Source organism: Phycisphaerales bacterium, assembly GCA_020852515.1.
Taxonomy (GTDB): Bacteria; Planctomycetota; Phycisphaerae; order Phycisphaerales; family UBA5793; genus UBA5793.
In genome coordinates, this window is the sequence record JADZAS010000015.1 from 400,349 (window position 1) to 458,019 (window position 57,671).

The 57,671-nt window shown below is 65.0% G+C and carries 44 protein-coding genes and 1 tRNA gene (2 of these 45 running past the window's edge); 29 read left to right on the forward strand and 16 right to left on the reverse strand.

Features of this window, described 5'->3' with window-relative positions:
- Window positions 1-275 carry the 5' end (the start) of a HAMP domain-containing histidine kinase gene (locus IT430_11560; protein MCC6908572.1) on the reverse strand. 550 nt of this gene lie to the left of the window's left edge, so 275 of the gene's 825 nt are visible here — the first part of the coding sequence; its start codon is at window positions 273-275; the stop codon falls past the left edge of the window.
- Between the two features lie 226 nt (window positions 276-501).
- Here IT430_11560 and IT430_11565 point away from each other — a divergent pair, with 226 nt between their 5' ends.
- A complete protein-coding gene (locus IT430_11565) occupies window positions 502-1,476 on the forward strand; it encodes a ParB/RepB/Spo0J family partition protein (protein MCC6908573.1) in 975 nt (324 codons plus the stop codon).
- A gap of 257 nt (window positions 1,477-1,733) precedes the next feature.
- Window positions 1,734-2,225, forward strand: coding sequence for a hypothetical protein (locus tag IT430_11570; protein ID MCC6908574.1), 492 nt, complete (start codon window positions 1,734-1,736; stop codon window positions 2,223-2,225).
- 36 nt (window positions 2,226-2,261) lie between these two features.
- Here the strand turns inward: IT430_11570 and rmuC are convergent, their stop codons facing one another.
- Complete coding sequence (gene rmuC / locus IT430_11575) at window positions 2,262-3,638, reverse strand: DNA recombination protein RmuC (protein MCC6908575.1); 1,377 nt, start codon at window positions 3,636-3,638, stop codon at window positions 2,262-2,264.
- Between the two features lie 98 nt (window positions 3,639-3,736).
- Here rmuC and IT430_11580 point away from each other — a divergent pair, with 98 nt between their 5' ends.
- Both IT430_11580 and IT430_11585 read left to right on the forward strand, forming a co-directional pair.
- Window positions 3,737-4,429, forward strand: a complete 693-nt coding sequence (locus IT430_11580; GenBank protein ID MCC6908576.1) for a hypothetical protein — start codon at window positions 3,737-3,739, stop codon at window positions 4,427-4,429.
- Window positions 4,430-4,488: 59 nt separating this feature from the next.
- Window positions 4,489-6,636 (forward strand): DEAD/DEAH box helicase, encoded by a 2,148-nt coding sequence (locus tag IT430_11585; protein ID MCC6908577.1) that lies wholly within the window; start codon window positions 4,489-4,491, stop codon window positions 6,634-6,636.
- Between the two features lie 16 nt (window positions 6,637-6,652).
- Here IT430_11585 and IT430_11590 read toward each other — a convergent pair whose 3' ends face one another.
- Genes IT430_11590 through IT430_11600 form a run of 3 tightly spaced genes read right to left on the reverse strand, consistent with a single transcriptional unit; the run spans window position 6,653 to window position 8,360 of the window.
- Window positions 6,653-6,922 carry a hypothetical protein gene (locus tag IT430_11590; GenBank protein MCC6908578.1) on the reverse strand — a complete coding sequence of 90 codons (270 nt, stop codon included), beginning with the start codon at window positions 6,920-6,922 and terminating at the stop codon, window positions 6,653-6,655.
- Window positions 6,919-7,668 carry a hypothetical protein gene (locus tag IT430_11595; GenBank protein MCC6908579.1) on the reverse strand — a complete coding sequence of 250 codons (750 nt, stop codon included), beginning with the start codon at window positions 7,666-7,668 and terminating at the stop codon, window positions 6,919-6,921. Before IT430_11595 ends, IT430_11590 begins: the two co-directional genes overlap by 4 nt.
- Window positions 7,665-8,360, reverse strand: a complete 696-nt coding sequence (locus IT430_11600) for a hypothetical protein (GenBank protein MCC6908580.1) — start codon at window positions 8,358-8,360, stop codon at window positions 7,665-7,667. Before IT430_11600 ends, IT430_11595 begins: the two co-directional genes overlap by 4 nt.
- Window positions 8,361-8,767: 407 nt before the next feature.
- Here IT430_11600 and IT430_11605 point away from each other — a divergent pair, with 407 nt between their 5' ends.
- The 3 genes from IT430_11605 to dnaA all read left to right on the forward strand — a co-directional run bounded on the left by IT430_11605 (window position 8,768) and on the right by dnaA (window position 14,558).
- The gene (locus tag IT430_11605) at window positions 8,768-11,758 is read left to right on the forward strand and encodes a hypothetical protein (GenBank protein MCC6908581.1); all 2,991 of its coding nucleotides are present in this window, start codon (window positions 8,768-8,770) and stop codon (window positions 11,756-11,758) included.
- 184 nt (window positions 11,759-11,942) lie between these two features.
- Entirely contained in the window at window positions 11,943-12,860 is a 918-nt protein-coding gene (locus IT430_11610) for an MBL fold metallo-hydrolase (protein ID MCC6908582.1), read from the forward strand.
- A 195-nt stretch (window positions 12,861-13,055) separates the two neighbouring features.
- Window positions 13,056-14,558 carry a chromosomal replication initiator protein DnaA gene (dnaA, locus tag IT430_11615; GenBank protein MCC6908583.1) on the forward strand — a complete coding sequence of 501 codons (1,503 nt, stop codon included), beginning with the start codon at window positions 13,056-13,058 and terminating at the stop codon, window positions 14,556-14,558.
- A 23-nt stretch (window positions 14,559-14,581) separates the two neighbouring features.
- Here the strand turns inward: dnaA and IT430_11620 are convergent, their stop codons facing one another.
- From IT430_11620 to IT430_11630, 3 genes are all read right to left on the reverse strand, one after another.
- Window positions 14,582-15,082, reverse strand: coding sequence for a hypothetical protein (locus IT430_11620; protein ID MCC6908584.1), 501 nt, complete (start codon window positions 15,080-15,082; stop codon window positions 14,582-14,584).
- A gap of 347 nt (window positions 15,083-15,429) precedes the next feature.
- Entirely contained in the window at window positions 15,430-16,389 is a 960-nt protein-coding gene (gene mutM, locus IT430_11625) for a bifunctional DNA-formamidopyrimidine glycosylase/DNA-(apurinic or apyrimidinic site) lyase (protein MCC6908585.1), read from the reverse strand.
- 26 nt (window positions 16,390-16,415) lie between these two features.
- On the reverse strand, window positions 16,416-17,921 hold the full coding sequence (locus IT430_11630) for a HEAT repeat domain-containing protein (GenBank protein ID MCC6908586.1): 1,506 nt from the start codon (window positions 17,919-17,921) through the stop codon (window positions 16,416-16,418).
- 583 nt (window positions 17,922-18,504) lie between these two features.
- Here IT430_11630 and IT430_11635 point away from each other — a divergent pair.
- The 6 genes from IT430_11635 (at window position 18,505) to IT430_11660 (ending at window position 29,269) form a co-directional block, all read left to right on the forward strand.
- The gene (locus IT430_11635) at window positions 18,505-20,937 is read left to right on the forward strand and encodes a hypothetical protein (protein MCC6908587.1); all 2,433 of its coding nucleotides are present in this window, start codon (window positions 18,505-18,507) and stop codon (window positions 20,935-20,937) included.
- Between the two features lie 82 nt (window positions 20,938-21,019).
- Window positions 21,020-22,390: a hypothetical protein gene (locus IT430_11640; GenBank protein MCC6908588.1), complete on the forward strand. Its 1,371-nt coding sequence runs from the start codon at window positions 21,020-21,022 to the stop codon at window positions 22,388-22,390.
- 263 nt (window positions 22,391-22,653) lie between these two features.
- Complete coding sequence (locus IT430_11645; GenBank protein MCC6908589.1) at window positions 22,654-24,237, forward strand: exo-alpha-sialidase; 1,584 nt, start codon at window positions 22,654-22,656, stop codon at window positions 24,235-24,237.
- Window positions 24,238-24,283: 46 nt separating this feature from the next.
- On the forward strand, window positions 24,284-25,936 hold the full coding sequence (locus tag IT430_11650; protein ID MCC6908590.1) for an exo-alpha-sialidase: 1,653 nt from the start codon (window positions 24,284-24,286) through the stop codon (window positions 25,934-25,936).
- 25 nt (window positions 25,937-25,961) lie between these two features.
- Entirely contained in the window at window positions 25,962-27,563 is a 1,602-nt protein-coding gene (locus IT430_11655; protein MCC6908591.1) for an exo-alpha-sialidase, read from the forward strand.
- A gap of 164 nt (window positions 27,564-27,727) precedes the next feature.
- A complete protein-coding gene (locus tag IT430_11660; protein ID MCC6908592.1) occupies window positions 27,728-29,269 on the forward strand; it encodes an exo-alpha-sialidase in 1,542 nt (513 codons plus the stop codon).
- A gap of 121 nt (window positions 29,270-29,390) precedes the next feature.
- Here the strand turns inward: IT430_11660 and IT430_11665 are convergent, their stop codons facing one another.
- Both IT430_11665 and ffh read right to left on the reverse strand, forming a co-directional pair.
- Window positions 29,391-30,101: an OmpH family outer membrane protein gene (locus tag IT430_11665; protein ID MCC6908593.1), complete on the reverse strand. Its 711-nt coding sequence runs from the start codon at window positions 30,099-30,101 to the stop codon at window positions 29,391-29,393.
- A 241-nt stretch (window positions 30,102-30,342) separates the two neighbouring features.
- Window positions 30,343-31,860 (reverse strand): signal recognition particle protein, encoded by a 1,518-nt coding sequence (ffh, locus tag IT430_11670; GenBank protein MCC6908594.1) that lies wholly within the window; start codon window positions 31,858-31,860, stop codon window positions 30,343-30,345.
- A gap of 415 nt (window positions 31,861-32,275) precedes the next feature.
- On the opposite strand from ffh, the gene IT430_11675 reads away from it, so the two are divergent.
- The gene (locus IT430_11675; GenBank protein MCC6908595.1) at window positions 32,276-33,010 is read left to right on the forward strand and encodes a PEP-CTERM sorting domain-containing protein; all 735 of its coding nucleotides are present in this window, start codon (window positions 32,276-32,278) and stop codon (window positions 33,008-33,010) included.
- A 92-nt stretch (window positions 33,011-33,102) separates the two neighbouring features.
- Here the strand turns inward: IT430_11675 and IT430_11680 are convergent, their stop codons facing one another.
- Window positions 33,103-35,682 carry a S8 family serine peptidase gene (locus tag IT430_11680; protein ID MCC6908596.1) on the reverse strand — a complete coding sequence of 860 codons (2,580 nt, stop codon included), beginning with the start codon at window positions 35,680-35,682 and terminating at the stop codon, window positions 33,103-33,105.
- Between the two features lie 596 nt (window positions 35,683-36,278).
- Between IT430_11680 and IT430_11685 the strand changes: the two genes are divergently transcribed.
- The 3 genes from IT430_11685 to IT430_11695 all read left to right on the forward strand — a co-directional run bounded on the left by IT430_11685 (window position 36,279) and on the right by IT430_11695 (window position 39,109).
- The gene (locus IT430_11685) at window positions 36,279-38,234 is read left to right on the forward strand and encodes a 1-deoxy-D-xylulose-5-phosphate synthase (GenBank protein ID MCC6908597.1); all 1,956 of its coding nucleotides are present in this window, start codon (window positions 36,279-36,281) and stop codon (window positions 38,232-38,234) included.
- Window positions 38,235-38,330: 96 nt separating this feature from the next.
- A complete protein-coding gene (locus IT430_11690) occupies window positions 38,331-38,696 on the forward strand; it encodes a hypothetical protein (protein MCC6908598.1) in 366 nt (121 codons plus the stop codon).
- Window positions 38,693-39,109: a type II toxin-antitoxin system VapC family toxin gene (locus IT430_11695; GenBank protein ID MCC6908599.1), complete on the forward strand. Its 417-nt coding sequence runs from the start codon at window positions 38,693-38,695 to the stop codon at window positions 39,107-39,109. Before IT430_11690 ends, IT430_11695 begins: the two co-directional genes overlap by 4 nt.
- Before the next feature lie 190 nt (window positions 39,110-39,299).
- Here IT430_11695 and IT430_11700 read toward each other — a convergent pair whose 3' ends face one another.
- On the reverse strand, window positions 39,300-40,610 hold the full coding sequence (locus tag IT430_11700; protein MCC6908600.1) for a hypothetical protein: 1,311 nt from the start codon (window positions 40,608-40,610) through the stop codon (window positions 39,300-39,302).
- Between the two features lie 589 nt (window positions 40,611-41,199).
- Between IT430_11700 and IT430_11705 the strand changes: the two genes are divergently transcribed.
- From IT430_11705 to IT430_11715, 3 genes are all read left to right on the forward strand, one after another.
- Window positions 41,200-42,246, forward strand: coding sequence for an NAD(P)-dependent alcohol dehydrogenase (locus tag IT430_11705; GenBank protein MCC6908601.1), 1,047 nt, complete (start codon window positions 41,200-41,202; stop codon window positions 42,244-42,246).
- 121 nt (window positions 42,247-42,367) lie between these two features.
- Window positions 42,368-43,762, forward strand: a complete 1,395-nt coding sequence (locus tag IT430_11710) for a trypsin-like peptidase domain-containing protein (protein ID MCC6908602.1) — start codon at window positions 42,368-42,370, stop codon at window positions 43,760-43,762.
- Window positions 43,763-43,830: 68 nt separating this feature from the next.
- Window positions 43,831-46,071 (forward strand): PDZ domain-containing protein, encoded by a 2,241-nt coding sequence (locus IT430_11715; protein ID MCC6908603.1) that lies wholly within the window; start codon window positions 43,831-43,833, stop codon window positions 46,069-46,071.
- Window positions 46,072-46,141: 70 nt separating this feature from the next.
- Here IT430_11715 and IT430_11720 read toward each other — a convergent pair whose 3' ends face one another.
- From IT430_11720 to IT430_11730, 3 genes are all read right to left on the reverse strand, one after another.
- The gene (locus IT430_11720) at window positions 46,142-46,480 is read right to left on the reverse strand and encodes a hypothetical protein (protein MCC6908604.1); all 339 of its coding nucleotides are present in this window, start codon (window positions 46,478-46,480) and stop codon (window positions 46,142-46,144) included.
- Window positions 46,481-46,614: 134 nt separating this feature from the next.
- Window positions 46,615-47,802: a DUF255 domain-containing protein gene (locus tag IT430_11725; GenBank protein ID MCC6908605.1), complete on the reverse strand. Its 1,188-nt coding sequence runs from the start codon at window positions 47,800-47,802 to the stop codon at window positions 46,615-46,617.
- A 378-nt stretch (window positions 47,803-48,180) separates the two neighbouring features.
- Window positions 48,181-49,275: a hypothetical protein gene (locus IT430_11730; GenBank protein ID MCC6908606.1), complete on the reverse strand. Its 1,095-nt coding sequence runs from the start codon at window positions 49,273-49,275 to the stop codon at window positions 48,181-48,183.
- A 30-nt stretch (window positions 49,276-49,305) separates the two neighbouring features.
- Between IT430_11730 and IT430_11735 the strand changes: the two genes are divergently transcribed.
- From IT430_11735 to IT430_11765, 7 genes are all read left to right on the forward strand, one after another.
- Window positions 49,306-50,205, forward strand: coding sequence for a fasciclin domain-containing protein (locus IT430_11735; GenBank protein ID MCC6908607.1), 900 nt, complete (start codon window positions 49,306-49,308; stop codon window positions 50,203-50,205).
- A gap of 62 nt (window positions 50,206-50,267) precedes the next feature.
- The gene (locus tag IT430_11740; GenBank protein MCC6908608.1) at window positions 50,268-50,489 is read left to right on the forward strand and encodes a DUF378 domain-containing protein; all 222 of its coding nucleotides are present in this window, start codon (window positions 50,268-50,270) and stop codon (window positions 50,487-50,489) included.
- Window positions 50,490-50,625: 136 nt separating this feature from the next.
- Window positions 50,626-51,390 (forward strand): heme-binding protein, encoded by a 765-nt coding sequence (locus IT430_11745; protein MCC6908609.1) that lies wholly within the window; start codon window positions 50,626-50,628, stop codon window positions 51,388-51,390.
- Between the two features lie 57 nt (window positions 51,391-51,447).
- Window positions 51,448-51,585, forward strand: coding sequence for a hypothetical protein (locus IT430_11750; protein ID MCC6908610.1), 138 nt, complete (start codon window positions 51,448-51,450; stop codon window positions 51,583-51,585).
- Between the two features lie 55 nt (window positions 51,586-51,640).
- On the forward strand, window positions 51,641-53,038 hold the full coding sequence (locus IT430_11755) for an MBL fold metallo-hydrolase (GenBank protein MCC6908611.1): 1,398 nt from the start codon (window positions 51,641-51,643) through the stop codon (window positions 53,036-53,038).
- Entirely contained in the window at window positions 53,035-53,643 is a 609-nt protein-coding gene (locus IT430_11760) for a YeeE/YedE family protein (GenBank protein MCC6908612.1), read from the forward strand. The genes IT430_11755 and IT430_11760 overlap by 4 nt, the downstream gene beginning before the upstream one ends.
- Before the next feature lie 14 nt (window positions 53,644-53,657).
- A complete protein-coding gene (locus tag IT430_11765; GenBank protein ID MCC6908613.1) occupies window positions 53,658-54,281 on the forward strand; it encodes a YeeE/YedE family protein in 624 nt (207 codons plus the stop codon).
- Between the two features lie 48 nt (window positions 54,282-54,329).
- Here the strand turns inward: IT430_11765 and IT430_11770 are convergent.
- A tRNA-Val gene (locus IT430_11770) sits at window positions 54,330-54,403 on the reverse strand.
- 166 nt (window positions 54,404-54,569) lie between these two features.
- Here IT430_11770 and IT430_11775 point away from each other — a divergent pair.
- A complete protein-coding gene (locus IT430_11775; protein ID MCC6908614.1) occupies window positions 54,570-57,023 on the forward strand; it encodes an SBBP repeat-containing protein in 2,454 nt (817 codons plus the stop codon).
- Window positions 57,024-57,063: 40 nt separating this feature from the next.
- Window positions 57,064-57,671: the 5' portion of an SBBP repeat-containing protein gene (locus IT430_11780; GenBank protein MCC6908615.1), read on the forward strand. The gene runs 1,849 nt beyond the window's last position; the window shows 608 of its 2,457 coding nt (coding positions 1-608); the start codon lies at window positions 57,064-57,066; the stop codon falls past the right edge of the window.

Consider the following 57,671-nt stretch of genomic DNA (forward strand, 5'->3'; position numbering starts at 1 on the left):
CGGCTCAGTTGCTCGGCGCCATCCACGGTGCGTGTCAGGGCCTTGGTGACCAGTTCGCGGTCATCCGGCGAGGCGATGGCGAGCTGAGAGTAGCTCATGACCGGCGTGAGCAGGTTGTTGAACTCGTGCGCGATCATCCCGGCGAGGATCCCCAGCGTGGCCAGGCGGCTCGTGCGATCGAGATCTGACTCCAGGCGCTGAATCTGCGACTCCATCTCGCGGATCCGGCCAAGGAGCACATCGCGGTCGTGGTCGAGTTTGGCGTCGTAGGGCATTGGGGGCTACCGGTCGGATCTGCACAGACGTTCCGGGCCAAGATCGGCGATTCTGGCAGGGGGCTTAAGCGGCACACCCTCTCGCCGCTGCCGTTGGCCGGTGTTCCACGTGGAACACGAGAAGTGGGCAATGTGGGGAGTGTTCCACGTGGAACATCTTGCCTGCCTCCGCACACCGCGCTAGATTCGATCGGCCCTTCACACTTCCTTTGCGAAAGGACCAGGGATGGTCGATTCCTCTGCCGGCGCCCGGAACCGCAAGCGGCTTGGTCGCGGCCTGGCCAGCCTGATGAGCCAGCCGATCAGCGTGACCGCCGATCATCGTCCAGCCGTGGAGCCCCCGGATCCCGTCCAAGTCGCCGCACCCACCGGCCCGCCCGCGGAGACCGCGCCGGCGGAATCTGACTCGGGGCTGCGCAGCATTGCGGTGGGGGAGATTCAGCCGAACCGCTATCAGCCGCGCAAGCAGATCGACCCCGCGCGGCTCGAATCGCTTGCCGCCTCGATCCGCCAGTCCGGAGTGATGCAGCCGGTTCTCGTGCGGCCTCGAAAGGGGGGAGGCTACGAGCTCATCGCTGGCGAGCGCCGCTGGCGTGCAGCGCAACTCGTTGGCCTGCAAGTACTTCCGGCGCTCGTCCGCAATCTTCCCGACTCGCAGGCCGCCGAATGGGCGATTGTTGAGAACCTGCAGCGCGAAGATCTTGACCCGATCGAGCGCGCCGAATCGTTTCAATCGCTGGTCACTGAATTCGGCCTGACGCACTCTCAAATCGCCGAGCGCATCGGCCTGGACCGCTCCAGCGTCGCTAACACCATACGCCTCAATAACTTAGATGACGACACCAAGGCCGACGTCCGCTCGGGCCGGCTGAGCCAGGGTCATGCCAAGGCGCTGCTGGCCATTGGCGACTCTCAGCGCCGCCGGGCGCTGGCGCTGCGCGTGTTGCGGCAAGGTTGGACGGTGCGCCGGCTCGAGCGCGAGGTCGAATCGCTCGCCGCGGCGCAGGCCGGCTCGCCGCGCGCTTCGGCCAAGTCATCCAAGGCCGCGCACATCACCGAACTCGAAGAGCGCCTCTCCAAGGCGCTGGCGCTGCCGGCGCGCATCGCCTCGCGCTCGCGCACAAGCGGGCAGGTCATCTTCACCTTCCGCACGCTCGAAGAGTTCGAGGCGTTTCTGGCGCGTGCTGAGCGCCGCGGCTGAGTTGGCGCGCCACGCGCGCTTTGTTCGCCGCCCGTTTGGTTGCGTGCGCCAGATAAGGAGGCCGACCGCGGAGCCGCCCCGGTTCGCGCGCGGTGGGTGCGCATTGCATTGGACCTGGCGGAATGCATTTACTAACATTGCCGTCGAATTCCATTTTCTCTGGATTCGATGTAATTCAACTGTGCAATGCCGGACGCTGATGTGTGGTCGCGTCGAAGCGGCAGCGCGTATCGGACTGACATCGATAAAGGCAGCAAATGGCAAAACGCAAACTGAGCGGAATCTCCTCGATCGATCTCCGGCGGGAACTCGATCGGCGCCAGAATCAACTGGGCAAACTCATGGCTCAGCGCGAAAAGATCGCCGCGGAACTGGCGCAACTCGACGCCGAACTCGAAGCCTTCGGCCCTGTCACGGTTCGCCGCGGCCCCGGCCGTCCGCGCGGCAGCAAGAACAAGCGCAAGACGAGCAAGACCGGCAAGACCCACAAGACGGGCAAGCGCGGGCGCAAGGCGCGCGGGACGAATCGCGGCGCTGTGACGCGCTCCGAGAATTCGATGACGCTCACCGAGTCGCTGCAGAAGGTGCTCAAGGGCAAAACCATGGGGGTGACCGAAGTCGCCGCCGCCGTGCAGAAGGCCGGCTACAAAACCAACTCTGAGAACTTCCGCACCATCGTCAACCAGACGCTCATCAAAAATCCGAAGATGTTCAAGAAGGTTTCGCGCGGCCAGTACACCGCCGCCTGATATTCTCGCAACATCACACGCTTTCGGCGCAGCGAATCAGATCGATTCGCTGCCGCCGTTTTTGACCGCCGCATCGGCGTCGGCGGCAAGGCGGCGGAACTCGCGCGGCTGCGTCTCGATGAGCGTCGCTTCCGCAACCTGTTTTGATGACTTCACGCCCAGCGCCTCGAAACGCCGCGCCTGCACGATCGCCTGGCTCTCGAGCGAGCCGACGAAGGCGTTGTACGACCGCATCGCGCGATCAAGCCCGTCGCCGACCTTGCCGGCGTGCTCGCACAGCGTGCACAGGCGCTGGTGCATCTCGCAACCGAGGTTCATGATTTCGCGCGCGTTCTCCGCGAGCGATTCCTGGCGCCAACCGTACGCCACGCTCTTGAGCAGCGCCATGAGCGTCATCGGCGTGGCGATGAGCACGTTGCGCGCCATCGCGTCGTCGAACAGCGTGTGATCGACGCGAACCGCCTCGGCAAAGTGCGATTCGCCCGGCAGGAACATCACCACGAAATCCGGCGCATGATCAAACTGTTCCCAGTAGGCCTTGCCGCCCAGCGAGACGACCTGCTCGCGCACGTGCCGCGCATGGCGCGTGAGCGCCGCTGATCGTGCTTCATCTGTTTCGGCGCCAATCGCATCCTGGTAGGCATCGATGACCGCCTTGGCGTCCACAACGATGCAGCGCCCCTCGGGCAGATGCACGATCATGTCCGGCCGCTGCCGCGCGCCGCCGGCCGCCTCCAGCGAGGGCTGCTCGACATAATCGATGTGCTCGGCCAGGCCCGCGAGTTCGACGATGCGCCGCAACTGAAATTCGCCCCACCGGCCGCGCGTCTGCGATCCCTTGAGCGCGAGCGTGAGTTGCGAGGTCTCGCGGCGGAGCGTCTCGCCCGTCTGTTTCATGTATTCGATCTGCTCGTGAAGGCGCGTGTGCGACGCAGCGCGGTCCTTTTCAATCGCGCCGAGCATCTTCTCGTAGCGCTCGAGCGACTCGCGCATGGGCTTGATCATCTCATCAATCGCCTTGCGCCGCTGGTCGAAGTGCTCGGCGGCGCGGGCGTTGTTGTCTTTGAGAATATCGCTCGATATCGCTTTGAACTGGTCGGTAAGTTGCTGCCGGGCCGCCTGAAGGTCGGCGAGGCGCTGCTGATGGGCCCGTTCGTCGGCGTCCTGGCGGGCTTCAAGGGCGGCGACCCGCTGGCTCGCCTGTGAGAGTTCAACCGCGAGCCGCTCGGCCCGCTCGGCGGCGGCGCGGCGATCCTGCTCGATCCGGTCCAGGGCCGCCTGGCCATGCCGCAGCTCCTCCTGCACCCGCGCCGCGGCCAGCGCCAACCGCGAGCGGCCCACCGCCAGCCACGCGGCGAGGGCCAGAGTGAGCAGAAAGAGCACGAGAAACACAATCGCCAGCGTCTCAGCCATGCAACCAGTGTACCCGAATCGATGGGGGAAGTGGGGGGACTGGTCGTGCAATTCCCGTAACGCGACCGTTCTATTGCGGCTTCCGTTATAATCGACGAATGTCCGCGACCGATCCTGCCTTCGAAATCGGCCCAGACACGCCGCAAGCCATCTGCCCGGTGTGCGGCTATCCGCTCGATCCGCAGGCCACTTCGGGCTGCTGCCCCGAGTGCGGCCTGTCTCTGGACGACATCATCGTGGAAAGTGACGCTCGAGTCACGTTCAGCACATCCGGCCCCCAGATGCTCAATGTCGTCTTCGGCTCGTGCGTCATCGCCACGGGACTGGCCTTTCACTTCGGCTACCTCTCCTCGAACACCGCGTTCGTCCTGACCGTTGCGGCTACCCTCGCGCTGCTCGGCGGCGCACTGGTGTGGCATGTGCGCGACTTCTCGTCGCCGCACGTCATGCACCGCTTCTGGATGCTGGCCGACGGGATCATCATCCACACGCCCAATGGGTGCATCATTCGGCTGCCGTGGTCCGCGCTGCGCTCGGCCGTCAGTTCAGAGCGCGATCCGCAGTCCGGCTCGCTCGCGCACCGGCTGGGACAGTTGTCGATTTCGAACCTGGATCTTTCCCCGCCCGATGCGCACTTCTGCACGCTCCGCTTCTATGCGACGACGTGGCCCACACTGCTGTGTCCGATCAGGATGCTCGTGGTGGTCATCCCGCCTGAGCGCCGCGAGGCGTTCAACACCAAACTGCGGCAGGTGCTGCGGCCCGATGCCGCGGCCGTCGCCGTCGCCTGACGCCACACCTGCGCGCCTGGCGCCGCCTGCATCGCGGTCAGAGCCCTTACAATCCCCGGATGTCCGAGACGATTACCAGCCTGCTGGCGCCTGATGGGCCGATTGCCCGCCGCATCAGCGGATTCGAGGCGCGGCCACAGCAAACTGAGATGGCCCGGGCCGTCGAGCACACGCTCGCGACCCGCGGCCACCTGCTCGTCGAGGCGGGTACTGGCGTGGGCAAGAGCTTCGCCTACCTGCTGCCGGCCATTCAGCGCGCCGTCGCCGCACGCGAGCGCATCGTCATCGCGACCAACACCATCAGTCTGCAGGAGCAGTTGATGGAAAAGGACATCCCGCTGCTCCAGGCGGCGCTGCCCGAGGAGTTCACCGCCGTGCTCGTCAAGGGTCGCGGCAATTACCTCTCGATCCGCCGCCTCAAACTCGCCAGCGAGCGGCAGAAGACGCTCTTTCCCGATCGCACCCAGCTCGATGACCTGCACATGATCGAAGACTGGGCGTATGAAACCAACGACGGCACACTGGCCACGCTGCCGCAACTGGCCCGGCCGGACATCTGGGATCGCGTGCAGTCCGACGCGGACAACTGCATGGGCCGGCGCTGCCCGACCTATCGCAAGTGCTTTTTCCAGAGCGCCCGGCGGCGCATGGAGGCAGCCAACATCCTCGTGTGCAACCACGCGCTGTTCTTCTCCGACCTCGCGCTGCGCAGCCAGGGCGTGGGCTTCCTGCCGCGTTACGACCACGTCATCTTCGACGAAGCACACAACATTGAAGACGTCGCATCCGAACACTTCGGCCTGTCGCTCACCGAGGGTCGCGTGGTGCATCTGCTCAACGCGCTCTACGCCGATCGGCGCAGCAGGGCGCAGACCCGGCCGCGCGGCTTTCTGGCCTCGCTCGAACTCGAAGATGGCGATGACGAGGCCATCAACCAGGCGCTCAACGCCGTGAGCCGGTGCCGGGCCGCCATGCGCGCCTGGTTTGACAACTGGATTGCGTATTACGAGCACAGGCGCGGCAGCCAGCAGGCCGTGCGCCTGCACGAGCCGAATCTTGTCGAGAATCTTCTCAGCCCCGTCGCGACGGAACTTTCGCTGCGCCTGCGCCGGCTCAAGGAGTGCGCCAAGCGCGAGGAAGACAAGTTCGAACTCAACTCGTACATGCAGCGGTCCTCGGCTATCGCCGGCGACGCCGCGGCGCTCACCGAGCAGGCGCTGGGCGGCTGCGTGTACTGGGTCGAAGTGGGGGCCCGCAGCGAGCATCGCGCTTCGCGCCGCGTGAGCCTGTCATGCTCGCCGGTGGAAGTGGGGCCCGTGCTGCGCGAGCATCTGTTTGAGTCTGAGGCGAAGGCGCAAGCGGCAGGCGGTGATGATGAGACATTCGACGGCGCGCCCTTTGATAATGAAGATGCGCCGCCCGCGCCGCCGTCCGCGCCGCCCGCATCGCAAGGCAACGTCGCCAAGCGCCCTTCGATCATCCTTACCAGCGCCACGCTCACGACCGGTCGCGGCGACTTCTCGCACCTGCGCAATCGCCTTGGCTGCGACGACGCCGAGGAACTGCAACTCGGCAGCCCCTTTGACTACGCCCGGCAGGTCAAGGTCATCATCGAGCGCGACCTGCCCGACCCCGGCGACGGCTCGTACATCGACCGGCTCGTGCCGCGCATCCTCCATCACCTCCGCGCCACCGACGGCGGGGCGTTCGTGCTCTTTACGAGTTTCGCGATGCTCAACCACGTGGCCGATCGCCTGCTCGTCGAGTGCCGCGAGACGGGCGTCGAGGAGTTTCCGCTGCTCATTCACGGCCAGGACGGGCCGCGCGGTCTGCTGCTCAAGCGCTTCCGCGAAGATGAGCGCAGCGTCTTGCTGGGCACGGCGAGCTTCTGGCAGGGCGTCGATGTGCGCGGCCGCAACCTGCGCAACGTCATCATCACCCGCCTGCCCTTTGATGTGCCCGACCGGCCGCTCATCGAAGCGCGGCTCGAGCGCATCAAGCAGCGGGGGGGCAACCCCTTCATGGAAGATTCGCTGCCGCGCGCTGTGATCCGCTTCAAGCAGGGCTTCGGCCGGCTGATCCGCTCGACGACCGACACGGGACGCTTCGTCGTGCTCGATTCGCGCGTGGTGACCAAGTTCTACGGCCGCAAGTTCCTCGATGCACTGCCTGAGGGCGTGGTGGTGGAGGTGGAGGAGGAGGAGTGAGAGCGGACGCCGCTTGTCAGCCGCTCATCATTGCGGCGAACACCCAAAATGCGATGGCGCTGAGGATTCCGCCCACGGCGATGCCCAGAGCGATAGTGCGAACAATCACGACCTGGTCGGCATAATTCCACATCGACGGCCGGATGTACTGCTCAGGGTCGCGCGACAGCTGCACCTGCGGCACGATGTTGGTTCCACGGCAGGCGGGGCATTCCACCTGCCGATCGATCATCGACTCGGGCGCGCTGATCCACCGGCCACACTTGTCGCAGCTCCACGTCATCATGACTTCATACCTCCTTCAAACGCCGCCCCGCACTCCGGGCACACGCCGCTGGTGTTACCCGTGAGGTCGTAGCCGCAGCGTTCGCACAATCCGGCGCGTGGGACTCTGAAGGGCGGGCAGATGAATACGGCGAGCACGCTGAGCAGGCACACCGAAATGAACGCCGGCACGGCTGAATCGAGCGGGTAATACAGTGATCGGCTCGTGGCCATGTATGCGATGGTGACGATCGCCGCGCCGCCGTAGACCAGCGGCAGGGCGTATCGCAGGTCGCGCCGCTCCAGCAGCGGCACGACCATCAGACTGCTGCACATGCCCACGACGCAGCCGACGAAGAACGAGACTGGCACACCCAGGCTCGCGTCAGCTGCTGTATCCGAAACACCCCCGAACGCCGACGGCGTCACGAGCAGCGCATAGAGCATGGCCATCACGCCCAGGCCGCCCATGGCAAAGATGGAAGTCGCGACGAGCCGCGGCACGCGCGAAGCGACCGCCAGCGACTGCATCACCGCAAAGCCGCATATCGGGCAGTGGCCGTCGCGCGCGAGATATTCAAGCTGCGCGCGACAGGCGGCGCACGTCACACACACGAAGTCGGTCCAGTGGACAAGGTCGCTCGGAGCATCGCCCGGCTCCTGGTTCCACTGCGACCACTGGGGCAGCACGCGCTGCTGAGCCGGCCGGCCCGCTCGCCGCCGGAGGGCAAAGGCATGCACGAGATAGCGCCGCAGCCGCGACATCATGCGGTGTCTCCGTGGACTTTGAATCCGCACTCCGGACACACGCCGCTGGTGTTACCCTCCAGACGATACCCGCAGGCGGTGCATCGGCCCCGGCGCAGGCGCCACCGTCGGCGCAAGCTGAATCCAAGCGGGAACGTGGCAACGACGGCAAGCCACATCGCCGCACACAGCGCCTGCCCGGTCCATATCACGCCGAGCGGCCAGTCGCCCCTAATGACCACAACGCCGGGTGAGCCGGCCGGGCGACGTTCACCCTGCCACGGCACCGTCCGCATGCGCGACCCAAACTCATCCTGTTGCCGACCCACCCACAACAGGCGCATCGGCCAACCGACTGCGGCGTAATGCGTCCAGCGGATCGGTTCAACACCAGCGGAGCGCTCGTTGTGCTCAATAGCCGCCTGCGTCGCGCGCTCGAGCCAGGCGGGCGCAACCGCCTCATAACTTGGCTGACGATTGGAAGGCGCTGAATCGCTCACTCGAAGAATCGCAACGAGCCACGTCGTGACGGCCGCAGTAGGCTCGCCCTCCGTTACACGAATGAGAGTTGGTCCGCCGGGCGAAAGCACGGCAACCGTCGTCCCCTGATGGCGAACCGTCTTTCCATTGAAGGTCGACGCGCCGGCGAATCGAAACCACACCGCCCAAGAGGTGTTCGTTACAACCAGCAGCCCCGCGGTCCACAGGAGCATGATCAACGCTGTTCGCCCCCGGGATTTCGAGCCGCCGTTGGTCATGGGCGCCCGGTCTCCTTCCGTCCCACACCCAGTCGCCTGCCGCTGTTGTTTCCGTCAGGACAATACCCGCGCGTGGGGGAGCGGCACGGCGGGGCTGTCTCCTCCACTGCACGGAACCGTCGGCTGCCGCCGAGGGCTATGGGCCGGCAATCAGTCGCGCCTCCACACACTCCGGACGCAAATGGGAACAAAAACCCCGCGCAAAACGTTGCTCTGTGGACCATTGGGCGCATTCTTCCGGTACCATACCCGGCCGCGCCCCCGCCATCGCGTTATCAGACCGCCTCTCACAACCTTCGCCACGTCAATACCTTCCGGACATCTCCGTCCACCTCAGCCACATACCTGGAGCATCGAAGAACATGACCCACCACCACGGACCGAACCGCCTTCTGCGGCCGCTTGCATTTGCAGCCGCCATCACCGCTTTTGCCGCCGCAGCCGCCTCGGCCGACGACGCCCGGCTCGACCTGGGCCGTCTCGCCTTCCACGAGGCCCAGGCCAACACCTTCACGCACAGCGCGCAGGACCGGGCCTGCCTGGCGATCGACTCGAAGGGCAACGTGCTGGTGGTGTGGGACAGCCGGCGGCAGGAGCTGTACTCCTACGGCGTGGTGGGGCAGTACTTCGATCCGCTCGGCCGGCCGATCGGCGGCGAGATGCGCATCAACGCTCATGCGCCGGGCATGCAGCACGAGTCCGCCGTCATGTTCGACGGCCAGGACCGCGCCTGGGTCGCGTGGGAATCCAACGATCAGGACGGCGACGCTTCGGGCATCTACCTTCGCGCCTTCAGCGCCAAGGACGGCGGCTTTGCGCCGGTCACCGAAGAGATCGCCGTCAACACGACGACGGTGGGCGCCCAGTGCGACCCGTCGATCGCGATCAACAGCAAGGGTGAAATCTGCGTCGTCTGGTGCAGCGCCGAAGTGGAAGGCCGCGCCGTTGCCACGGCCCGGCTGTTCGACTCGGCCGGCCAGCCCGCGAGTGAAGAGATCGTGATCGGCGCCTCCGCCGGCGGGCAGGATCGCCTTGCCACGGTCGCCGCGCTCTCTGATGGCCGGTTCGTCGTCGCGTGGGATCACGTGGACGGCAAGGGAGTTCCGACTGGTCTCGTGGCGCGGACCATTGCGGCCGGCCACGAGCCGGCCCTGGGCGCGGCCCAGCGTCTGACGCCTGAGCATGCCGGCCCGACGCACATCGAACCCGCGCTGGCCATCAACAGTCGCGATGAAGTCATCGTCACCTGGATGCGCCTGGGCGAAATGGCGCAGGGTTACGACGTGGTCGCGCGTCGCTTCGACGCCGACCTTCAGCCGATTTCCGGCGTGCAGATCGTCTCCGCATTCACCGGCGCCTGGCAGTCGGGCGCGGCGGTGACGGTCGCGGGCAATGACGATTTCGTGATCGCCTGGAACGTGGACGGCGATAAGCAGCCGGTCACGCCCGATCTGCGCGTGCCCACGCCCTCCACGCTGATGGCGCGCACGTATGACGCGGCCGGCGCGGCGCTGGGCGAGGCGCGAGTCGTGAAGCAATCGGAATACGGCAAGCACTCGCTCGCCGCCGCCTCCAACGCGCAGCGCATCGCGGCTTCAGACATCGGCACGCTGGCGTTCGCCTGGGACGGACGCGCCGGTGACGACGAGTCCGGCATCGGCCTGCTCGTCGCGGCTCCGGCTTCACTCGATCTTCCGGCCCCGCCCGCGGTTGAGCGGCTCGCGGCCGGGCACGAACTGACCGCTGACGACGTCACGGTCCCGCCGATCCGCACCGAGAACTGGAAGCCGCAGGAGCGCGAACTGTTCCCGGCCCTGGCGGGTCCGGATTTTGGCTTCCAGGCGTTCACGACCACCGAGTGGCAGCCGCCGGATCCTGATCTGGCCGTCGGACCCAACCACGTCGTGTGCGTCGTCAACATGCGCATCATGGTGCTCGACAAGGACGGCAACCAGATCTCCGAAGAATACCTCGAAGACTTCTGGGGCTCGTTGGGCGCGAACTACTTCGTCTTCGACCCCGTCGCTCAATACGACCACTACAGCGATCGCTTCGTCGTCGCCGCAGCCGAACACGAAGGCGGCAACTCGAGCCAGAGCCGCATGGACATCGCCGTGTCCAAGACGTCCAATCCCGCGGACGGCTGGCACAAGTATCGCTTCGCGCTCAATTCGATCGGATCGTTCGTTGACTTCGAAAACCTGGGCATCGGCGAGGATGCGTACTTCATCAGCGCCGACTACTTCGGCGGCGGCGGCAACAACATCCACATCTTTGAAAAGGCGCCGATGCTCGTCGGCAACCCGATCACGATGCGCTGGATCCGCACCGTCAACGACATCATCTCGCTCGCCAGCACCGACGACTTCGACGCGAATTCGCCGGCGCAGTACTTCGCGTCGAGCTTCGCCGCGGGCAGCAACCAGATCCGCCTGTACGCGCTGCGCAATCCCAACACGAACCCGACGCTGACGCAGTTCAATCTCACGGTGCCGGGCTTCTCGAACCCGCCCAGCGCGCCGCAGCGCGGCTCGTCGAACCGGCTGGCGACGATCGACCGCCGCATCAAGCACGGCGTGCACCGCGACGGCTCGCTCTACCTGGCGCACGCCACCGGCGAGAACAACATCGCCCGCGTCCGCTGGTACGAAATCGCAATGAACGGCTGGCCGACTTCGGGCCAGAACCCGACGCTCACGCAATCGGGCAATCTCGATCCCGGCGCGGGCCAGTACTCCTGGTTCGGCGACATCGGCGTCGATGCCGATGGCGACATGGTCATCGTCGCCAACCGCTCATCGACGGCCGACTACCCGTTCGTCTCTCGCTTCGTGCGCAAGGCCGGCGATGCGACCGGCACGTTCCGCGCCGAGTCGCGCCTCGTTGAGAGCACCGGCGCTCACACCGGCGGCCGCTGGGGAGACTACGCCGGCGTCGATGAAGATCCGGCCGAGCCCGGCGTCTTCTGGTCGCACCACGAGTACAACGAAGGCACGGGCACGAACTGGCGCACCTGGGTCGGCCGCGTCGACTCCGACCAGGCGCTCGTGCTCGAAGCGCCCACCGTGCTCACGCGCGGCAGCCTCGAGACGTTCACGACGCGCGCGGCCAAGCCCGGCGCCACCGTGTACGTCGTCTACAGCACGCGCGGCCTGGGCTCGACGTACGTGCCCGCGCTCGACGCCACGCTCAAACTCGCCCAGCCCAGACTCGCCGGCTCATCGATCGCCGACGCGTCCGGTGTCGCGACGCTGAACATGGTGATTCCCAACAACGCCCCGCGCGCGCCCGTGTGGATCCAGACGATCGAGAACCGCAACACGTCCAACGTGGTCGCGGCGACGATCAACTGATCCTCGCGACATCCTGCAGTTCATTCACCCGGCCGCGCTCCGCGCGGCCGGGCTGTTTTTTTCCACCCCCGCGTGGGCACGCGAGCAGCCCGGCTATGATCGCAGTGCCCCGCCGCGATTGCGGCCCGGCGCGTCTGACTCTGCCATTCCATCCGGGTGAAAGCCCGGGTGCGGAGATTGCCTCATGCTCCCCAAGCCGCCGCCGCGCCTCGGCCAACTCGGCTACCTCTACTTTCCGCCCTACCGCATCGAAGGCTACTCCATCGCCGGCGAAGCCACCGCCGTCATGGTCCCGGAGCTGGAGGTCTGCTTTGACATCGGCTTGTGCGCCCGGCCGATGCTCTCGGCCAAGTACGTCGCCATCACGCACGGACACATGGACCACGTCGCCGGCCTCCCGTACTACTTCAGCCAGCGCTGGTTCCAGGGCATGGGCATGGGCACGTGCGTGTGTGATCGGCGCATCGAGCCGGCGGTGCGCAACATGATGCTCGGCTGGGTGGACCTCGAACAACAGCGCACATCGCACGAGATCATCGGCCTGGCGCCGGGCGAGACGCACGAGATCAAGAACAACCTGTTCCTCGGGCCGTGTGAAGTGGATCACACCGTCCCGAGCGTCGGCTGGAGCGTCGTCGAGCGCCGCACGAAGTTGCGCGAGGAGTTCATCGGCTTGCCTCAGGAGAAGTTGCGCGATCTAAAGCTGGGCGGGACGGAGATCACGCGCGAGCTGCGCGTGCCGCTGGTGGCGTATATTGGGGACACGCTGCCGGGACCACATCTGCTAGCGGATGTCGTGCGCAAGGCGCGACTGCTCATCATCGAGTGCACGTTCTTCGAACCCGACCACAAGGAGCGCGCGGTCGTCGGCAAGCACGTGCACGTCGATGACATCGCCGAACTGCTCGAGCGCGTGCAGGCCGAAGCGGTGGTGCTGACGCACATCTCGCGGCGCACGAACCTCGGAGCGGCCAAGAAGATGCTGCACGATCGGCTCGGCGCGGAGGGCGCGCGCCGCGTGCACCTGCTCATGGATCACGTCGCCAATCGCGCGCGCTATGAGCAGCAGTGCGCCGAAGCAATCGAGAGCGAGTCGCGCTGAAAAACTTTTGCGTGTCTCACGGAAGTTGCCTGAATCGCGCGATTCGGGGTTGACAACCGCGCGAGGAAGAATTACCTTTGTCCCGTCCGACCGACGCCGGCAGTGACAGCGGCTCCGTTCAGTTTCGTGGTGGTGCAGCGCGGTCGGCGGTGGAGTTTTCCGTAACCAGACTTCCGTTCAGGAAAGTGTCAGCCCATGAACACTTCCCCCGATCCCATGATCCGGGACGAGATTCTTGCGCACCTTAAGCGGCACCATCCGGACCGATGCCGGCAGTGGTTTGAAGAAATCGAGATCGTCGATCTCGCCGCAGGTGTGCTCACGCTCAGCGCCGTTCAGCCCGTGCAGCTGCGCTACCTGCAGCGCGAGTGCGTCGAGATCTTCCGCGAGGCCGCGCAAAGCGTTACGGGTCGCTTGCTTAGCGTCGTGTTCATCTCGTCGGACGAAGCCGACCAGATGACGCCGGCGAGCGCCGGCGGTGTCGCCACGCTTTCGGTTCGCGCGCCCGTGGTCGTCGCGTCGGCGTCGGCGCCTGCGGCGCGGACCGCCATCACGGCGGTCAATGGCCGCGGCAACGGCCATTCCCGCCACCCCGTCGCCGCGGCGGCGGCGTTCGAAGACGAGCCCGCGCGCACGCCTGGCGCCACCGTCTGGGGCACACTCTACGACGAGATGGTCATCAACCCCGACTACTCATTCGAGACCTACATCGTCGGGCCCAACAACCGCCTCGCGCACGCGGCGGCCGTCGCCGTCTCCCAGCAGCCCGGCGTCGCCTACAACCCCTTCTTCATTCACAGCGGCGTGGGTCTGGGCAAGACGCACCTGCTCCAGGCCATCTGCCAGGCAATCCTCTCAAACAAACCCGACTGCCGCATCTACTACGTTTCCTGCGAAGGGTTTGTGAGCCAGTTCATGGAAGCGGTGCAGGCTGGCGAGATGCTCCAGTTCCGCCACAAGTTCCGCGACATCGACGTGCTCGTGGTCGATGACATTCACTTCCTCGCCGCGCACGAGCGCACGCAGGAAGAGTTCTTCCACACGTTTAACAGTCTCTGGCAGAGCCGCAAGCAGATCGTGCTCAGTTCCGATGCGGCGCCCAACGAAATTCCGAAATTGGAAGACCGCCTGCTCAGCCGGTTCAAGTCCGGCCTGGTCGCGCGCATGGACAAGCCCTGCTACGAGACGCGGCTGGCCATCCTGCGCATCAAGTCGCGGCTGCGCGGGCTCGTTCTACCAGATGATGTGCTCTGCTTCGTCGCGCACCACACGGACTCGAACATCCGCGTACTCGAGGGCGCGCTGACGCAGTTGCAGGCCACCGCCATGGCGATGAACCGCGAGATCGATCTCGAGCTGGCGCGCGAAGCGCTCGGCGACGCCCCCTCGCCGCTCACGCCCATTGTCAGCATCCAGGCGATCATCGCCGCGATCGCGCGACACTTTGAAGTCAAGCAGACGGACCTCTTCTCCAAGAGGCGCCACAAGTCGATCGCCCTGCCGCGACAGGTCGGCATGTACCTGGCCCGCTGCCACACCAGCCACAGCCTGCAGGAGATCGGTGGCTTCTTCGGCGGTCGCGACCACACCACCGTGATGCACGCGGTCGAGAAGATCAGCCGGATGCGCTCGACCGATCCTGCCATGGATCGCCGCCTCGACATGATCGAGCGCGACCTGGCCATCCGCTTGTCTTGAGCACCGTCATCCTGGCCGGGCCTTCAGCGCCACGTCGCCCATGATGAACCGCCCGCCATGTCGCGCATGCGATCCGGCAGGCGGATCCACTGAGCCAGCAGAATGGCGCTGCCCACCAGCGCGATGAGCAGATACGGCGGCCCGCCGAGCAGCGCCGCCACCGCGGCCAGGAGCGTCGGCGCCTGGATCAGTGCCGCAAAGGTGAGTACGGCGCCAGACACCTGCGATGTGACGACGACTTCGCCACGGCGAGCCTTCGCGTCAACGCGTCGCACGATGACCAGGCCGATGACGAGATTCAGAACCATCACAAGCACCGAGATCGCGCCGAGAAACACAGGGAGCGACTGGTTCGCGCCCATCAGCGGGCCGCGGCTGGCGCTCAGTCCCAGCACGATCGCGGCGAAGGTGAGCGCTCCAAGCGCCATGGCCCCGACAACCAGCCGCGCCTGCCGGATCGCCGCCTCGATCTGCCCGGTCCTGCTATCCGCCGCATCTTCAGTTATTTGCGTCTGTCCCGCCATGGTTACACCCCTCGATCAGCGAGGCTGACTGGCCCCGCTGGCGTCTCGCGCCGGATCAATTCAGCCTGACTGTCATTGTGCACAACTTGTTGGGAACGGCGCGCTGCACCGTGCCGACCCGACAGCCGACCGAGCGGGATGGCTTGCGGTCCACCATCGGCGAGCCGTTCATCCACGAAACTCCGTGGGGTTCGAGGCGCTGCCCGATGCTTCGCGCCAGCGACTTGACAGGCTATCCACAATCGTCCATTCATCGCAACTGGTGGCAAAAGCGGCACTTGCAGCCGGGGATGAGGTTGCTGTGCACTCATTAACAGGGTATTAAACGGAGATGAAGAGATATTTCTTCATCCTATCCTGGTCTTGGCGCCTCTGCCGGCTCGGCCCGCCGCACTTCCGGTCGGCCGCGTCCGCAGTGTTCGACCTCGCGCCGGTGCATGTGGATAACTGGTGGATGGCCTCAGGGGTTGGCATCGGGGGCAGAACGTCGTCGTCCGCTGGGCGACCACAAGATGTAGCAGCGGCTCACCGCATCCGCGGCAAGGCTCGCCGGCCCGGGCGTACGCGAGCAGGTCCGGGCGGTTGCGGCCGCCTCGGCCGTTGCCATCCACGTAGTCGCGCAGCGTCGTGCCGCCGGCACTGATCGATCGCCGAAGGGTGGTGCGGATCGCCTGGGCCAGTCGCCTTACCTGCACTGCATCCAGATCGCTGGCAGGGCAGAGCGGATGAATCTCCGCGCGGATCAGCGATTCATCAGCATAGATGTTCCCCACTCCGGCGAGCACCGCCTGGTCGAGCAGCGCCGCCTTGATCGCCCGTCGCGTACCCGCCAGGGCCGGTTTCAACTCCCGCTGACTGATCGCCAGAGCATCGGGCCCCAGCCGCGACCACGGGCCGGCCTGCACCGCCTCGAGCGATTCGAACGGCGTCAGCGCACCGAAGCGACGCGCATCGCGGAAGATGACCCGCTCGCCGTCTGGCTGGCCGTCGAGCAGCCAGGTGATGTGAACATGATCGCCGCGCCGCGGCTGCGCCCCGGCGCCGACGTACACCACCTGCCCCGTCATGCCCAGCTGGACCAGCAGCACGGCGCCGTCCTCGGCAATGATCGCCAGTTGCTTGCCGCGCCGCCGCAACTCGGCGACCCGCCGGCCCTCGAGCAGCAGACGCGGCAAGGCGTCGGCGGCGATCCTGCTCCCCGCGCGCACCACATCAGGGCGATGCACCAGGACGCGCTCGATCCGCCGGCCGAGCAGTCGTGGCGCCAGCGTCAGGCGCAGATGTTCAACTTCAGGCAGTTCAGGCATGGCAACAGGTGCAAAGGACGTGGGCGCTAACGGCGAGATTCGGCGGGGAGGTCATCAATGCTCTTGTCACCAAGAGTATCCACCGCGGTCCACTCCAGCGCGCGGCCCAGGGCGCTCTGGGCCTGCTCCCAGCCGATGAACTCCGGGTCGGCCGCCAGGCCGCGCAGAAGTTCGATCTCTCCCGGCCTCAGCGGCGTGAGCCGGCCGATGGACAGCGCCGCCTCCTGCCGCACCATGAGCGATTCATCGCCCAGCAGGCCCACAAGGATCCGCACCTGCAGCGGCTCATCCGCCCGGTAGCGGCCGATCTCGCTGGCCACTCGATACCGCACCTGCTCCACCGGCACCCGCGACGCAATCTCCAGGCTCGCAAGCACCTCGGGGTCGTAGGAGTCGATCGCGAGCAGCGCTTCCAGTGCGGCCACGCGCCGGTAGTCCATGACGCGCGGCTCGGTGAGCAGCAGTGTCAGGCGCGGCACGGCCGGGCGCGCCACCGGGCCAAGCAGCTGCAGCGCCCGCAGGGCCGCATCCATTCGACGGTCATCCGCATCGATCGCCGCGATGATCTCATCCACCGCCGGAGTGGCCGCAAGCCCAAGTCGCCCGAGTGCGCGAATGGCGTTGGCCCCCACCATGCTGGACGGGTCGTCGATGAGTTCGGTCAGCTTCGGCGCCGCCACCTCGGCCATGCTGCCGAACTTGCCCAGCACATCGCACACTTCCGATCGAACCTCAGCCCGCTCGTCGGCCAGCGCCTCGACCAGCGGCTCGATCGCATCGGGATGCAGCGGCCGAAGGAAGTCAAAAACCCGCGCCGCACGCGTCCGCACCGCCACGCGGCTGTCGCTCAAGCACCCAGCCACGCGCCGGGCGCAGCGGCCGGCATCGACGATGTGGTCCGCCCCGGCGATGAGCGAAAGCGCATTGAGCGACTCGATGCGAATCGTCGGATCCGCATCCTCCGTTGCCAGCAGCAGTGCCCGCTCGGCGACGTCATCGCGCAGACGCATGTCGGAGATGAGCTGCACCGCCCGCAGCCGGGTGGGGCGACCGGCTTCGATGATCGCCGCGCAGCGGTGCGCAAAGAACCGGCCGTACTCGGAGATCTCGCGGTTGTGGCGGCGGAACCACTCCGGGTTCGATGCGTTCACCCGGGCGTCCGCCTCGTCGAGCACCCATGGGTTGTCGGTCCAGGGCATGACGATCATCAATGCGGTGGTGGGGATCAGCGCCGTCCAGCCCTGCTCCTGCACCCGCGGCAGGACCGCCAGCGTCGAGCCGCACACGATCAGCAAAGCGCCCAGCAGGGCCTGCATGCGGTAGCGGCGCGTGCGCAGGAGGTTGCGCTGCCTCCGGGCGTCGTGGCCGCACTCGGGACACACAAACCCCCGGCTGCCGGTCATGTCGTACCAGCAACTCGGGCACCGCGGCCGCCCGCGCGAGCGGTCGGCAAAGCCGGCCCGGTAGAGGACGAGCACGCCGACGGCGCCGAGCAGCGCTGCGACGAGAAAGAGGATGACACAGGCGAGCACGGACAATCGTAGGAGCCGGCCGCGAAAGCCGGTCCGGGGCAGCGTCCAGGTAGCGAGCTGGTCAGATCGACGACATCACCTTGTCCGCCAGCCCGGCGGGGATGTACTGAGCGGCGAGCCCATCGCAGTTCACCGGTTGCGTGCCTCAAACCACGAGAAATCCACCCTGATCAAGTGTCGTTATGGCGCTTTGTTCTCGACGGTGTGGCGTTCCGCAGGTACGTTGGAGCCGCGTTACTGCATGCTGTCGCCCATGGCGCGGGGTGGCCGCGGGTCGCAGGGGCTACTGGCGCCGTTCTCAGTCGGTGTTGCGGTGGATGGAGTCGTCATCTGTCGATGGCGAATTTGTCGCCGCCCTCTTCGAAGGAGGCGTCCTATGAGACGTCCTTTCAAGCGCGTTCACAGTGGATTCTCGACCATCTCGCTGCTCGGAGCCAGTACAATCTTGCTGGCGGCTGCGGGCGAAACCGTTTGGCACGTCAACTCGGCGGCCACTTGGGAGGGAAGGTGGGCCGCACCGACAGTCGGGGTGGAAGCCGCTGCTGCCGCCGTGTCGGCGGGCAGCGCGGAAGCGGAGAGCGAGATGCTGACCACGCCGATCTTCAAGCCGTTCGTGCCTGTGCGCATTGCGCCGCCCAGCGGCTATTCCTCCGGCGAAGTGATGGCGCTCAACGAAGCAGGGCAGGCGGTCGGCTGGATGTGGAACGACTCCGCCGAAGTCGAGTACCCGTTCTTCTTCGATCCTGCGGGTGGCGTCACGATGCTCGACCTGCCCACGGGCGCCGATGCCGGCGGAGCGCTGAGCCTCAACAGCGACGACCCGCCGATGATCGTCGGCTATGCGCACGACACCACGCTCGACGAGGATTTGGGCGCGGTCTGGTCATCCGATGGCGACTTCGACGGCTACATCTTTGATGTCGAGACCCCGATCCACGGCAACGGAGTGAACGCCTCCGAGCGGATCGCCTGCAACTACAAGGATTCAGGCGACAATCATTCGCTCGTCTGGGAAGACGAGTACAACTACTGGAATCCGGCTTCGACCACATCGAGCGCCGCCTGCGGAGTCAACTCGAGCGGCAAGGTCGTCGGCTGGCACCTCGTGAGCAGCGTGTCGCACGCGTACACCTGGGTGCCCGATACGCTGACGGACATTCATCCGAACCCGTTTGACGCCAGCGGCGCGCTTGCCATCAACGATGGCGGTTACATCGGGGGTTGGGTGGATGACGACGGCGAATTTCTGGCGGCGCTTTGGACGCCGCTGACACCGGGCGTGTACACCGTCGAGCCGTTCGCCGCGGGGGCGGATGCCGCAGTGATGGACCTCAACGACGAGGGCGAGATGGTCATCATGCGCACCGACGGTACGGCCGGTGTGGCCATCTGGAACAAGCGCGGCAGCATCAACAGCGCTGACCTGCTTGACAGCATCACCCTGATGCGCGGTGCGACGGATGTGATCGCCTCCGGCCGGGCCATCAACAACGCCGGCTGGATCGGCGGCAGTTACAAAGCGGGCGGCACGGGCGACCCGCTGCCGTGCCTGGTGATTCCGTATGACGTAGACAACAACGGCGAGCCGGACTACCGCGAGATTCTCGACGATCCGGAGAATCTGGACAGCAATGACAACTGGCTTCTTGACTGGGCTGAGAACATGCGCGTCGGCTTGCACTCGCCCAATTCATCAGCGGACCCCGAAGGGGCTATCGATCCGGCTCAACTCGTGCGCCTGGGCGTGAACGTCGGACCGGCAGGCATTGAAGACCGGCCGGAATCAATCGCCGGCGAGTACTGGGTCGAAGACATTCTGCATCCGGAAGTGGATGACTGCGCTTCATGCACTGGATTCCATACTGCCGTGACCAGTTGGGGCACGGGCGAGGGCCGCGCCAACGAGAATCTGACCTCGGAGATCCTGATTCGGGTGCACTCGATGATGGGGCCGGAGGAGTTCGGCGACAGCGAAGCCCTTCCCGACCCCGAAGCGCCGCAGGAGAAGCAGGCGGCGCTCGATGATCTGCGGCTCTTCGCGTACCGATTCGCGCGCTGCATTGACTACCTGCAATGGGGCAACGAATCTTTCGGCGGGGCGCGGGGCTATCGGTTCCGCGAGGATGAGTTCGATTGTGATTCATTCGATGAAGGTACGTTGTTTCAGTATCTGCCGGCCAACTGCAAGGCGCTCGCGGTGAGTGCGGTGCAGGACTGGCAGGCGGAGATGCTGTGGGCGGCGCTGGAAGGATCGGCCCTGGCCGGTCGGCCGCTGCGGATGACCAGTTGCGGGATCAGCGATGGCAACGTGTACAACGGATACGAGGCCCAGGACCCGAATGACGCAGGTCGTTACCTGACGACCAAGGTGGCTGACTGGTGCAACTCCAACCAGGCATACTTCTCGATGCATGTGCATTACAATGAGGCGCAGCCGGCGCTGGACGCCATTCAGCGCCTGGTGGATGAGACGGGCGCGCCTTGGGACGTGCCGAACTGGCGCATCTCGACGGAAGTCGGGGCTATGGCGGACTTTCAGAATGATGACTGGTGGCTTGAGGAAGTCGATCCGTTCGGCGTCACCAACATCCAGATCCACCAGATGTTCTTCTGGGGCACTACGAATCCACCGACGGGAGAGAGTTGGGAAGATTTCATCAACCGCTGGGAGTCTGACGCAGACCGTTGGAATCCCGTCGGATTGGAGGCCGGCTTCCGCATCGACGATCTCTTCGGCGAGTTCAATGATGCGGACTTCGTCGGACTGTGCTGGTCCACGCTCCAGTGGGACAAGGGATCAGTCGGACAGCCCAGCCGCTTCCTCGTCGAGGGACTTCGCGCCACCCAGGTGCGCAACGACGAGGATCTGTTCGAGTCAGGCAACTACACGAACCGCTACACTCCGATCATGGAGGCGTATGAGACGACGGGCGCGACCTACAAGATCGCCAACTTCGCGCCCCATGCATTCGGGTGCGATGAGAGTGAAGTCTGCCCCGGCTGCGGCGGGCAGTGAGTGACTCTCTCTGTCTGGAGCGGCGAGAGCCGCTCCAGACCATTGCGTTCACTTTTTTGAAAGGCCCGCCACCATGCGACAAATGCGGTTTGGAACCGTTATCCAGTTATCAATTCTCATGATCTGCTCTTCCGTGTTGTCTCAGGAATACCGGTATGCGACGATCCAATTGCGTTCACAGAACGAATCACTGGCATCTGATGTCGCCGACGGGCTAAATCTGTTCGGGGATACCGTTGGGCAAGCGCCCTTGGAGAGCTTCTGGCTTCCTCGACCGGCTCTCTGGCCGCGAGATGGTGGCGTCATCGACCTCGGAACGCTCGGCGGCGACCTGGGCAGCGCCAGAGACATTAATGAAGTCGGCGAGGTCGTGGGCTCGTCCGGCTTCGAACCGGGTGGAAGCATCTTCGTCGGCCATGCGTTCTTGTGGCGCAATGGAATCATGATCGAGCTTGGGACGTTGGGGGGTGAGTCCAGCGGGGCCGGCGCGATCAACAATCAGGGCCAGATCGTCGGAGACTCGGAGTACGAGTTCGGGAACTATGCAGATCGTGGGTTTCTTTGGGAGAACGGTGTAATGACCGCGCTCCCGGCAGCGCCGCCTGAGCTTTACTCGAGGGGCGCAAATGATATCAACGAGAAGAGCGAGGCGATTGGTTATGGCGGGGGGTTTGACCTTCAGGTAAATGCCCTGCTGTGGCGCAATGGCGAGATGATCGACCTGGGTTCACTCTCGGGCCAAGGAAGTCGCGCCGAAGCGATCAATGACCTCGGCCAGATTGTGGGTCGGTCAGAAGCGGCCAATGGCAACGGGCATGCAGTGGTGTGGATCGACGGTCGCATCATTGACATTCACGATGGACGATACGGTGCATACAGCTGGGGCCAGGATATCAACAATGCCGGCCACGTCATTGGCGCGATCGGCGACTTCGCTACCACGCGCGAAATGTTCATCCGCGAGTCTGGCCATCCCATGCGCCTGCTCAAAGACCTGATGCCGCCGCGCACCCGTGAAGACTGGCGGCTCGATCGTGGCCATATCAATGACGCCGGACAGATGTCCGTCGCGGCGAACATAAGGGGAACCCTTGATTACTTCGCGCTCCTGCTCACGCCCGTCGATCCCTCGCTGGACCTCGCCGCCCCCGCGCCCGGCCGCGCCGGCGAGGCGAACGCCCTCAGCGTGACCAACGCGACGCCAAGCGCACGGGTCGTATTTCTCTACAGCAAACACGGCGGGGGCACGCGCATCCCCGGCTGCGACCTCCAGCAGAACGCGCTGCAACTCGATCAGCCAACCATCATCGGCAGCGCCATCGCCGACGGCAACGGCGTGGCCGCCATCACCCGCACCGTCCCCCTCGTCGCCCGCGGGCAGACCATCCTCTTCCAGGCCGTCGTCCAGAACGAGTGCGCGATCAGCCAGTTGGTGGTGCATGAGTTTGAGTAGAGGCCAGGCATGAAGAGAGGCATTAGGCACTAGGCACTGGGCATTAGGGGAAAGGCATCAAGGCATCAAGGCATCAAGGCATCGAGACAGGAGCCGGTGGGCCCCATGCCGCCCGCCGCGGCTGGCGCTGTTCAGTTGGAACAACCCGGCCCCGACAGCGGTTGAGAGAGAGCGAACCTGTGCGGCAAACCCGCAGGGATGCAGGTTTTTGGCGCCTGTGGCCGCGCCGCCGCCCGGGTCAATCGCGAAAGGGGAGTCGGGTCATGCAGCATCTCAGATTGGTGGGGCGGGTGGGCGCGGGGTGCAGCGCCCTCGTCATCGCGGCCGCGTTCACGGTCTCGGCGGCGGCTCAGCAAGGCGTGCAGGTCAACCTCGACGCCAACGGGATGAACATCCCCGGCGATGCGGCCAACGAGCCGAGTTTCGCCATCGACCCGACCAACCCCCTGCACCTCGTCGCCGGCTGGCGGCAGTTTCCCACCATCAACTCCGACGCCCGCTACGCCGGGGTCGCGGTGAGCACCGATGGCGGGCTGTCGTGGTTCAATGAAGGCACGCTGCCTCCGCCGCCCGATGCGCCCAACGCACAGCAGTCTGACCCCGTGCTCGCGGTCGATTGGAACGGCGTGTTCTTTTACAACAGCCTCATCTTCCGAGGCAACCACCTCGGCGTGGCAACGTACCGCAGCGACACGGGCGGCTTCTCGTGGGAGGAGCCAGTGTTCATGCGCAACAGTTCCGCCGACAAGAACTGGTACGAGATCGACTACCTCTCCGGCCACCACTACGGCATCTGGCAGTTCCCTGGCGAGTTTGCCCGCAGCACCGACGGCGGGCAGACCTGGAGCCGCTGGGACGTGGGCGCGAGCATCTTCGCGCACATCGGCATCGGGCCCGACGCCGAGGTCTACATCGGCTGGTGGGAGAACGCGGGCGTGAAGGTGCGGCGCTCCGACAACGCGGGCGATCCAAACGCGACGCCGAGTTTCACGCCTGAGGTCACGGTGCCGCTGGGCGGCATGGTCTGGCAGCCGCCGGTCAACCCGGACGGCGGGGCGAGCCAGGTGTGGATCGCCACCGATCATCGTGACGGGCCGCAGCGCGGCTGGGTGTACGTGCTCAGTTCATCCGAGACTTCCAACGACGTGGCCGACGTCATGTTCTCGCGCAGCACCGATCGCGGCCAGACGTGGAGCGCGCCGATCCGCGTCAACGATGATGCGCCGGGCCAGGATTACCAGTGGATGGCGGCGATGTCGCTCGCGCCCGGCGGCCGGCTCGACGCGGCGTGGTTTGACACGCGCGACGACCCCGGGCACCGTCTCTCGCGCCTCTATTACGCGCACTCGTATGACGGCGGCGCGACGTGGTCGCCCAGCCGCGCCGTGGGCGACCAGTTCGACTCGCGCGTCGGTTGGCCGCAGCAGCGCAAGATGGGCGACTATTTCCACGCGCGCTCGGACAACGGTTCGATGAGTTTCGTGCACGCGGCGACGTACAACGGCGAGCAGGACATTTACTACCGCCGCCTGCACCCGATGGTGCTCGAATCGACGGACCTCTTCGCCGGCCAGCCGGCGCAGTTCAGCGTGAGCGAGTGCCGCCCGGGCGAGCGCGTGTGGATCGTCTACAGCCTGGCCGGCGCGGGCTACACAGACGTGCCGCAACTGGATGTGCCGGTGAATCTCGCCCAGCCGCGCCTGGCCGTCGGGCCGCGCGCGGCGGACGCCAACGGCGATGTGTCTTGGATGGTCACCATGCCGCCGCAGTCGCGCGGCCAGCACATCTACTTCCAGGCCATCCAGCGGCAGAACGCCAGCAACGTGCTCGAAGCCGACGTGCAGTGATCCAAGGTGAAGTGAATCGGGCAACTAGAGAGGACGAGGGGGAGACATGCGCACATCACCACGAACAGCGCTGCGCCGGGCCGGTGCGGCGCTGCTGTTGACGCTGCCAGCGCTGGGTTCATCGGCGCTCGCGCAGCGCGGCGTGCAGATCAACACCGACGCCCTGGGCAACGACATCATCGGCGATGCGGCCAACGAGCCGACCTTTGCCGTCAGCCCTGTCGATCCTGATCGGCTCGTTGTCGGCTGGCGCCAGTTTCCGACCATCAACTCCGACTCGCGCTACGCCGGGTACGCGTGGTCGAGCGACGGCGGGCTGACGTGGACCAACGGCGGCACGCTTGCCGGCCCGCCGGGCTACCAGAACCCCGAACAGTCCGACCCGCTTGTCAAGGTCAACGCGCAGGGCGTTTTCTATTACTGGAGCGAGGTCTTTCGGCCCAACTACGCACAGTGGATGTACCAGTCCGCCGACGGCGGGCAGACGTGGTCCGTGCCGGACCCCATCGAAGATCCGACCAGCGGCGACAAGCCGTGGCTGGCCATCGACAACACGGGCGGGATGGGAGACGGGCACCTGTACGGCGGATGGAATCACTTCACCCTCGGGGGCTACTGCTATGTCGAGTCCACCGACGGCGGCCACACGTGGACGCCAAGCAAGCGCATCGCCGACGCCGGCGGCACGCAGTGGATGCTGCACATGGTCGTAGGCCCCGAGGGCGAGGTGTACGCCGGCTGGAAGAACTACAACCAGAACGCGATCCTCATCACCAAGTCCACCAACGCCAAGGACCCCAACGTCACCACGACCTTCGACGCCTTCGGCGCCGGCGGGCGCGATGGCCTTGATATCCGCATCGACGCCGCGAACGACCCGGGCAACGTGCCCGTGAACCCGACCGGCTTTCACCAGTTGTTTCTCGGCGTCGATTCATCCGGCGGGCCTCGCCGCGGCTGGGTCTACGCCCTCTGGCCCGACGACCGGCGCGATGGCGCGGATCTCTCGTTTGCGCGCAGCAGCGACGGCGGCTTCACGTGGGAGACGGGCATTCGCGTCAACGACGACGGGCCGGGCGCGCTGCAGTGGATGCCGGCGATGAGCGTCGCGCCCAATGGCCGCATCGACGTTTTCTGGTTCGACACGCGTAACAGCAGCGGACATCCCGTGCCGTGGTCGCAGCTCTTCTACACCTTCTCGACCGACGGCGGGTCAAATTGGGCGCCGAATCGGCGACTCTCGGACGCGTTCGATACCACGCTCGGCTGGCCGCAGCAGCAGAAGATCGGCGACTACATGGAGAGCGTGTCAGACGATCGCGGCGCGGGGGTCGTCTATCCGGCGACGTTCAACGGCGGGCAGGATCTCTGGTTCATGCGCCTCGAACCGTTCCAGGTGAATGTGAGCGCGCTCGTGGCCGGTCAGCAGGGCAGCGCGAGCGTGGCCGGGGCGCGGGCCAATGAGAGCGTCTGGCTCGCCGCGACTCTGAGCGGCCTGGGCAGCACGTACGTTGCGCAGCTCAACGTAACGCTCAGTCTCGACCGCCCGTTCCAGGTCGGCTCGATGAAGACGACCGACGCGAGCGGCGCGGCGCAGTGGAGCCTCCCCGTGCCGCGCCTGGCCGCCGGCCGCACCCTCTGGTTCCAGGCCGTCCAGCGCGAGAGCACGAGCAACGTCGCCCAGGCGGTGGTGGAGTAAACCTCAACAGACGAGGAGTTTGAAGATGATCCGGATGGAACAGAATCGCGCTGCAGCCGCCACTTTGCTTGTCGCTCTCACGGGCGCCCTTTGCGCCTCAGGCGCGATCGGGCAGCAGGGCGTGCAGATCAACATAGACGGGCAAGGCTTCAACATCCCCAACGACGCGGCGAACGAGCCGAGCTTTTCCATCGATCCGCTTCACCCCCAGCACATGGTTGTAGGATGGCGCGAATTCCCCACCGTCAATTCGAATTCGCGGTATGCCGGCTATGCCGTGACGACCGATGGCGGCCTCACGTGGTACAACGGAGGAACGCTTCCCCCACCCGACGGCTCACCCAACGGCGAGCAGTCCGACCCGGTCATCGCCGTCGATAATGACGGCAGGTTCTTCTACAACAGCCTGCTCTTCACGGGTGGGCAACTCGGCATCCTGATCTACAACAGCGATACGGGCGGCTATTCATGGAACGACCCGCTCTACCTGTTCACGGGGTTCGCCGACAAGAACTGGTACACCATCGACCGCAGCGGCGCAAGCCGACATCACTATTGCAGTTGGGGGAACACCACGATCTACGTCTCGCGCAGCATCACCGAGGGAGCGACCTGGCAGACGCCGCAGCCGCTCGGCGCAGGCATCCGCTCCTATATGGAAACGGGATTGAACGGCGAGTTGTACCTGGCGTGGTGGGACTACAACGCGCAGCGCGTCGCATTTCGAACTTCCCGCAACGCAAGCGATCCAAACCAGACTCCGACGTGGAGTCCGGAAGTGCGGCTGCCGTTCGGGCGCATGCCTTCGGGTCTGCGCATCAACCCGGGCGGTGGGTCAGGCCAGGTCTGGATCATGGTTGACACGAGCGACGGCCCGAGTCGCGGCAACGTGTACGCCTGTTCATCATCGGTCCCCGCCAATGATGTCTGCGACGTCATGTTCGCTCGCAGCACCGACGGGGGGCAGACCTTCAGCACTCCCATCCGCATCAATGACGATCCGCCGGGCCAGGACTATCAGTGGATGGCGAGTATCTCGATCGCGCCCTCCGGCCGGCTCGACGCGACGTGGTTCGACACGCGCGATGACCCCAATCACTTCATCTCCCGCCTCTACTACTCGTACTCGTGGGATGGCGGCCTCACCTGGTCTCCCAACCGCGCCGTCGGCGATCCGTTCGATCCTTCGCTCGGCTACCCGCAGCAGAACAAGATCGGCGACTACTTCCAGTGCCAGTCCGACAATGGCTCGGTCAGCGTGATTCACCCCGCCACGTTCAATGGCGAGCAGGACATCTACTACCAGCGCCTGCACCCGATGGTGCTCGAATCATCGCCGCTCCGCGCCGGCGAGCAGGCGCAGTTCGCCGTGAGCGAAGCGCGGCCCGGCGAGCAGGCCTGGGTCGTCTACAGCCTCACCGGCCGCGGCTACACGAACATCGGCATGCTCGATGTCCCCGTCAACCTCGCCCGGCCGCAACTCGGCGCCGGCCCGCGCCTGGCCGATCAAAGCGGCAACGTGATGTGGACGGTCACGATGCCGCCCCAGTCACAGGGGCGAACCGTGTGGTTCCAGGCCATCCAGCGCGAGAACGCGAGCAACGTCATCGAGGCGGTGGTGGAGTAGCTCGCGGAGTGACGGCAGATCAAGGTGCTTTTCTGCTTGCACCAGGGCGAGAAACGCGTTACCTTGACCATGCCGTCGCGTCCGCCGCGCGATGAAGCACCGTCCGCACCAGTGAAAGTGAGGTAGCCGTGCGCCAGACCACCAATTTGTGCAGAATGACTCTCATGATGCTCGTTGCCGCTCTCGCCGCGACGCCGGGGCTGGCCCAGCGCGGCGTGCAGATCAACACCGATGCGCTCGGGATGAACATCCCCGGCGATGCGGCGAACGAGCCAAGCTTTGCGATTGACCCGACGGATCCTCAGCACATGGTGGTGGGGTGGCGGGAGTTTGCAACCAACACCTCCGACTTTCGGCTGGCGGGGTACGCGGTTACGCTCGACGGAGGGCTGACGTGGTACAACGGCGGCACGCTCGAGCCGCCGGAAGGATCGGGAAACGCGAATCAGACCGATCCCGTGGTCAAGTTCGATCGCAACGGCATGGTCTATTACAACAGCATGATCTACCGCTCGACGCGCGACGGGCAGACGGTGTATCGCAGCACGGATGGCGGTTTTACGTGGGAGACGCCCAATTACATCCGTGAGAATTGCTTCTGCGACAAGAACTGGTACGCCATCGATGATCTGAACGGATTCCACTACGGCATCTGGCAGATCCCCGGCGAGTTTGCCCGCTCAATCGACGGCGGCCGCACGTGGAATTCGTGGAGTGTCGGTGCATCCGTATTCGCGTTCGTGAATCCAGGTCCCGACAGTGAGGTCTACATCGGGTGGTGGGGAAGCGGAGTAGTGCTTCGTCGATCAGATAACGCTCGCGACCCGAACGCGACACCGACGTTTACCGCCGCCATCAGTATTCCCCTGGGTTCCGGTCTGTGGTATTCGCCGCTCAACCCGGATGGGGCGGCCAGCCAGATCAACGTCGTGGTGGATCATCGTGACGGCCCGCAGCGCGGCTGGGTATACATGCTGAGTTCTGCAGTTCGAACGGACGACGTTTGTGATGTGATGTTTGCTCGAAGCACTGATGGCGGTCGGACATTCAGCACACCGATGCGCGTGAACGACGACCCGCGTGGGCCGGATTACCAATGGATGGCTGCCATGTCCATGGCGCCCAGCGGTCGCCTCGACGCAGTCTGGCTCGATACGCGCGACGATCCGAACCACTTCATCTCACGTCTCTACTACTCGTATTCATGGGACGGCGGATTGACGTGGTCGACCAACCGTCCAGTCGGCGATCCCTGGAATCCGTCGCTGGGCTGGCCCGGCGGTCAACGCAAGATCGGCGACTACTTCCAGTGCCAGTCCGACAACGGTTCGGTGAGCGTGATTCACCCCGCCACGTTCAACGGCGAGCAGGACATCTACTACCAGCGCCTGCATCCGATGGTGCTCGAGACTTCGCCGCTCCGCGCCGGTGAGCAGGCGCAGTTCGCCGTGAGCGAAGCGCGGCCCGGCGAGCAGGTCTGGGTCGTCTACAGCCTCACCGGCCGCGGCTACACGAACATCGGCATGCTCGATGTCCCCGTCAACCTCGCCCGGCCGCAACTCGGCGTCGGCCCGCGCCTGGCCGATCAAAGCGGCAACGTCATGTGGACGGTGACGATGCCGCCACAGTCGCAGGGGCGAACCGTGTGGTTCCAGGCCATCCAGCGCGAGAATGCGAGCAACGTCATTGAAGCGGTCGTCGAGTAATGCGTTGGTCCAGCGCTGGCGCACGCCGGGGCCCGTCATTCCTGCGCAGGCAGGAATCCACGGGCGTGCAATGGTCGTCAGTAGCCGGGTGTGAAGCGAGTCTTCGAGTGCCACGCGGCCCTCATTTTCCGGCGCGGAACTCGTTGTTCATCAGTAGTACGACTTCGTCGGTGATATCGACGGCCTGCGCGTGTGAGTAAAGCACCTGTCGCCGGTTCATGATGTTGGCAGCCTCTTCGGGCCTCGTGTCTTCGATGGGCCTGCTTCGCGAATCGTCCAACAGAACAATTTGCCACCCGTCACGCTCGGCGATCCGCCCGACTGCGGTGGTGATGCTGTTGTAGAGACGGATGCGCCGCTTGGCCTGCTCAGATTTCAGTTTGTTCTCTGCGAACGCCTTCCACGCGTTGAAGTTCAGGAGTTGAAGATTGAACTCCTCCCGCGCGCGCTGTCGAGCCGGGCCGCCTTCAGGCAACACCTGGATGCTCTCATTCAGTTCAGTGAGCGCTTTTTGCATCTCACTGCCTTGCCGCTGAAGGTCGCCATCGAGCGCTTTCAATTCGGCGAGCATGTCTTTCCAGAGATCGATCTTGTCGGCTACGGCCGTCCAGTCCACGACTGCGACCGCCGTTGGAGCAGCGGGCTTGCGGGACAGTGCAGAAGCTTGCACGCTCGCAAAAAGCGCGATGCCGATACCCATGAGCGCAAGAAGCACGGCGGCGTGTCGTCTGAACCAGAAGTTCATGAGCGGGTCTCCTTTTAAAGTGGCGATGCTGTGCGCATCAGCATAGCCGCCGCATTCGGTGGGCAGACCCGAGGTCGTGAGATACATTTGCGATGACTTCGGCGAAGGCTGGTGTCCGGCGGATACCGCTTCCTCACCCTTCGATGGACTCCGGGTACTGCGGACTGGCGCGGCTCGTGTCAGCTTGCGGCTTCGTCATTCCTGCGTAGGCAGGAATCCACGGGCGTGCAACGACGTTCGGTTCATCAATGGGTGGCGAGCGCTCAGGCACGTTCGTCTGGATGCCTGCCTGCGCAGGCATGACGAGGAGCGCTGCGCCACGCGCCGTCTACCGCCGCTTGCCGCGGCCTTTCTGGCGTTTGCGCGCCTTGGCCTTGGGGCTCTCGGTGTGGGTCGAGCCTTTGGTCTTGAACATGCCCGCCAGAGCGCCCGCACCGCCGCGGCCGCCGCCGGTTCCCGCCGCCTGGGCCGCGGCCATCTGTCTCATCGCCGCGAGTTTGCCCTTGCCGCCCGCACCGCTCATGGTCTTGCTCATCTTGTTGACCATGTCGAACTGCTTGCCGAGGCGCGCCACATCCTGCAGCGACGAGCCGCTGCCCTTGGCGATGCGCTGCCGGCGCGAGTTGTTGAGCACGTTCACATCGCGCCGCTCCTCTTTGGTCATCGAGTTGACGATGCCCTCGAGGCGGTTGAGCTGCCGATCATCGACCTGCACTTCCTTGAGCATCGAGCCCACGCCCGGCAGCATGCCCAGCAGTTGCTTGAGCGGGCCCATCCGCCGCAGCATGCGCAACTGGCCGAGGAAGTCATCCATCGTCAGTTGGCCCTTGCTCATCTTCTCCTGCAGGTCTTCGGCTTCCTCTTCGGAAACCTCCATCTGCGCGCGCTCGACGAGGCTGAGCACATCGCCCATGCCCAGGATGCGCCCGGCCATGCGTTCGGCGTGAAATTCTTCGAGCGCATCGAGATGCTCGCCCACACCGATGAACTTGATGGGCGCGCCGGTGATTTCCTTGACGCTCAGCGCCGCGCCGCCGCGCGTGTCCGAATCAAACTTGGTCAGGATCACGCCGTCGATCGCCAGCGCCTCGTTGAACGCCTTGGCCGAGTTGACCGCGTCCTGCCCCGTCATCGCATCGACGACGAGGTAGATCTGGTGCGGCTGTACGGCGGAGTTGACCGCGCGCAGTTCGTTCATCAGATCGTCATTGACGTGCAGGCGCCCGGCGGTGTCAAGGATGAGCACATCCACGCCGGTCTTACGCGCCGCGGCCAGGGCGCGCTCGCACACGCCCACCGCCACGCCCACCGCCTTGCCGTATGCAGCGCACTTGTCAGGCTCGGCGTAGAAGTGGATCGATCCTTCGCCGCGGATCTTCTCCTGCACCTGCTTTGAGACCGTCTGCAACTGCTCGACGGCGGCGGGCCGCTGCAGGTCGGCGGCGGCGAGCATGACGCTCTTGCCTTTGCGGCGCAGGTGGCCGGCGAGCTTGCCGCACGTTGTCGTCTTCCCGCTGCCCTGCAGGCCGCACATCATGATGACCGTCGGCGCGGGCGAAACGAACATGATGCCCGGCTCGACCGGCCCCATCAGTTCGACGAGGCGCTTGTGGACGATGCCGATCATCTCCTGGCCGGGCTTGAGGCTCTTGGTGACCTCTTCGCCCAGCGCATCTTCCATGACCTCGTCGCAGAACTTCTTGACCACGTCATAGTGGACGTCCGCCTCGAGCAGGGCGGTGCGGACTTCGCGCATGGCTTCCGAGACGTTCGCCTCAGTGATGCGCCCGCGCCCGGACAGTTTCCGGAAAGTTTCGTTGAACCGTTCGCTCAGGGTTGCGAACATATTGGAGTAACTCCTACGGACAGGAGGACTTAGCTGGTCGCCAACGCGGTCTGACGGGGCCCGACAAGGGCTCGCCGGACGATCGCGGGCAGGATGATAGGCCCTGGCGGGCCCGTTCCGACCGGTTTCGCGGCCCTGGGCCGTTCGCGGGTGGAATTATGAGAAGGGAATCCACGCCCGGCGGCCGCGCCGGGCAGACTGCGGCACGTCCGAAATGGCGTTCGAGAGGGCGCCACGGCGCGTCAAGGCCGGTCATCGGCGCCGGCTGCACCGTCGCCGCGCCCGGCCAAAGGCGCCATCTCGCTGGACAGACCCGGTTCATGGTGTAGTCTAGTTGTGGGCGGCGCGAGCCCACCGAGCACAGCCTTTTACAGCGCCGCCCGGTTGGAAAATGGAAGAGTGAGGAGAAAGTGTCATGAACACCAAAACTATCAGTGCGCTCGCAGCGATCGCCGCCGCGGCTTCAGCATTCAGTGCCGCCCGCGCCGATCTCATTCACGACGGCGGATTCGAGCTGAGCACCGCGCCCGGCCTGCGCCTGCCCACCACCATGAACACCTGGTCAGGCGACGTCGCCGAAGTCACCACCGCCGCCGACGGGATCATCCCGTTCGAAGGCGCGCAGATGATTCACTTCATGTATTCCACGCCGCGCGGCCCCTACGGCGACATCATCGGCAGCGAACTCTGGCAGATCATCGATGTCAGCGAATATCGCCAACTCATCGACGCCGGCACCGCCGCCGCCACCGCCACCGGCTGGTTCAACCGCGTCGGGGGCGAGGATCCGCTCATCGACACCCAGTTCTCCATCGTTCTCTCGGCCTACGCCGGCGAGCCGATCGACTTCCCCTCGATGTGGAAGCAGAGCGAACTCGCGCTGACCGAGGGCTTCGCCTACACCGACGGCGATATACGCACCTGGCAGATGGCCACCACTTCGATGATGATTCCCGTCGAGACCGATTTCCTCGTCTACCGCATCACCGCGACCGAGAACGTTTTCGACGACGCGAGCGGCATCGAGTTCCACGGCCACTACGGCGACGCGTTCGAACTGAGCATCACCGAAGTGCCCGCCCCGGCGAGCCTGGTCATGATGCTCGGCGGCGCGCTGACCATCGGCGCCCGTCGCCGGCGCAGCGCGTGATTCTCCTCGCGCCGCTTTGAAATGAAATGAACAGCCCACCCTCATCGCGAGGGTGGGCTGTCGTTTGAACGCACGTTCAGGCAGCGTTCAACTTACGGATGCTGCACCACGTTGGTGAGGTTGCAGCCCGGCAGGTCGTGCATCTGCATGAAGCCGAGGCACGCACCCGACTGCGACTGCCCGCTGCGGCTGCCGCTGCCGTTGCTTCCCGACGGGAAGGTGGACACCAGGCGAATGCTCTGGCTGCCCAGGCCCAGCACCGTGCCCTGGCACGGTCCGAAGGGAATAACGAACGAGCCGGTGTTTCGCGCGTAGATGAGCGCGACGGTCGAATTCGGCGTCGCGTTCTCCCACGTCACGGTCACGAGGCCGGGGCACACGCCCGTCGCCGTCAGCGTGAACGGCAGCGAGGTGGCTCGATAGCCCAGGTCCATGCGCGTCGCGGTGGTCGGCGAGGTTGAGTTGCCAAAGCGCGTCGAGTTGTATGCGCGCGACGATTCGCTGCTTCCGCTCGCTCGCGAGACGGCCGTATCGACGCCCGAACTGTTGACGGAAACGATCTCGACGAGCAGGTTTCCGTTGTTGGGGTTGTAGGTAAACGTGTTGCGGCCGAAATCGAAGAACATGCTGTGCTCGATCGAGCCGTTGCTCATATAGGTGCGCTTGGTGGCGCTGCCGGAATACAGCGTCGTCATGGCGCCGTTGCGGTTGTTGGCCAGGACCGCGTCGAGGCCGCCCTGGTTCGTGTCAACACCCGGGATCTTGTTCGTGTATCCCATGCGGATGGTGATGCTCGAAGTCGCGGTGTCACCGATCAGGCTCGTGTTGGGCGCGAAGCCGATGGACTCCATGGTGACCGGGCCGCTGAAGAGGCCGCTGTCGAAGACCTGGTGCATCGTGCACGTGTCGCCGTCGCCGAAGGGAATGAAGTTGTACGCCGCGTGCGCGCCGGTGGGCAGGATGCCGCCGGGGTTGATGCGGTAGTGAACCGAGCCGTTGAACACGCGGTTGGCGAACGTGGTGCCGAACGGATAGGTCTTGCCCACGCCGCGGTCTTCCCAGCGGATGTTGGCGTCCTGGTAGGCGCCCAGCGGGCCGTTGCTGTACGACAGCGAACTGCCGTCGGTGCGGGTGATGTAGATGCCCACGGTCTGATTCTGCGCGAGGGTGAGGCTGCCGACGTTGATGCCCGTGGGTTCGCCGACGGGCGAAGTCGTGATGTTCGAGTGCGAGCCCAGCAGCGTCCAGGCGCCGGCGTTGGTTTCCTTGCCGACGTAGGAAGTCTTGTTGGTGACGTAGTAGACCTCGATGCTGGCCGGTCCGCCGCTGCGGTCGTTGAAGTCGAAGGCGGTGATGGTGATGCCCAGCGAATTGAGGCAGGTGATGTCGAACATGGCGCCGTTCTGGCCGTTGCCGCCCTGCCACGTCGAGCCGAGGCTGCGGCGCGCTGTGCCCGTCAGCGCCTTGGAGGCGTTGATGCGCCCGTAGCCGAACGTATTCGAATTGCCGACGTTGTCGCAGGTGCCCTTCATGAGGTTCTCGATGTCATCGGGCGTGAAGGCGGGGTTCTGCGACCAGATCAGCGCCGCCAGTCCGGCCGCGCAAGGAGAGGCCATGCTCGTGCCGCTCATCGTCTCGTAGGCGTCGTCGCCGGTGCGAGACAGCGAGAGGATGTTGCTGCCCGGGGCGAAGAGATCGACGTACAGGCCGTAGTTCGAGAAGCTCGACTTGCCGTCGGTCTCGTTCGTCGAGCCGACGACCATGACGTCATCCGCGTCGCGATTCGAGCCGTTCATGGCCTGGTTGCTGTTACCCGCGGCCCAGAAGACGAGGCCGCCGTTGCCCTTGATGACGGTCGCCGCCGCGCGCACTGACGCGTTGTCAACGCCGCTGTAGGAGACGTTGATGGCCCGGTCGCCCTGTTCGGACGCGGTGACGGCCGCGTGGTTGAGCACGTCGATGCTCGAGTTGCCGTTGGAGAGGTTGCTCACCTTGAGGATGCGGTGGGCATAGTTCCAGCCCACGCCGGCGACGCCGCGCGCGTTGTTGCCGTGGGCGGCGGCGATGCCCGTCGTGTGCGTGCCGTGGCCGTGGATGTCGGTGATGTTGCCGCCGTTGCCTTCCCACAGTTCATCCACGGCGTTGTAGCCTTCCTTGCGCAGCGCCGGCAAGTCGAGGTGCGAAGTCCGCAGGCCCGTGTCGCAGATGGCCACGGTGATGCCGTTGAAGCCCGTGTTGTAGTTCCACGCGCTGGTCGCCTGGATCTTGGTCATGTTCCACTGCTCGCCGAAGCGCGTGTCGTTGGGCGTGACCAGGGGATAGCACGTCCAGTTCGGCTCGACGAACTCGAACATCCCCGTGTTCATCAGGCGCTGCGCGACGGCGTTCTCCGTCTCGCCCTGGGGCACTTCGATGACGTACCAGTCCACCGCCGGGCGATACTTGACGATCGTGTAGTCCGCCTCGAGCAGCCGGCGGGCGGCGTCGGACTGCATGACCTGCCCCTGCACGGGCCGGGCGATCATCTGCCCAGAGAACTCGAGTTCGCCGGGCTGTTCCACGAAGACGCGCGGCTGGTTGCCGCTTTCATTGCCTGTGCCCGCCATCGCCATCGTCGGCAGCAGCGCCGCAGTCAGCGCGAACGCCGCACTGCACTTCCTGATTGAAAACATGCTCATTCCTCCTTCTGAAGAATTCACTCCATCACGCATCGCGCCGCCACGAGCGTCGCCGATGCCTGTCATCCATCCCGAAAAAGCACCGCTCGGCACGGCACATAACCGCCCCCCGACGCCGCTGAAATCCATCAGCGCACGCACAGCGCGACGGTCATCGCCGACCGTTCTCAGGCTCAGCCGTGGAGCCTCACGTCAATTGGTTGCTCACTTGGAAACCACGATTCCCGACATTCTTCCGCAGGTCACCCCGGGAACGGATGAACTTGGGGCCAGTATACCAGCGCAGCTGCCCAGGTCTGCCTACGCCGGGGCGCTATTCAGGTAAACTAGTGAAGCCTTAGCCGATTTCAGGTGAACCGACACCCGATCAGGCGGGACTGACCGCCCGGGGAGTCGGCTTCCGGCTGGCTATCCACTGTTTATCCACAAAGTGGAGCGATCGACGGAGCGGACGTGCGCCTTTGCACCGCCGTCCACCGGATGGCCGATCTCATCCGCAACGCCGTTCCAGCGTGCAACCGCCGTCCCGGCCGTGCGAATCGAGTACAATATCCTTGTCCGCTCCCTTTTTTGGATTGAGAGAGCCCTTGATGAACGCCCCGATCCTGCCCGCGATCCAGTCCCCGGCCGACCTGCGCCAACTCAGCATCGAGCAGCTCGAAGCGCTCGCGGCCGAGGTGCGGCAGACGATCTACGACCAGGTCAGCAAGACCGGCGGGCACCTCGCTCCCAATCTGGGCGTCGTCGAACTCACCATCGCCCTGCACTACGTCTTTGACTTCGGCTCCGACCGGCTGCTCTTTGACGTCGGCCACCAGTGCTATCCGCACAAACTCCTCACCGGCCGCCTGCCCCTGCTGAGCAAGCTCCGCACGCGCGAAGGCATGGCCGGCTTCCCCGAGCCGCATGAGAGCGCCTACGACCTCTTCAGCGTCGGCCACGCCGGCACGGGAATCTCCACCGCCGTCGGTATGGCGCGCGGCGATCTGATCAACGGCGAATCCTTCGACCCCGAGACCAACCCCAAGGGCCGCCGCGTCGTCACCATCATCGGCGATGCATCCATCGTCAACGGCGTGGCGATGGAGGGCCTCAACAACGCCGGCACGCTCAAGCGCCAGTTCCTCGTCGTGCTCAACGACAACGGCATGAGCATCGCCAAGCCCCAGGGCGCCGTCGCCGCCTACCTCGACCGCGTCCGCACCAGCCGCACCTACCGGCAGATGAAGCGCGCCGCCAAGGACGTCGTTTCGCACCTGCCCGGCGGATCGATCATCGGCGAGATGTACCATCGCACCGGCGAGATGATGAAAGCCGCCATCGCCGAGGACGCGTGGTTCGAGAAGTTCGGCCTGCTCACCGTCGGCCCCGTGGACGGCCACGACCTGCGCTCGCTCATCGAGATGCTCATCGAGGTGCGCAACTTCGACCGCCCCATGGTGCTGCACGTGCACACCATCAAGGGCAAGGGATACGAACACTGCGAAGGCGATGCGACCACGTTCCATTCGCCCAAGCCGTTCGTGGTGCAGGGTTGCCGCGTCGAACTCAAGTCCAGCGGCCGCTCGTTCACGAGCGCCTTTGGCGATGCCATGGTCGATCTCATGGAGCGCGATGAGAAGGTAGTCTGCGCCACCGCGGCCATGCCCGACGGCACCGGCGTGGTCAAGGTGCTGCCCAAGTTCCCGACGCGCTCGTGGGACACGGGCATCTGCGAGAGCCACGCGATGGACATGATGGCCGGCCTGGCCAAGACCGGGCTCAAGCCCTTCTTCGCCGTCTACTCGACCTTCGTCCAGCGCGCCTTCGACCAGGTCTTCCAGGAAGTGGCGCTGCAGGGCCTGCCCGTGCGGCTGTGCCTCGATCGCGCCGGCTTGGTGGGCGGCGACGGCGCTGTACACCACGGCTTCTGCGACATCAGCATCCTCCGCGTCTTCCCGCAGGCCACTCTTCTCGCGGCCATCGACGAACCCAGCCTCCGCGCCGGCCTCGAGTTCATGCGCAACTACGACGCCGGGCTCAGCGTCATCCGCTACCCGCGCGACAGCGTGAGCGACCGCTTTGCAAGCGAAGACTGCCCGCCGTTTGTGCTCGGCAAGGCCCGCGCGCTCAAGATCGAAGAGAAGCCCGATGTGGCCCTCTTCGCCTACGGCGTGATGGCGATCAACGCCCTCGATGCCGCCGAGCAACTCAACGGCGACTACCGGGTCAACGTCTACGACGCGCGCTTCGCCAAGCCGGTCGATCTCGAACTGCTGCGCGACCTCATCGAGCGCGGCGTGCCGATTCTCACTATCGAAGATCACGGCCTCACGTGCGGCTTTGGCTCATGCGTCATCGACGCCTGTCACAACGCCGGCCTGCCTACGGCGGGCATCAAGTGCCTCGGCATTCCCGAGCGCTGGATCTACCAGGACAGCCGCGCCAAGCAGCTCGCCGAAGTCGGCCTCGACGCCGCATCCATCGCCCGCACCGTCCGCGAATGGCTCGACACGGCCCCGGCGATGCCGGAGGTGGTCAAGCGCGTGGGGCAGGTCGCGACCTGAGGCCGCGTGCGTTCACGTTCGATCGACTGAGTTCCCGCGTCCACTCGGATCGGAATTCGGCGTGGATCGAGTGGTATCACCGCGATACCATCGGACATGATCCAGCGCCGAACCTCGAAGAGCAACTCGCCGTCCTCCCGCGCCGGCAAGGCCGGGTCAAAGCCCGGCCGAAAGTCCGGCAAGCCGCGCGCGAAAAAGAGTGGCAAGGAATCGTCATCCCGCGCCGCAGCATCGACGAATCTGCTGCTGCGCGACATTGATCCGCAGGTGCTCGCGGTGCTCCGCCGCCGCGCCGCCGAGTCGGGCCGGTCGATCCAGCAGGAATTGCACCTCGCCCTGGCTCGCGGCACGCAACGCAATTACGATGAGGCCCGGGCGCTGGCCGCCGCGTGGCAGCAGCGCCTCGCCGGGCGCGACCTGCCCGACTCGACGGCGATGATCCGCGAGGATCGCCAAAGGTGAGCACGCTGGTGGTGGACGCGAGCGTCGCCGCGAAGTGGTTTCTGCCCGAAGCCGGCTCGCGCGAGGCCAGCGCGCTGCTGCACAGCGCGCATCGTCTCATCGCGCCGGATCTGCTGTGGATCGAAGTCGCGGCCGTCGCGTGGAAGGCGGCCCGCCGCGGCGGATTGTCCGCCGACGAGGCCCGGCAAATCGCCGCCGACTGCGCGACCTTTCCCGTGGAGATCTTCGAGTCGCTTCCCCTGCTGCCCCGCGCCGTCGCCATCGCCGCGGCTGCCGATCGCACGGTCTACGACTGCGTCTATGTGGCACTGGCCGAGCGCGAAAGGGCGCGGATGATTACTGCCGATGCGCGGTTGGTGAATGCACTCTCCGCCAAAGGGCTGGGTAAGTGGATTCGCCAACTGAACACGTGAAAACAGAGCGACTCGGATTGCGGATGCATCCCATGAATCGCTACATTGAGCGCGGCATATTGACGGCGGACTGGGGGGGCCGGACCACCGCCGCGCGACATGGAATTAGAGTAATCGGAGTCGGTCGTGCCAGGTGCGCGGCGCCGCGGGTGGGCGCCCAACCCGGTGGGATGCGCTTCCAGAGCGGCGCTTATCCCACCCTACGCGCTACACATGAAACATCCCTATCCCATCGTCCAGCTGCAAAGCGGACGAGTAGCTCGCCAATCGCCCAGATGAAGGCGTAGATCAGCGTGTTCGTGATCAAACCCGTCCAGATGGGTCGAATGGGGAGAGTGCCGACCATTTGAAATTCACTCCTTTGGAACGCCATCGGATCACGGCGCTTGGGAATCTCGATCGCATCAAATAATGCGCGGGCTTTCCACTCACCCTCACCGAGGAGAGACAGGCGACTGCTCAGGCAGCGGAACGGAAAACCATGGGCACTCGAAATAAAGTGCGCAGGACGATCATCACTGGCGTCGAGTTCCTCGTAGTCGCGCTCAAGCCAGCGGGGCGCAATGTCAGTAAAACCAGCAGTGATCGGGCCGAGGATGTGTGTGAAATAAAGTGAATTGCGTCTTTCGCCGGCAACACCACCCATGTTTATGGTGCTACTCATCATCAGCGTGTCTTCAACGCGTGCAACTTCATCCCCCCTCATATGCCAGACAACAAATCGATCTGACCCAGCATTACTGAACTGCAAAACGCAGCGCTCGGCGGCATCGACGTCGATCGCCCGTCCGACTTGGGGCTGATTCGAAAACACTTCGCAAGTCCACGCGGCACCCCACGCCAGCCCGATGGTGACGACGATGCCCGCTCCGATGGCTCGATGGGCACCAAAGAGCATCCTCCGCCGATCGACGATCGCGCAATACGCAGGCGGTATTGCCCTCACTGCACCGCATTCCGGGCATCTTTCGCTCGTGATCTGCTGCAGGCTGTACCCACACATCCGGCACGCACCGCGCCTCTCGCGCAGGGCCGTTCGCAAGCGGCGCGGCAAGCGAAACAACGAGAGGATGACCCACAACAGGATCAGGTAGATGTTCGCATAGAACAACAAGTTGAAGATGAAACCACGCATGACGGGTTTAGTCGGCAGCGCGCGGTAGCCAAAATAATCGGAGCGGAGCATTCCGCGGCCGCGCGGGGAGATATCGATCCCATCCGACTTCCAGTCGTTCAGATCGCCGAGCCGATCAAAGGTGACGTGCATGGCCGGCAGCGGCCAGCCGGCGATCTCCTCCATCTGCGCAGGCCAGTAGATATATCTCTGCATTTGAGAATCCCTGCAGCGCTTGATGATCGCAGCCGGCACTGTCGCGGGCGAAAGCTCGAAGGGTGCCATCCAATCGTCGGCCAAGCTGAAATCGCGCCGATCAGCGTCAGGCTGGAACATGATTGCGGCGATGAGGCGCTTTATACCCGGCTGCGAATTCGGGAAGCCCATCCACACGGTCGAAACAGATTGTGTTCGATATGTACGCGCCCCATGCCCCGAGCTGTCAGGATAGGTCCAAGTGCCATTCAGTCCGTCGTAGGGTGATAGCCAATAGACACATGCCCACGAAACGCAGACGGTGGTGATGCAGCCGAGGAAGAGGCAGGTGGAAATTGTGATTAGGAATCGCCTCATGATGAAAACAAGATTGGCATCGATATGGAAGGGCGGCGGCGAAGAACTGAGGCAAAGGCATGGCGCAGACTCTCGATTGGTCGACCAGAAGCAGTGCGCCGTCGATCGAGCACGTTGGCGGTGAAGAAGTACGTTTCGCCGGCAAAGCGCCGGCGGCGGTATCGCGATATACTGGATCATAGTCGACGCGACGGCCGTGCGAGGTTCGCGAGCGCAACATGGTGGGATGCGTTCCAGAGCGGCGCTTATCCCACCCTACCCGCCCTCGCTACCTGCTAGATGCATCCCATCCACCGCGCCGCACCTCGTTGCAATCACCGCTATCCTCTGACTCGCCCGCCACGCCGTGACCTGGACAGGCTTCGACGGCGAGGCGCGGCCGCTACCTTGGGAGGAGAGACCCATGCCCACCAAAGCCTTCGCCGCACAATCAGAGTCTGCACCCCTCGGCCCGTTCAGCGTTCAGCGCCGCGAGCCGCGACCCGTGGACGTTGAGATCGACATCCTCTACTGCGGCGTGTGCCACAGCGACATCCACTTCGCCCGCAATGAGTGGGGGATGACCAACTACCCCATCGTGCCCGGCCACGAGATCCTCGGCCGCGTCACGCGCGTCGGCAGCGAGGTCACGAAGTTCAGGCCCGGCGACCTCGCGGCCGTCGGCTGCCTTGTCGATTCGTGCCGCACGTGTTCGAGCTGCAAGCAGGGATTGGAACAGTTCTGCCTCAACGTGCCCGTCTTCACCTACAACGGCGACGACAAGATTTCGGGCGGCATGACGTGGGGCGGCTATTCCGAGAAGATCGTCGTCGACGAGGCGTTCACGCTAAAGGTGCCCGGCAACCTCGACCCCGCCGCCGCAGCGCCGCTGCTCTGTGCCGGCATCACCACCTATTCGCCGATGCGCAAGTGGGGCGCCGGCCCCGGCAAGAAGATCGGCGTGGTCGGCCTCGGCGGGCTCGGGCACATGGGCGTCAAGTTCGCCCACGCCTTCGGCGCGCACACCGTCCTCTTCACCACCTCCGAAAGCAAGATCGCCGATGGCAAGCGCCTCGGCGCCGATGAAGTCGTCATTTCGAAGAACGCGCAGGCGATGGAAGCACACGCCGGCAGCTTCGACATGATCCTCGACACCGTCTCGGCCGACCACGATCTCAACGCCTACCTCGCGCTGCTCAAACTCGACGGCACGCTCGTCACCGTCGGCGCCCCGCCCGCGCCGCAGGGCGTGAGCATCTTCAGCCTCCTCATGCCGCGCCGCCACCTCTCCGGCTCGCTCATCGGCGGCCTGCCCGAAACGCAGGAGATGCTCGACTTCTGCGGCAAGCACAACATCGTCTGCGACATCGAACTCATCCGCATGCAGCAGATCAACGAAGCCTACGAACGCATGCTCCGCAGCGATGTCAAATACCGCTTCGTCATCGACATGGCCTCGCTAAAGGGCTGAACGGCCCCGCCACCCGCCTGCTGACACCGGTCTAGAGTGTTGGAACATCCCCGGCCTGTGGGACGAACCGGCGGGCGGCGATCGGCCCGGCCGTACGGGCCTGGCTGTAAAGGAGCGCGTAGTGACACGACGGCCTCACGAACTCTCGCGCGGCTTGGCGCCCGCGGCACTCATCATCACCCTTCTCTCCGCCCTTCTTGCCCCGGCTGCGTTCGCCCAGAGCGAGCCGCCGCCGGAGATCGACTTCCGCCAGGTCGTCCAGCGCGCCAAGGACCAGGTCTTCCCCGCCGTCGTCTTCATCAAGTGCCTGCGCGAGTCGCTCGAAGAGGGCAAGAAGGTGACGCAGGAAGTCTCGGGCAGCGGCGTGCTCGTCTCGCCCGACGGTGAAGTGCTCACCAACTGGCACGTCATCGACAAAGCCAGCGAGGTCCGCTGTCTGCTCTACGACGGGACACATTACAGCGCCGAGATCCTCGGCTCGGATAAGGACATCGACCTCGCGCTCATCCGCCTCAAGCGCGAGCCCGGCGCCGAGAGCCTGCCGCACGCGACGCTGGCCGACTCGAGCGTGCTCACCGAGGGTGATTTCGTCATGGCGATGGGTGCGCCGTGGGGCATGAGCCGATCCGTCACCATCGGCATCATCTCGTCCGTGCGCCGCTACCTGCCCGACAACAGCGAGTACAGCCTCTGGCTGCAGACCGACGCGGCCATCAGCCCCGGCAACTCCGGCGGCCCGCTCGTCAACACCGACGGCCAGGTCGTCGGCATCAACACGCGCGGCGTCATGGCCGGCGGCGACATGGGATTCTCCGTGCCCTCCAATACCATCGGCGTCCTGCTGCCGCGCCTGCGCGAGCGCGGCCAGGTGCAGTGGTCGTGGACGGGCCTGCAACTCCAGCCGCTGCAGGACTTCGATCGCAACATGTACTTCGAGGGCGATCGCGGCGTGATCGTCGCCGGCACCGATCCCGAAAGCCCCGCCCGCCGCGCCGGCATCGAGCCGCGCGACCGCATCGTCGAGATCAACGGCCAGCACGTCACCGCCGTCACCGCCGAAGACCTGCCGCGCATCCGCCTCATCCTCGGCCTGCTGCCTGAAGATCAGCCCGCGACGATCGTCGTCGAGCGCGCCGGGGAGCGCAAGAGCCTGGAACTGACGCCGCGCGACAAGGGCCGCGTCGAAGGCGAAGAACTCGACTGCCCGCGCTGGGACATGAGCGTCAAGGCCATCAACCAGTTCGACAACCCCGATCTCTTCTTCCACCGCAACGAGGGCGTGTTCATCCTTGCCACGCGCTATCCCGGCAACGCGCAGTCCGCCGGCCTGCGCTCGCAGGACATCCTGCTCGAAGTGGATGGCCAGAAGGTGACCACGCTCGACGACGTGCGCGCCATCCACGCCGCATCGCTGGAGGCTTTGCCGGGTAAGCGCCGCCTCACCGTGACGGTTCTGCGCAACGGGCAGACGAGGCTGGTGGTGCTCGACATCGCTCGAGACTACGAACGCAGATGACTTGAACCGCGCGCGGCGCCATAGCGGCGCGCGCGACCGACCGTTTACTCACTCGGAGGCTGCGAAACATGCGCTCACTACACCTCATTCTCATCGTGCTCGTGTCGATGACCGCCCCGGCGCTGAGCCGCGCCGCGTGCAGCGCTGCGAGCGAAGATCCGGCCGAGATCGCCCAGCGCCTGCAGGGATCGCTCGTTCGCGTCGAATACACGCTGCGCTACGACAAAGGGCAGGCGCCCGCGGGCGGCGTGACCGAGCGCTGCCCCAGCTGCGGCGCTTACCACAGCCAGACCGGCGACGATGCCGTCACCCAGGAGCGCCCGCTCGAGGCCGCCGGCTATCTCATCGCCTCGGATCGCGTGCTCACCGGCGATCTCTTCATGCACCCGCGCTTCATCGAGAAGACGCAGGTCGTGCTTGGCGGCGAGTCAGTGGGGGCCCAGCCCGTGGCCTACGCGCGCACGGAGCACGCGATGATCCTCCAACTCGATCGCCCGCTCAAGGCAGGCAAACCCCTGCAGTTCATCTCGGCCGGCGATGAAAAGGGCCTGAGCGTGGTGAACTACTCGCTGCTCAACGGTGCGTGGACGACCACCATCAACGGCCTCTCGCTGGGCTCGGTCAACGTCACGGAAGATGGCGTGGCCTTTCGACCCATGAGCGAGCCGGGGCTGATCGTCACCGAGCAGGGTGCGCCCGTAGCCATGAGCCTCAGCGGCGAATTGCCCGCGGGCGAAGCGTGGCAGCAGTCGCCTGAGAAGTGGGAGTGGATCGACGCGGCGCAATACGACATGCTCCTCGCCCAGGCGCAGCGCGCTGCCGACGGCGGCGTCCTGCGGGCCCGGCTTGATCTGCGCAGCCCGCGCGCCGACGAATCAGAATCGCCCTGGGACTACTACGGCTACGGCGACTCGGAAAGCAGCGACGCCACCGAGATCGAAACCCTCTGCGTCCTGCTCGACGCCAACACCGCCGTCATCCTCTCCTCGCTCAAGGCTGATGTCACCGCGCGTCTCGAGCACATCACCATCTTCCCCGTCGGCAGCGACGACGGCGTCAGCGCCACCTTCCGCGCCAGCCTGCGCGACTACGGCGCCCTGGTCGCCACGCTTGACGAGCCGATGCCCGCCGCGCCCGAGTGGGCCGATGCCGACATCCGCTCGTATCGCAATCAGCTGCTCATCGGCGCCAAGGTCTTCCTGCAGGGCGCCGATCGCATCGCGTATTACAGCCACGAACGCATCGAGCGATTCGACGTGGGCTGGCGCCGCCAGCTGTACCCGGTGGTGCCGGGCGACGATGAGGGCCGGTTTATCTTCGACGCCTCGGGCCGGCTCGTCGCGCTGCCCATCATCAAGCGCGACCGCCCCGGCGCCGAGGAGCGCTGGAGCGATCCTTCGCCGATTCTCACCGCCGCGAGCCAGCTGAGCGAAGCGCTGAAAGACATCGACGCCAACGCCGATCCGAACAACACCCCGCTCAGCGAGGAAGAGGAAAATCGCATCGCCTGGCTCGGCGTGATCATGCAGAGCCTCGACAGCGAACTGGCCCGGCAACTGGGCGTGTCGGAAGTGAGCCACGACGGGGCCGTGGGCGGGCTGGTGACGTTTGTCTATCCCGACTCGCCTGCTGCGCTGGCCGGCATCGAGACGAGCGACGTGCTGCTGCGGATTTCCGCCGACAGCCTGCCCGCGCCGCTGGATGTCGAAGTCTCCGAGGAAGATGAGTTTGGTTCGGCGTTCCCGTGGCAGCAGCTTGACGAAGTGCCCGAAGAGTACTTCGAGATGATCCCCACGCCGTGGCCCAAGGTGAACAACGCATTCAACAAGAAGCTGACCGCGGTCGGCTTTGGCACGCCGATCCGCCTCGAATACGCGCGCGACGGGCAGGTGAATACGGCGGAGATGAGCGTCACGCAGTCGCCGCTCTACTACGCCGCGGCGCCGCAGTACAAGTCCGATCCGCTGGGCCTGACGGTCCGCACGATGACTTTCGACGTGCGCAAGTATTTCCAGAAGGCCGATGGCGAGCCGGGCGTGATCGTCGCGCGCGTCGAGCCGGGCGGCAAGGCGTCGGTGGGCGGCGTCAAGCCGTATGAAATCATCACCGCCGTCAACGACGTGCCGGTGCATTCGCGCGAAGAGTTCCGCCAGGCCATCGCCGGCCAGAGCGAGCTGCGGCTGTCGATGCTCCGCATGACGCGCTCGCGGCTGGTCAAGATCACGCTCGACGAGCCGATCGTCGATGACGACGCCGAGGCGATGGAGGGCGAGACAATGGAGGACGCCGCCGACGAAATGGGTGGCTGAGGCATAAACTCGGGACGTCGCGGGGCGTGCTTTCGGCGGCGTAACCGTCCAGCACAAAGACGCGAGAGCGCTACTGCTCCTCCGACTCCGTGAGGCTTCGCCCGATGATCTGCGTGCCGCATTCCGGGCAGTTGAGCCCGCGCAGGCCGCGCAGTTCATACGCGCACTCCGGGCAGTAGCGCCGATTGCTCGGAATGGCCAGATTGGCGATCCACGCGCCGCCGAAGAAGAGGTACAGGCCGACGACGAATGTGAAAAGCAGACTCGGCGCGCCGATGAGTACGTACTCGATCGAGTCCGGCAAGGCAAGAATCTGCATAACCGCTTCGGCCAGTCGGCCCGTACTGGAAATGACCAGCCACACGCCCAGCCACTTCAACGCAAGCCGGAAGAGCGTCTTGTATTTCACGGATTCTCCTTTGGCTCGCCGCTGAGCGTCTTTAAGATCGCGTCCTCTCCATCCGCTTCGTGTCTTCGCGCCTTTGTGACTTCGTGCTGAAAGCGTTGGACGCACGAAAGCGCGGAAGCGCTGCGGTCAAAGGCTCAGCCCGGCGGCCGATCGCCCAGCCGCAGCCGATACACCAGCGTCTCCCTCGGCCAGAGGCGGATGCGCTCATGTCTGGTGTTGTAATCAAACACCGGCTGCTCCATGAGCAGCAGTTGGCCATCGCGCCAGCCGACGCTGCGCAGCGGGTAATTCACCGCGATCGACTTCACGCGCGTGCCGGCGCCATCGAAAAACAGCACACGATCCTTGCTGCCGCAGATGAAGTGCGTCCCATCCCACGCCAGGCCCGTGAGCCAGCGTTCGGGCGTCTGAATGGTCCGCGTGATGTCGCCCGTCGCCGGGTCGAGGCAGTGCAGGAGCCCGTTCATGCCTTCGAGCACCCACAGGTTGCCGTCGATGAACTCCACGCCCTTGGCGCCGTAACTCTGGTTCGCCTTGTTCGCCTCGGTGATAATCGAGCGAATCGTCTCGCCGCTGGCGGGGTCGATGACGTAGATCGGGTGCCCCGCAGTCCAGCCGCTGGTCATGGCGTAGAGATGCTCACCGTCGGTGCAGATGTCCAGCACCGAACCATCCAGCGGCAGCGTGCGCTTCACGTGGCCCTGCAGATCGCACTCATGGAGCGAGCCCATCTGCGCGATCCACATCGAATCGCCGATAAAGGCAACTCCCGCCGGCACCTCTTCGCCGGGCGCTTCGAACATCTCGATCGTCACGCCGGCGTCGTCCGTGATGCGCGCGGGCCGCGGCTCGGGCTCATCCCACTCCTGGCCCGCCTTGTAGAGGTCGTAGCGGCGCAGCGCATCGAGCAGCTTGGGCTTGAATTCATCCGGCAGGCAGTAACCCGAGAAGCGGTGCACCTTCTCCTTGTTCTGCCCGATCGTGATGAGCGATGGGTAAGCGCTCACGTTGAAGTACTCGCAGATCTCGGGCGTCTCGTCGCGGTTGATCGTCACCCAGTGAAACCGTTCGCTCAACTCGATGACCGACGCATCGGTGAACGTGTCCGCCTCGAGTTTGTGGCACCACGCGCAGGTGTTGAAGGTGAAGAACGCGATGACGGGCTTGCCATCCTGCTCCGACAGCTCTCTCGCTTCATCCAGACTCGCGCACCAGCGAATCCCCTCAGCGCCCGGCGCCTCCTGAGCCGGTGAAGGCAACGCGCAACACAACACGAGCAGAACGGTCTGGATGGTCACGACCAATCGCGTTCGGGTGATCATGGTTCGCTCCCGAGGCTGAGTTATCGAGTTGACGGATCGTAGTCGGCCGCGACTCCGCCCGGACGGCTGAATTGGTGCCCCAGCCGGCTGACTGCCCGCCGCGCCTCCCCGCTGAAACCGTGCATCCATCTTCCAGAACGCGAACCGCATCGCAATAGTCGGACACAAAGCGAAACGGATCGCCGACAGGCCCGATCAGCCGCTGCTGGTGCCGGCATCGCGACTCGAATTAACCAGGTCGGGAGGCAAGATTCCTGATGACAGGCGCCTTGGTGCCCCATCAGCTCATGGCCTCGAACCACGAGGAAGCGATGGCCGCACTTGTTTGCGCCTTCAACACGATCATCGACGCCCGCAATCTATGGGTCCGACTTACGCTCAGGATGCCTCTGGCCGGTGCAGCTCCGATGCCTCACCGGCGGCGCGGGTGAGTGCGGGTGAGGTCTGCTTGAGATTGTCGGCAATGGCGACAAGTTCACGCAACGTGTCGCCGCGCGACAGGTTCGGGTCGTCGGGCAGGTCCACGAGCCTGGCCGCCTGGCCTCCGATCACGAATGCAATCCCCATCGCGCCGAGCTGCGCCGCCAGGTTCTTCACACCCCGATTCGTCTCGCGCAGATCGCGCACCGAACTGATGCTCATCCATATGAGGCGCGGTTGTTGTTCCTGCGCCGCCCTCAGGAATGACTCGAACGGCGTGTCGGGTCCGAGATTGACCGCCTGCCAGCCCAAATCAGCGAGTGCCGCGGCCGCGAGGATGGACGGCATCAGGTAAGGATCGCCGGGTGGCGCGCCGCCGATTGCCACCGCACTCGATTCGTCGCGCTCGGCAAACTGGCGCAACTGCTGCACCGCCTGAATGCAGATGTCCGTGGCTCGATGTTCGATGTACACGCCCGCCGCGTCATGTCGCCACAGCGCGCCGAGTCGTTCCATCGCCTCTCGTACCGGGCCATCGGCGATCTCCACCACGCTTTGCCCGGACAGATACCACGTCAGGATTAATCCACGAGCCTCCCGAGCCCGGCCCTCCTGGAGCAATTCGAAAAGCGCCTGGCCATCCGACTCGGCTGAGACCGCACGCTGGGCGCCCTCGCTCAGGTCGGTCAGCCCCAGGATCTCGGGGTGAAGCAGCGGAGCCCGGATAGACCGGACGAATCGGATCGCCTCGCCCATGGCAATTCGACGATGACCCCCCGCGGTCCGGGAAACCTCGATCTTGCCGTCGTCAGCCCAGCGCTTGAGCGACGATTCGCTCACTCCAATGGCTTGGGCCAGTTCCCTTGGTGAAATCAGCGGTCGCATGGGCGGCTCCTTGAACGTTTCGCAAGAATAGAACGAATTTTCGTTCACTTCAACCTTGACAGCCGCAGAATCTTGGCTATGATGAACGGAATGGACGATTTGGACGATAAATCGGTCATCCACAGAGATCTGCAAACGTTTGATTCGCCAACCGGACCCGGCAGGCACAATGCCCGCCCAACACCAAGGAGCATCACCATGAAGTTCATCGCCGCCTTTTCAACCCTCTCTCTGACCACGGCACTGGTCGCACCGTCCCTGGCTCAAACCCCATGTTCGACCACGGCGTCCCATGCCGCTCAGAGCAACATTGTCGAGACCGCCATCGCGGCCGGCGACTTCAACACACTGGTCACGGCCGTCAAGGCCGCGGGCCTCGTCGAAACACTCAGCGGCCAGGGGCCGTTCACCGTCTTCGCCCCAACTGATGCCGCCTTTGCGAAACTGCCCAAGGGCACTCTGGAAGCACTTCTTGAGGACACGAACAAACTCGCCTCGATCCTGACCTATCACGTCGTGCCCGGGCAAGTCATGGCCGCCGACGTCGTGAATCTTAAAAGTGCAAAGACCATCCACGGGCAGTTCATCAAGATCGACACGACCGGCGGCGTCATGGTTGACAATGCAAACGTCATCAAGACCGACATTCACACGAGTAACGGCGTCATCCACGTGATCGACACCGTCATCATGCCCGACAACGACATTCTCGAAGTCGCCCGATCCGCCGGTTCATTCAACACGCTGCTCAAGGCGATCGAGGCGGCCGGTCTGGCCGACACGTTGCGCGGCGAGGGACCCTTTACCGTCTTTGCGCCCAGCGACGACGCCTTTGCCAAACTTCCGAAAGAAACGCTCGAAGCGCTTCTGAAGGACAAGGAGAAACTCGCGGCGATTCTCACCTACCACGTCGTGCCCCGCAAGGTGCTCGCCAAGGACATTGTCAAACTCGAAACCGCCGAGACCGTGCAAGGTCAGAACGTGCGCATCAAGGCCGGCAAGACCGTCATGATCGACAATGCACGAGTCGTCAAGACTGACGTGGCCGCCAGCAACGGCGTAATCCACGTCATCGACACGGTCATTCTCCCCAGGTAATTCTGCAACACACCAACACCGGTGATCTTTCATCCACCGGTAACTTGAGAAAGGAAAAGATAATGAAACTCCTGGATGTCACCGCAGCCGTGCTGCTCGTCGTCGGCGGGCTGAACTGGGGCCTCGTGGGCGCTGCAGACTTCAACCTTGTCGCCATGCTCTTCGGAGAAGGCTCGATGCTCGCCCGCCTGGTCTACCTGCTGGTCGGAATCTCAGCGATCTACCAGGCCGCATCGGTCAAGGCCATCCAGGCCCGCTGGCACGTCCAGCCAGCCACGGCCTGATCGAGTCGCGCGGGGGGGGGGGGAGGGGGCGCACAGCCCCAACGGTGTGCCGGGTCGGAAACGACCCGCGCACCATTTCAAAGCGATCACAATCAACTGGAACATGTCGTCAATTGCGCATTGAAGGAAAATCAAAATGAAGCTCACCTTCCTGCTCTCACTGCTCCTGGCCTTCGCTTTCCTTGGTCTGATGTTGGTCATCGTCCCCGCGTGCAGCCTGCGCCAACCCCAGCCTCAGGCACAACCCGCCGTGCTTGGCGAAGCGCCCCAGAGCTCACCCGACCAGTGGACCGTTCGGCGCGTCGGCGGGGATCTGGAGGCGAGCGTCAGTTTCGACAATGGCCAGTACACGTGGGAGCAATGCAGGATCACTACGCCCTTGCCGGTGGGCTACCCCGCTCCGACGCCGCCGGACGCGATAGACCTCAAGCGTTACCCACTGGTCCGCCGAGCCGGAATCACCGGCAACATGAGCCCCGACTGGGGAATGAACTTTGCCTTCTTCCCGCTGTTCAATCACATCAAGCGCCGTGAGATCGCCATGACCTCCCCCGTTGAGATGGACTACCACGGTCTGGACTATCAGGACGGCGACCGGCCCGATTCGTGGACGATGTCCTTCCTATACCGCTCAGCGGGCCTGGCGCCCGACGGCGTCGATCCGCAGGATGATCGCGTGCTCATCGAGGATGTCGCACCAGTGACCGTCATCGCGCTGGGTATGCGCGGAGACTACAAGATGCACCGCATCAACGACGGACTCGCGCAATTGCACCAATGGCTCGACAGTCAAACCGAGTGGTCCGTCGCCGGACCGCCGCGCGCCCTGTTCTACAACGGACCCGAAGCGCGCGGTGATCGCAAGTGGTTGGAAGTGCAGATCCCCGTCCGCCCTCAGTGACCCGACCCGACCCCGGACTGGCTCCCCTCGAAACACCACGAGCCCGAACACACGTTCATCCTCTGGTACCGCCATGATGTACTTCAAGGCCGGGAATTCGATCCCGAGGGAACCTATGTCCGCCGATGGGCTCTGGAACTGGCGCTCCTTCCGACCAATTGGATTCATCCCCATGGAACGCTCCTCGTGGGATGAGCGCATTTTCACCACCGTTTAATATGAGCGAAAAGCGGCGCTGCAATCATTGCGCATGCCCCTCGTGTTCCAGCGCATCAAAACCGATGGCATTGCGCAGATTTCCTATCTCATCGGCGACGATGATGCGCAGACCGCCGCCGTGATCGACCCGCAGCCCGACGCGCAGGTGTACATCGACCTGGCTCGCCGCTTTGGCGTCGGCATCACCCACATCTTCGAAACCCACATCCACGCCGACTTCATGTCCGGCGCCCGCTCGCTGGCCCAGCGCCTCGGCAGGGCCAAACTCTGCGCCAGCGTCGAAGGCGGCGCGAAGTATGGCTTTGACGTGCGCAGCGTGCGCGATGGTGACGCGTTCGAATTCGGCGCCGTGTGCCTCACCGCGCTGCACACGCCCGGCCACACGCCCGAGCACATGGCGTATCTTGTCGCCTCCAAGGACCGACCGCACGATCCGTGGGCCGTGTTCACCGGCGATTCGCTCTTCGTCGGCTCCGCCGGCCGGCCCGATCTCATGGGCGGGCAGCAAACCGACCAACTCGCCGGCCAGCTCTTGCACACCCTGCGCGACATCTATCTCGAAATGGATGACGGCGTGATCATCCTGCCCTGCCACGGCGCCGGTTCGGCGTGCGGGGCCGACATCGGCGACCGCCCCATGAGCACCATCGGCTACGAGCGGCGCAGCAACGAATTCCTGCAGTACGAAAACGAGGAGGAGTTCACGCAGTTCGTCAAGCAGAGCGCCCCGCCCGAGCCGCACCACTATCGCCGGCTCAAGAAGCTGAATTCCAAGGGCCCGCCGATCCTCGAGCGCCCGCCCGCCATTGCCGCGCTGCCGCCCGAGCAGTTCAAAGAGGAGATCGAGCGCGGCGAGGCGCAACTCGTGGACACGCGCCAGATGCTCGCGTTCGGCGGCGGGCACATCGACGGCGCGCTCAACATCGGCAGCCGGCCGGAACTGTCCGTCTGGGCCGGCCAGATGCTCGACGCCGACAAGCCCATCCTCCTCGTCGTCGAACACGAAGACGATCTCGACGCCATCCTCTGGCGCTTTGTGCACACCGGCTTCACGCGCTTTGCCGGCTCGCTGGCCAGCGGCATGAAGGCGTGGGAGAACGCCGGCTACCCGCTGCGCGCCCTGCCTCAGGTGCGCGTGCACCAGTTGCATGAGCAGCTCGATGAAACGCAGGTGCTCGACGCTCGCGCGCCCGACGAGTGGGAGCAGGGGCACATCCCCGGCGCCGTGCACCACTACGCCGCCGACCTGCGCGACGACGGCGAACTGAGCGATGTGGATCGCGACGAACCCCTGACCGTCTACTGCGACAGCGGCTACCGCGCCAGCATCGCCGCCAGCCTGCTCCAGGCGCGCGGCTTCGCCGATGTGCGCAACGTGCCCGGCAGCTGGCAGGCGTGGCGCAACGCGGGATTCGAGGTGGCCAAGTGAAGCGCGCCGGGCCGCTGCTCATCGCGCTCAGCGCCGTCGGCCTCACCGCCGCGCCGGCGGCCGCCGCCGTCGTGCACGATCTGCCGCGCGACTATCCATATCCCACCGGCGCGTGGTCACCTTACCTGGCCGGCGCGCTCATCGGCGTGCTCGCGCTGCTGGGTCTGGCGCTCGCAAACCGGCCCATCGGCGCTTCGAGCGCGTATGCCGATGCGCCCGGCCTGCTCAGCCGCGCCGTTGCGCCCCGCTGGACGCTGAGCCTGCCGTATTACAAAGATGAACCGCCGAAAGTCAGCTGGACGCTCGTGCTGGTGATCGCGACGGTGCTCGGTGCTCTTCTGGCCGCGTGGACAGGCGGCGAACTCAACGGCAGATACCTGCAGGATCTCTGGATCGCCCGCTTCGGCCAGGAAAGCCACGCGTGGCGCACCATCGCCGCATTCGCCGGCGGCATCATCATGGCCTACGGGGCTCGCCTCGCCGGCGGATGCACCAGCGGCCATGGCATCAGCGGCACGCTCCAACTCGCCGTCAGTTCGTGGGTCGCGCTCATCTGCTTTTTCATCGGCGGCGCGATCACCGCCATGCTCATCTACCGCCTGTGACCGGGATTTGAATCGTGAAACAGCCCGAGCAATCCTCGACCACCGCGCCCGAGCAAAGCGCCGATGTATCGCGATCACCGCGAGACGGCGCCGCCGCGCCGTGGATCGACCCGCCGCGCACGCTGCTGCTCGCGGCGCTCGCCGGGCTGGCGTTCGGCTTCCTGCTTCAGAAAGGCGGCGTGGCGAAGTTCGACATCCTCATCGGCGCGCTGCTGCTTGAGGACTTTACCGTTGTGAAGGTCATGGCGTCGGCCATCGTCGTCGGCATGATCGGTGTACTGCTGCTGAGGCGCTTCGGCCGCATCAACCTGCACATTAAGCCGACCGTGCTCGGCCGCAACATCGCCGGCGGGCTGCTCTTTGGCGTGGGCTTCGGCACGCTGGCCTATTGCCCCGGCACCGACGCCGCCGCCGTCGGCCAGGGTAACCTCGACGCCATCACCGGCATCGCCGGCATGCTCTGCGGCTCCTACCTCTACGCCCTCACCTCGCATACCGCGCCGCTGGCCGTCTTCGATCGCGGCCGCCTCGGCGAGATTCGCCTGACCGATGTGACGCGCTGGCCCGAATGGCTCGCCACGGCCGCCTGCGCCGCGCTCCTCGTCGCCGCCCTCATCGTCGTCGAGATTCTCGACTGACAACCCAAAAACACCGCAACCCCCTGCAAATGCAAGGGGCTGCGAAAGTGGGCGTAACTGGACTTGAACCAGTGACCTCCTGCGTGTCGAGCAGGCGCTCTAGCCAACTGAGCTATACGCCCGGCCAGACAAGAGTATTGGCCCGCAGCCCGCCACGGTCAACCGGCCGCAATTGACCATCGCCCCAACTTAATCTTTGCAAAGGGGTCGATTCCCTGCCCAATTTCGGGCTAGCTTCCGGTACACTGGGGGAAAGACAGCCACGACCCTCAAGCCGGGGAGCACATCATGAAGGCACAAACGACCGTGGGGCGGTTCGTAACGGCGATCATTGCGCTCGGTTTCCTCGCTGTGCTTTCAGCCAACGGCGCCGATGGTCATGGCGCCGCACAAACCGCCAGCCTCAACCTTCGCGGCGTCTACTTCGTGCCCAACCACGGCCAGTGGAGTGACAGCGATGTTCTCTACGGTCTGCGCAGCAGAGGCCTGGATGTCGCCTTCCGCGAATCAGCGCTCACAATGCACCTCGCGCGGCAAGTAGGCGAATCTGCGCCCACAAGCCGGGGCAAAGGCTCCGCGCCGCCCCGGATCGACGACGTGAGAGGCGACAGCTCCACCTCTGACGCGCACGAAATCCGGGGCGACGAAGACTCTGCCCCGGCGTGGGAACAGCTCACCCTCACCATCACCTTCCCCGGCTCGAACAACGTGCAGCCCATCGGCGCGCAGCCGCAGAGTGCAAAGTTCAACTACTTCGTCGGCGGGCAAGGTCGCAACACGGCCGCCAACGTGCCATCCTTTGGCGCCGTCATCTACGAAAACCTCTACGACGGCGTTGACCTCCACGTGATGGGCAGCGACGACGGCGTGCTCAAGTACGAGTTCCACTGTGCCCCCGGCGCTGACTACGGACAAATTCGCATCCACTACGACGGCATCGAGTCGCTGTGCATCGATGACTCAGGCAACCTGGTCATCGAAACCGACATGGGAACCCTTCGTGATGATGCGCCGATCGTCTGGCAGAGCTCCGCGGGCGCTCGCACCGAGCTCCCCGCGCACTTCGCGTTGCTCGACAATCACTCCTATCACATCGCCGTCGGCGGCAGAGTCGACCCGCACCGGCCGCTCATCATCGATCCGCAGATCGAATGGTCAATCTACCTGGGCGGCGTCGGCACCGATTACTCGCAAGGCCTCGCGGTCGATGCGCAGGGCAACGCCTACCAGACTGGATGGACGAACTCGACTGACTTCGAAGGAGCCGACAATACGTACCTCGGCGGCAACTGGGATACCTACATCACCAAGGTGAATTCAGGCGGCGATCTGGAGTGGATGACGTACATCGGTGGAACCGGAGCCGAGTTCGGCTACGGCATCGCGACCGATCCGACCGGCAACATCCTCGCCGTCGGCGTCACCAATTCGACCGACTTCGCCGGCCGCATCAACGAGCCGTTCGGTTTCTACGACGCGTTCGTCTTCAAAGTGAGTCCAGACGGCGTGCTTCAGTGGATGCGGTACCTCGGCGGGGCGGGCGATGAGCAGGCCGACGGCGTCGCCGTCGACGCGCTCGGCAACGTCCTCATCACCGGCGAGACCAATTCGACTGCGTTCGATGGCCGCGATAACTCGTTCCATGGCGGCGAGTCCGATGCCTTCCTCGTCGAGGTCGCGCCGCTGGGATCGCTCACGCGCATGCTCTACTTCGGCGGAAGCGATCGCGACGGCGGCCTCGGCGTGGCCCTGGATCACGACGATCATCTGCTGCTCACGGGGCTGACCGCATCGAGCGACTTCCCAGGCCGCAACAACACCAGTCACCCGGGGCTCGACGTCTATGTCATCCGCGCCAGCCGCACCGGCCAGACCGAGTGGATGACGTACCTCGGCGGTACGAACAACGACACCGGCTACGCGCTCGTCGCCGGCGAAGACGGCTCGCTCTTCGTCTCGGCGATGACCGAGTCCGATGACTTCGAAGGCGCCAGCAATCCCTACTATGGCGGCGAACGCGATGCGCTCACCATCAAACTCAGCCCGCAGGGCGCTTTCCGGTGGGCCCTGCATGTCGGCGGAACCGGACGCGAGCGCGGCCGCGGCATCGTGCTTGATCGCGAAGGCGGCATCTACATGACCGGCGGCACCACCTCGCTCGACTACTCCGGCGCCATCAACGCCCACCACGGCGGCGAGTACGACGCGTGGATCACCCGCGTCACCCCCCAGGGAACGCTCGACTGGATGATGTACGTCGGCGGAAGCGGCGACGACTGGGGACGCGGCCTCGTCCTCTTCGACTCCACGCACCTCGTACTCGGCGGCATCACCACGTCGCCCGATCTCGAGGCGCGAAAGAACGCGTTCCACGGCGAACTCGTGCGCGACTCGTTCGTCGCCGCCATTCGACTCGAGCGCCACCCGATTCTGACCGTCGATGCGACCTGCCCGTCGGGTGGCCCGATTCACATCTCCTGGATCGACGCCACGCCCGGTCAGCAGGTCGCGCTCATCTTCGCCGCCGAAACCGGCGCCTTCCGCGTGCCGCAGGGCAATCCGTGCGCCGGAACCGAACTCGGCCTCGGCGCCAGTCGCATTCGACTCGCCTGGCGCGGCGGCGCCGGACCCGATGGTTCGCGCACACTCGACGCCAATACCGGTCCCGAAGCGTGCGGCGGCTATCTCCAGTTGCTCGATCTGGACAGCTGCGCCACGAGCAACGTCGCCCAACTGAACTGACACCCACATGCGGCGCCACACCGCAGAAAGGAAGTGGTTCATGCACAGCCGACCACTCAATGCCATCACCTTACTGGTGCTCGGGTTCGCACTTGGCGCGCCCGGTTTCGCCCTCGCTGCTCCAGTCGAGACGACCGCCGACAACGCCACCGAGATCGCCATGTTCGGCCTCCGCCGCCCGCACTTCGTTTCAAACGCAGGGCAATGGAGCGACGCGTCAATCCACTACGGCCTGCAGGCGCCCGGGCTGGATCTCGCGTTCCGCAATTCCGCGATCACAATGCACCTCGCGCGCCAGGTGGGCAATGAAGCGAACGCAAGCCGGGGCAAAGGCCCCGCGCCGCCCCGGATCGACGACGTGAGAGGCGACAGTTCCACCTTTGACGCGCACCAAACCCGGGGCGACGAAGACTCTGCCCCGGCTTGGGAGCAACTCACGCTCACCGTCACCTTCCCCGGCAGCAATCCCGTGCAGCCCATCGGCGCGCAGCCGCAGAATGCGAAGTTCAACTACTTCGTCGGCGGGCAAGGCCGCAGCGTGGCCACCGATGTGCCATCCTTCGGCGCGATCTTCTACGACAACCTCTACGACGGCATCGACCTGCATGTCACTGGAGGCAAGGCAGGCGGACTGAAATACGAGTTCCA

Coding starts and splice junctions, on each gene's coding strand:
- IT430_11565 (MCC6908573.1), top strand. CDS start 502: ATGGTCGATTCCTCTGCCGGCGCCCGGAACCGCAAGCGGCTTGGTCGC.
- IT430_11570 (MCC6908574.1), top strand. CDS start 1,734: ATGGCAAAACGCAAACTGAGCGGAATCTCCTCGATCGATCTCCGGCGG.
- rmuC (MCC6908575.1), bottom strand. CDS start 3,638: ATGGCTGAGACGCTGGCGATTGTGTTTCTCGTGCTCTTTCTGCTCACT.
- IT430_11580 (MCC6908576.1), top strand. CDS start 3,737: ATGTCCGCGACCGATCCTGCCTTCGAAATCGGCCCAGACACGCCGCAA.
- IT430_11585 (MCC6908577.1), top strand. CDS start 4,489: ATGTCCGAGACGATTACCAGCCTGCTGGCGCCTGATGGGCCGATTGCC.
- IT430_11590 (MCC6908578.1), bottom strand. CDS start 6,922: ATGATGACGTGGAGCTGCGACAAGTGTGGCCGGTGGATCAGCGCGCCC.
- IT430_11595 (MCC6908579.1), bottom strand. CDS start 7,668: ATGATGTCGCGGCTGCGGCGCTATCTCGTGCATGCCTTTGCCCTCCGG.
- IT430_11600 (MCC6908580.1), bottom strand. CDS start 8,360: ATGCTCCTGTGGACCGCGGGGCTGCTGGTTGTAACGAACACCTCTTGG.
- IT430_11605 (MCC6908581.1), top strand. CDS start 8,768: ATGACCCACCACCACGGACCGAACCGCCTTCTGCGGCCGCTTGCATTT.
- IT430_11610 (MCC6908582.1), top strand. CDS start 11,943: ATGCTCCCCAAGCCGCCGCCGCGCCTCGGCCAACTCGGCTACCTCTAC.
- dnaA (MCC6908583.1), top strand. CDS start 13,056: ATGAACACTTCCCCCGATCCCATGATCCGGGACGAGATTCTTGCGCAC.
- IT430_11620 (MCC6908584.1), bottom strand. CDS start 15,082: ATGGCGGGACAGACGCAAATAACTGAAGATGCGGCGGATAGCAGGACC.
- mutM (MCC6908585.1), bottom strand. CDS start 16,389: ATGCCTGAACTGCCTGAAGTTGAACATCTGCGCCTGACGCTGGCGCCA.
- IT430_11635 (MCC6908587.1), top strand. CDS start 18,505: ATGCTGACCACGCCGATCTTCAAGCCGTTCGTGCCTGTGCGCATTGCG.
- IT430_11640 (MCC6908588.1), top strand. CDS start 21,020: ATGCGGTTTGGAACCGTTATCCAGTTATCAATTCTCATGATCTGCTCT.
- IT430_11645 (MCC6908589.1), top strand. CDS start 22,654: ATGCAGCATCTCAGATTGGTGGGGCGGGTGGGCGCGGGGTGCAGCGCC.
- IT430_11650 (MCC6908590.1), top strand. CDS start 24,284: ATGCGCACATCACCACGAACAGCGCTGCGCCGGGCCGGTGCGGCGCTG.
- IT430_11655 (MCC6908591.1), top strand. CDS start 25,962: ATGATCCGGATGGAACAGAATCGCGCTGCAGCCGCCACTTTGCTTGTC.
- IT430_11660 (MCC6908592.1), top strand. CDS start 27,728: ATGATGCTCGTTGCCGCTCTCGCCGCGACGCCGGGGCTGGCCCAGCGC.
- IT430_11665 (MCC6908593.1), bottom strand. CDS start 30,101: ATGTATCTCACGACCTCGGGTCTGCCCACCGAATGCGGCGGCTATGCT.
- ffh (MCC6908594.1), bottom strand. CDS start 31,860: ATGTTCGCAACCCTGAGCGAACGGTTCAACGAAACTTTCCGGAAACTG.
- IT430_11675 (MCC6908595.1), top strand. CDS start 32,276: ATGAACACCAAAACTATCAGTGCGCTCGCAGCGATCGCCGCCGCGGCT.
- IT430_11680 (MCC6908596.1), bottom strand. CDS start 35,682: ATGTTTTCAATCAGGAAGTGCAGTGCGGCGTTCGCGCTGACTGCGGCG.
- IT430_11685 (MCC6908597.1), top strand. CDS start 36,279: ATGAACGCCCCGATCCTGCCCGCGATCCAGTCCCCGGCCGACCTGCGC.
- IT430_11690 (MCC6908598.1), top strand. CDS start 38,331: ATGATCCAGCGCCGAACCTCGAAGAGCAACTCGCCGTCCTCCCGCGCC.
- IT430_11700 (MCC6908600.1), bottom strand. CDS start 40,610: ATGGGCTTCCCGAATTCGCAGCCGGGTATAAAGCGCCTCATCGCCGCA.
- IT430_11705 (MCC6908601.1), top strand. CDS start 41,200: ATGCCCACCAAAGCCTTCGCCGCACAATCAGAGTCTGCACCCCTCGGC.
- IT430_11715 (MCC6908603.1), top strand. CDS start 43,831: ATGCGCTCACTACACCTCATTCTCATCGTGCTCGTGTCGATGACCGCC.
- IT430_11725 (MCC6908605.1), bottom strand. CDS start 47,802: ATGATCACCCGAACGCGATTGGTCGTGACCATCCAGACCGTTCTGCTC.
- IT430_11735 (MCC6908607.1), top strand. CDS start 49,306: ATGAAGTTCATCGCCGCCTTTTCAACCCTCTCTCTGACCACGGCACTG.
- IT430_11740 (MCC6908608.1), top strand. CDS start 50,268: ATGAAACTCCTGGATGTCACCGCAGCCGTGCTGCTCGTCGTCGGCGGG.
- IT430_11745 (MCC6908609.1), top strand. CDS start 50,626: ATGAAGCTCACCTTCCTGCTCTCACTGCTCCTGGCCTTCGCTTTCCTT.
- IT430_11755 (MCC6908611.1), top strand. CDS start 51,641: ATGCCCCTCGTGTTCCAGCGCATCAAAACCGATGGCATTGCGCAGATT.
- IT430_11775 (MCC6908614.1), top strand. CDS start 54,570: ATGAAGGCACAAACGACCGTGGGGCGGTTCGTAACGGCGATCATTGCG.